This window comes from Streptomyces sp. YS415 (genome assembly GCF_023544665.1).
In the GTDB taxonomy this organism is placed as follows: domain Bacteria; phylum Actinomycetota; class Actinomycetes; order Streptomycetales; family Streptomycetaceae; genus Streptomyces.
In genome coordinates, this window is record NZ_JAMJFL010000008.1 from 1 (window position 1) to 55,388 (window position 55,388).

The 55,388-nt window shown below is 72.2% G+C and carries 54 protein-coding genes and 1 tRNA gene (1 of these 55 running past the window's edge); 33 read left to right on the forward strand and 22 right to left on the reverse strand.

The window, feature by feature from the left end; translation table 11 throughout:
* Positions 1–883, reverse strand: an 883-nt coding sequence (locus M8H82_RS12030) for a LacI family DNA-binding transcriptional regulator (protein ID WP_250073082.1), incomplete at its 3' end; no start/stop codon positions are given.
* A 112-nt stretch (positions 884–995) separates the two neighbouring features.
* On the opposite strand from M8H82_RS12030, the gene M8H82_RS12035 reads away from it, so the two are divergent.
* A complete protein-coding gene (locus M8H82_RS12035) occupies positions 996–2,156 on the forward strand; it encodes a Gfo/Idh/MocA family protein (protein ID WP_250073083.1) in 1,161 nt (386 codons plus the stop codon).
* Here the strand turns inward: M8H82_RS12035 and M8H82_RS12040 are convergent.
* Entirely contained in the window at positions 2,146–3,168 is a 1,023-nt protein-coding gene (locus M8H82_RS12040) for a LacI family DNA-binding transcriptional regulator (RefSeq protein ID WP_250073084.1), read from the reverse strand. The two genes, M8H82_RS12035 and M8H82_RS12040, sit on opposite strands and share 11 nt — an antisense overlap.
* Before the next feature lie 107 nt (positions 3,169–3,275).
* Here M8H82_RS12040 and M8H82_RS12045 point away from each other — a divergent pair, with 107 nt between their 5' ends.
* Genes M8H82_RS12045 through M8H82_RS12055 form a run of 3 tightly spaced genes read left to right on the forward strand, consistent with a single transcriptional unit; the run spans position 3,276 to position 6,221 of the window.
* Positions 3,276–4,397 carry a phytanoyl-CoA dioxygenase family protein gene (locus M8H82_RS12045; protein WP_250073085.1) on the forward strand — a complete coding sequence of 374 codons (1,122 nt, stop codon included), beginning with the start codon at positions 3,276–3,278 and terminating at the stop codon, positions 4,395–4,397.
* Positions 4,398–4,413: 16 nt separating this feature from the next.
* Positions 4,414–5,190 (forward strand): SDR family oxidoreductase, encoded by a 777-nt coding sequence (locus tag M8H82_RS12050; RefSeq protein WP_250073087.1) that lies wholly within the window; start codon positions 4,414–4,416, stop codon positions 5,188–5,190.
* A 26-nt stretch (positions 5,191–5,216) separates the two neighbouring features.
* Positions 5,217–6,221: a Gfo/Idh/MocA family oxidoreductase gene (locus M8H82_RS12055; protein WP_250073088.1), complete on the forward strand. Its 1,005-nt coding sequence runs from the start codon at positions 5,217–5,219 to the stop codon at positions 6,219–6,221.
* Positions 6,222–6,275: 54 nt separating this feature from the next.
* Here M8H82_RS12055 and M8H82_RS12060 read toward each other — a convergent pair whose 3' ends face one another.
* From M8H82_RS12060 to M8H82_RS12085, 6 genes are all read right to left on the reverse strand, one after another.
* On the reverse strand, positions 6,276–6,689 hold the full coding sequence (locus tag M8H82_RS12060) for a VOC family protein (RefSeq protein WP_250073090.1): 414 nt from the start codon (positions 6,687–6,689) through the stop codon (positions 6,276–6,278).
* Positions 6,690–6,767: 78 nt separating this feature from the next.
* Positions 6,768–7,787 carry a Gfo/Idh/MocA family oxidoreductase gene (locus tag M8H82_RS12065; protein WP_308293249.1) on the reverse strand — a complete coding sequence of 340 codons (1,020 nt, stop codon included), beginning with the start codon at positions 7,785–7,787 and terminating at the stop codon, positions 6,768–6,770.
* On the reverse strand, positions 7,780–8,679 hold the full coding sequence (locus M8H82_RS12070; RefSeq protein ID WP_250073092.1) for a sugar phosphate isomerase/epimerase: 900 nt from the start codon (positions 8,677–8,679) through the stop codon (positions 7,780–7,782). The genes M8H82_RS12065 and M8H82_RS12070 overlap by 8 nt, the downstream gene beginning before the upstream one ends.
* A gap of 2 nt (positions 8,680–8,681) precedes the next feature.
* Positions 8,682–9,581, reverse strand: coding sequence for an ATP-binding cassette domain-containing protein (locus M8H82_RS12075; protein ID WP_250073093.1), 900 nt, complete (start codon positions 9,579–9,581; stop codon positions 8,682–8,684).
* A 5-nt stretch (positions 9,582–9,586) separates the two neighbouring features.
* Positions 9,587–10,663 carry an ABC transporter permease gene (locus M8H82_RS12080; RefSeq protein WP_250073402.1) on the reverse strand — a complete coding sequence of 359 codons (1,077 nt, stop codon included), beginning with the start codon at positions 10,661–10,663 and terminating at the stop codon, positions 9,587–9,589.
* Entirely contained in the window at positions 10,663–11,682 is a 1,020-nt protein-coding gene (locus tag M8H82_RS12085; protein ID WP_250073095.1) for a sugar ABC transporter substrate-binding protein, read from the reverse strand. Before M8H82_RS12085 ends, M8H82_RS12080 begins: the two co-directional genes overlap by 1 nt.
* 314 nt (positions 11,683–11,996) lie before the next feature.
* Between M8H82_RS12085 and galE the strand changes: the two genes are divergently transcribed.
* Entirely contained in the window at positions 11,997–13,046 is a 1,050-nt protein-coding gene (gene galE, locus M8H82_RS12090) for a UDP-glucose 4-epimerase GalE (protein ID WP_250073097.1), read from the forward strand.
* On the opposite strand, the gene M8H82_RS12095 is transcribed toward galE, so the two are convergent.
* The gene (locus M8H82_RS12095) at positions 13,000–14,835 is read right to left on the reverse strand and encodes a glycoside hydrolase family 15 protein (RefSeq protein WP_250073099.1); all 1,836 of its coding nucleotides are present in this window, start codon (positions 14,833–14,835) and stop codon (positions 13,000–13,002) included. The two genes, galE and M8H82_RS12095, sit on opposite strands and share 47 nt — an antisense overlap.
* A gap of 205 nt (positions 14,836–15,040) precedes the next feature.
* Here M8H82_RS12095 and M8H82_RS12100 point away from each other — a divergent pair, with 205 nt between their 5' ends.
* The 7 genes from M8H82_RS12100 to M8H82_RS12130 all read left to right on the forward strand — a co-directional run bounded on the left by M8H82_RS12100 (position 15,041) and on the right by M8H82_RS12130 (position 24,531).
* The gene (locus M8H82_RS12100) at positions 15,041–16,186 is read left to right on the forward strand and encodes a cellulase family glycosylhydrolase (protein ID WP_250073403.1); all 1,146 of its coding nucleotides are present in this window, start codon (positions 15,041–15,043) and stop codon (positions 16,184–16,186) included.
* Positions 16,187–16,441: 255 nt separating this feature from the next.
* Entirely contained in the window at positions 16,442–17,956 is a 1,515-nt protein-coding gene (locus tag M8H82_RS12105) for a flippase (protein WP_250073101.1), read from the forward strand.
* The gene (locus tag M8H82_RS12110) at positions 17,953–20,100 is read left to right on the forward strand and encodes a glycosyltransferase (protein ID WP_250073104.1); all 2,148 of its coding nucleotides are present in this window, start codon (positions 17,953–17,955) and stop codon (positions 20,098–20,100) included. The genes M8H82_RS12105 and M8H82_RS12110 overlap by 4 nt, the downstream gene beginning before the upstream one ends.
* A complete protein-coding gene (locus tag M8H82_RS12115; protein ID WP_250073105.1) occupies positions 20,100–21,560 on the forward strand; it encodes an O-antigen ligase in 1,461 nt (486 codons plus the stop codon). Before M8H82_RS12110 ends, M8H82_RS12115 begins: the two co-directional genes overlap by 1 nt.
* Positions 21,557–22,195 (forward strand): hypothetical protein, encoded by a 639-nt coding sequence (locus M8H82_RS12120; protein WP_250073106.1) that lies wholly within the window; start codon positions 21,557–21,559, stop codon positions 22,193–22,195. The genes M8H82_RS12115 and M8H82_RS12120 overlap by 4 nt, the downstream gene beginning before the upstream one ends.
* Positions 22,195–22,950 (forward strand): polysaccharide deacetylase family protein, encoded by a 756-nt coding sequence (locus M8H82_RS12125; protein ID WP_250073107.1) that lies wholly within the window; start codon positions 22,195–22,197, stop codon positions 22,948–22,950. Before M8H82_RS12120 ends, M8H82_RS12125 begins: the two co-directional genes overlap by 1 nt.
* 36 nt (positions 22,951–22,986) lie before the next feature.
* On the forward strand, positions 22,987–24,531 hold the full coding sequence (locus M8H82_RS12130; protein WP_250073108.1) for a glycosyltransferase: 1,545 nt from the start codon (positions 22,987–22,989) through the stop codon (positions 24,529–24,531).
* A 25-nt stretch (positions 24,532–24,556) separates the two neighbouring features.
* Here the strand turns inward: M8H82_RS12130 and M8H82_RS12135 are convergent, their stop codons facing one another.
* Positions 24,557–25,708, reverse strand: a complete 1,152-nt coding sequence (locus tag M8H82_RS12135; protein ID WP_250073109.1) for a glycosyltransferase family 4 protein — start codon at positions 25,706–25,708, stop codon at positions 24,557–24,559.
* Between the two features lie 186 nt (positions 25,709–25,894).
* On the opposite strand from M8H82_RS12135, the gene M8H82_RS12140 reads away from it, so the two are divergent.
* Together M8H82_RS12140 and M8H82_RS12145 are read left to right on the forward strand one after the other, a co-directional pair.
* Complete coding sequence (locus tag M8H82_RS12140; RefSeq protein WP_250073110.1) at positions 25,895–27,346, forward strand: sugar transferase; 1,452 nt, start codon at positions 25,895–25,897, stop codon at positions 27,344–27,346.
* A gap of 19 nt (positions 27,347–27,365) precedes the next feature.
* Positions 27,366–28,574, forward strand: a complete 1,209-nt coding sequence (locus M8H82_RS12145) for an ATP-grasp domain-containing protein (RefSeq protein WP_250073111.1) — start codon at positions 27,366–27,368, stop codon at positions 28,572–28,574.
* On the opposite strand, the gene M8H82_RS12150 is transcribed toward M8H82_RS12145, so the two are convergent.
* Positions 28,543–29,766, reverse strand: a complete 1,224-nt coding sequence (locus tag M8H82_RS12150; protein WP_250073112.1) for an NAD(P)-binding domain-containing protein — start codon at positions 29,764–29,766, stop codon at positions 28,543–28,545. The genes M8H82_RS12145 and M8H82_RS12150 overlap by 32 nt on opposite strands.
* A 140-nt stretch (positions 29,767–29,906) precedes the next feature.
* Here M8H82_RS12150 and M8H82_RS12155 point away from each other — a divergent pair, with 140 nt between their 5' ends.
* Positions 29,907–30,608, forward strand: a complete 702-nt coding sequence (locus M8H82_RS12155) for a TetR/AcrR family transcriptional regulator (protein ID WP_250073113.1) — start codon at positions 29,907–29,909, stop codon at positions 30,606–30,608.
* Here M8H82_RS12155 and M8H82_RS12160 read toward each other — a convergent pair.
* From M8H82_RS12160 to M8H82_RS12185, 6 genes are all read right to left on the reverse strand, one after another.
* A complete protein-coding gene (locus tag M8H82_RS12160) occupies positions 30,598–31,401 on the reverse strand; it encodes a DUF427 domain-containing protein (RefSeq protein WP_250073114.1) in 804 nt (267 codons plus the stop codon). The two genes, M8H82_RS12155 and M8H82_RS12160, sit on opposite strands and share 11 nt — an antisense overlap.
* 47 nt (positions 31,402–31,448) lie before the next feature.
* Positions 31,449–32,435, reverse strand: coding sequence for an aldo/keto reductase (locus tag M8H82_RS12165; protein ID WP_250073115.1), 987 nt, complete (start codon positions 32,433–32,435; stop codon positions 31,449–31,451).
* Positions 32,436–32,513: 78 nt separating this feature from the next.
* Complete coding sequence (locus M8H82_RS12170; protein WP_250073116.1) at positions 32,514–33,188, reverse strand: NUDIX domain-containing protein; 675 nt, start codon at positions 33,186–33,188, stop codon at positions 32,514–32,516.
* Positions 33,189–33,216: 28 nt separating this feature from the next.
* Positions 33,217–33,858, reverse strand: a complete 642-nt coding sequence (locus M8H82_RS12175; protein ID WP_250073117.1) for a phosphoribosyltransferase — start codon at positions 33,856–33,858, stop codon at positions 33,217–33,219.
* 102 nt (positions 33,859–33,960) lie between these two features.
* Positions 33,961–34,872 carry a YihY/virulence factor BrkB family protein gene (locus M8H82_RS12180; protein WP_250073118.1) on the reverse strand — a complete coding sequence of 304 codons (912 nt, stop codon included), beginning with the start codon at positions 34,870–34,872 and terminating at the stop codon, positions 33,961–33,963.
* A 108-nt stretch (positions 34,873–34,980) separates the two neighbouring features.
* On the reverse strand, positions 34,981–36,429 hold the full coding sequence (locus M8H82_RS12185) for a serine/threonine-protein kinase (RefSeq protein WP_250073119.1): 1,449 nt from the start codon (positions 36,427–36,429) through the stop codon (positions 34,981–34,983).
* 201 nt (positions 36,430–36,630) lie between these two features.
* Here M8H82_RS12185 and M8H82_RS12190 point away from each other — a divergent pair, with 201 nt between their 5' ends.
* Together M8H82_RS12190 and M8H82_RS12195 are read left to right on the forward strand one after the other, a co-directional pair.
* Complete coding sequence (locus M8H82_RS12190) at positions 36,631–37,014, forward strand: thiol-disulfide oxidoreductase DCC family protein (RefSeq protein WP_250073120.1); 384 nt, start codon at positions 36,631–36,633, stop codon at positions 37,012–37,014.
* An 80-nt stretch (positions 37,015–37,094) separates the two neighbouring features.
* The gene (locus M8H82_RS12195) at positions 37,095–37,562 is read left to right on the forward strand and encodes a DUF6003 family protein (protein WP_250073122.1); all 468 of its coding nucleotides are present in this window, start codon (positions 37,095–37,097) and stop codon (positions 37,560–37,562) included.
* 228 nt (positions 37,563–37,790) lie between these two features.
* Here M8H82_RS12195 and M8H82_RS12200 read toward each other — a convergent pair.
* Positions 37,791–37,864, reverse strand: a tRNA-Pro gene (locus tag M8H82_RS12200).
* A gap of 100 nt (positions 37,865–37,964) precedes the next feature.
* Between M8H82_RS12200 and M8H82_RS12205 the strand changes: the two genes are divergently transcribed.
* The 4 genes from M8H82_RS12205 (at position 37,965) to M8H82_RS12220 (ending at position 42,210) form a co-directional block, all read left to right on the forward strand.
* Positions 37,965–38,486, forward strand: coding sequence for a DUF309 domain-containing protein (locus M8H82_RS12205; protein ID WP_250073124.1), 522 nt, complete (start codon positions 37,965–37,967; stop codon positions 38,484–38,486).
* A 328-nt stretch (positions 38,487–38,814) separates the two neighbouring features.
* The gene (gene cobF / locus M8H82_RS12210; protein ID WP_250073126.1) at positions 38,815–39,600 is read left to right on the forward strand and encodes a precorrin-6A synthase (deacetylating); all 786 of its coding nucleotides are present in this window, start codon (positions 38,815–38,817) and stop codon (positions 39,598–39,600) included.
* 47 nt (positions 39,601–39,647) lie between these two features.
* Positions 39,648–41,726: an MDR family MFS transporter gene (locus M8H82_RS12215; protein ID WP_250073128.1), complete on the forward strand. Its 2,079-nt coding sequence runs from the start codon at positions 39,648–39,650 to the stop codon at positions 41,724–41,726.
* Between the two features lie 76 nt (positions 41,727–41,802).
* Positions 41,803–42,210: a hypothetical protein gene (locus M8H82_RS12220; RefSeq protein WP_250073130.1), complete on the forward strand. Its 408-nt coding sequence runs from the start codon at positions 41,803–41,805 to the stop codon at positions 42,208–42,210.
* Here the strand turns inward: M8H82_RS12220 and M8H82_RS12225 are convergent.
* From M8H82_RS12225 to M8H82_RS12235, 3 genes are all read right to left on the reverse strand, one after another.
* On the reverse strand, positions 42,197–42,943 hold the full coding sequence (locus M8H82_RS12225; RefSeq protein ID WP_250073132.1) for a cobalt-precorrin-6A reductase: 747 nt from the start codon (positions 42,941–42,943) through the stop codon (positions 42,197–42,199). The genes M8H82_RS12220 and M8H82_RS12225 overlap by 14 nt on opposite strands.
* 52 nt (positions 42,944–42,995) lie before the next feature.
* Positions 42,996–43,769, reverse strand: a complete 774-nt coding sequence (locus M8H82_RS12230; protein ID WP_250073133.1) for a sulfite exporter TauE/SafE family protein — start codon at positions 43,767–43,769, stop codon at positions 42,996–42,998.
* 122 nt (positions 43,770–43,891) lie between these two features.
* Positions 43,892–45,079, reverse strand: coding sequence for a thiolase family protein (locus M8H82_RS12235; protein WP_250073136.1), 1,188 nt, complete (start codon positions 45,077–45,079; stop codon positions 43,892–43,894).
* Between the two features lie 148 nt (positions 45,080–45,227).
* Between M8H82_RS12235 and M8H82_RS12240 the strand changes: the two genes are divergently transcribed.
* The 12 genes from M8H82_RS12240 to M8H82_RS12295 all read left to right on the forward strand — a co-directional run bounded on the left by M8H82_RS12240 (position 45,228) and on the right by M8H82_RS12295 (position 55,228).
* Positions 45,228–46,037, forward strand: a complete 810-nt coding sequence (locus M8H82_RS12240; RefSeq protein ID WP_250073138.1) for an alpha/beta hydrolase — start codon at positions 45,228–45,230, stop codon at positions 46,035–46,037.
* Between the two features lie 18 nt (positions 46,038–46,055).
* Positions 46,056–46,346 (forward strand): WhiB family transcriptional regulator, encoded by a 291-nt coding sequence (locus M8H82_RS12245; RefSeq protein ID WP_284048818.1) that lies wholly within the window; start codon positions 46,056–46,058, stop codon positions 46,344–46,346.
* A complete protein-coding gene (locus M8H82_RS12250; RefSeq protein ID WP_250073141.1) occupies positions 46,343–46,825 on the forward strand; it encodes a Dps family protein in 483 nt (160 codons plus the stop codon). Before M8H82_RS12245 ends, M8H82_RS12250 begins: the two co-directional genes overlap by 4 nt.
* 56 nt (positions 46,826–46,881) lie before the next feature.
* A complete protein-coding gene (locus tag M8H82_RS12255) occupies positions 46,882–47,214 on the forward strand; it encodes a DUF3140 domain-containing protein (protein ID WP_250073142.1) in 333 nt (110 codons plus the stop codon).
* A 145-nt stretch (positions 47,215–47,359) separates the two neighbouring features.
* Positions 47,360–48,169, forward strand: a complete 810-nt coding sequence (locus M8H82_RS12260) for an SAM-dependent methyltransferase (protein WP_250073144.1) — start codon at positions 47,360–47,362, stop codon at positions 48,167–48,169.
* A gap of 308 nt (positions 48,170–48,477) precedes the next feature.
* Positions 48,478–49,878 (forward strand): glutamine synthetase family protein, encoded by a 1,401-nt coding sequence (locus tag M8H82_RS12265; RefSeq protein ID WP_250073147.1) that lies wholly within the window; start codon positions 48,478–48,480, stop codon positions 49,876–49,878.
* A 1-nt stretch (position 49,879) separates the two neighbouring features.
* The gene (locus M8H82_RS12270) at positions 49,880–51,031 is read left to right on the forward strand and encodes an amidohydrolase family protein (protein WP_250073149.1); all 1,152 of its coding nucleotides are present in this window, start codon (positions 49,880–49,882) and stop codon (positions 51,029–51,031) included.
* Between the two features lie 42 nt (positions 51,032–51,073).
* Positions 51,074–51,601, forward strand: coding sequence for an NUDIX hydrolase family protein (locus M8H82_RS12275; RefSeq protein WP_250073405.1), 528 nt, complete (start codon positions 51,074–51,076; stop codon positions 51,599–51,601).
* 111 nt (positions 51,602–51,712) lie between these two features.
* On the forward strand, positions 51,713–52,150 hold the full coding sequence (locus M8H82_RS12280) for a Fur family transcriptional regulator (RefSeq protein ID WP_250073151.1): 438 nt from the start codon (positions 51,713–51,715) through the stop codon (positions 52,148–52,150).
* A gap of 33 nt (positions 52,151–52,183) precedes the next feature.
* The gene (gene katG / locus M8H82_RS12285; RefSeq protein WP_250073152.1) at positions 52,184–54,403 is read left to right on the forward strand and encodes a catalase/peroxidase HPI; all 2,220 of its coding nucleotides are present in this window, start codon (positions 52,184–52,186) and stop codon (positions 54,401–54,403) included.
* Positions 54,404–54,487: 84 nt separating this feature from the next.
* Positions 54,488–54,778: a DUF1905 domain-containing protein gene (locus M8H82_RS12290; protein WP_250073153.1), complete on the forward strand. Its 291-nt coding sequence runs from the start codon at positions 54,488–54,490 to the stop codon at positions 54,776–54,778.
* A 42-nt stretch (positions 54,779–54,820) separates the two neighbouring features.
* On the forward strand, positions 54,821–55,228 hold the full coding sequence (locus tag M8H82_RS12295) for an FKBP-type peptidyl-prolyl cis-trans isomerase (protein WP_250073154.1): 408 nt from the start codon (positions 54,821–54,823) through the stop codon (positions 55,226–55,228).
* A gap of 17 nt (positions 55,229–55,245) precedes the next feature.
* Here M8H82_RS12295 and M8H82_RS12300 read toward each other — a convergent pair whose 3' ends face one another.
* Positions 55,246–55,388, reverse strand: partial view of a DUF72 domain-containing protein gene (locus M8H82_RS12300; protein WP_250073155.1) — the end only. It continues 709 nt past the right edge of the window; only the last 143 of its 852 coding nucleotides appear in the window; its start codon lies off the right edge, out of view — the gene reads right to left on this strand; the stop codon is at positions 55,246–55,248.

Here is a 55,388-nt window from a genome sequence, read left to right on the forward strand (position 1 = left end):
CGACGTCGTGGCCGCCGCCGTCCACGGTGGTCAGCCACAGGTGCCGCAGCCGGGAGAGGCTCGTGTTGTCGTAGCCGGCCACGGACAGGTCGCGCGGCACGTCGAGGCCGAGTTCCCCGGCCGCCGAGAGCGCGCCGACGCAGGCGATGTCGTTGACGGCGAACACGGCGGTCGGCCGGTCGGGGCGGCCGAGCAGGCGGACCATGGCGCGGTAGCCGCCCTCCTCGGTCATGTCGCCGGCCTCGACGCGTGCGCCGTCCGCCAGGCCGTGCGCGCGCATCGTCGCCTCGAAGCTCCGCCTGCGCAGTTCGCCGACCGCGCCGTACCCCGCGATGTGCGCGATGCGGCGGTGGCCGAGGCCGATGAGGTGCTCGGTGACCAGGCGGGCGCCCCGCTCGTCGTCACCGGCGACGACGTCCACGCGCGGCGGCACCGCCTCGCGGGCGCCCGCCACGACCACCGGCATCCGCTCGGCTGCCGCCCCGAGGGCGGCCGGGTCGGGCAGGGTGCCGACCACGACCAGACCGTCGACGCGCAGGTCGAGGAACGGGCCGGCGGGGTCCTGGCCGGTGCGGTGGTTGAGGCGGGCGTCCGCGAGCAGCATGTGCAGGCCCTGGTCGTGCAGCAGGGGGTTCAGCCCGTCGAGCAGCTCCACGAACCAGGGGTTGCGCAGGTCGTTGAGGAGGACGCCGACGGTCCGGGTGCGCCGCTCGCTGAGGCTGCGGGCGGCGGTGTTGGGCCGGTAGCCGAGTTCCCGCACGGCCCGCAGCACGGCCTCCCGCTTCTCGGGACGCACCTGCTCGGAGCCGCGCAGCACCAGCGAGACCAGGGACTTGGACACGCCGGCCCGGTCGGCCACGTCACGGATCGTCGGCGGTCTCATGTCATGGACCGTTCCATGGGCCGTCCGGGCTTGTCAAAGGGTTGACACCCGGCGCACACCCCGCCCAGTGTGGACGAACAGGCTTCTGGACCGGTCCAAATAGGGGGCTGTCATGGTGGATGCGCTCGGGGTCGCCGTCATCGGATTCGGCTGGATGGGGCGGGTGCACACCCAGGCCTACGCGCGCGTGCGCCACCACTATCCGCACCTGCCCCTGCGTCCGGAGCTGGTCACCGTCGCGGAGGAGGTGCCGGGGCGGGCCGAGGAGGCCGCGGCGCAGTTCGGTTTCGCCTCGACGACCCGGCACTGGCGGGAGGTGGCAGCCGACCCGCGGGTGCGGGCGGTCAGCATCACCGCCCCGAACTTCCTGCACCGCGAGATCGGCGTCGCGATGGCCGGGGCGGGCAAGCACATCTGGATCGAGAAGCCGGTCGGCCTGACCGCCGCGGACGCCCGCGCGGTCGCCGACGCGGTCGCGCAGGCCGGGGTGTGCGGCACGGTCGGCTTCAACTACCGCAACGCGCCCGCGGTGGAGAAGGCCCGCGACCTGATCGCCGCCGGGGAGATCGGCACGGTCACGCACGCGCGCGTGCGGCTGTTCAGCGACTACGCCGCCCATCCCGAGTCCGCGCTGACCTGGCGCTACGAGCGCGAGCGGGGTGGCAGCGGGGTCCTCGGCGACCTCGCCTCGCACGGCGTGGACCTGGCCCGCTATCTGCTCGGCGAGCTGACCTCCCTCACCGCCGACACCGCGGTCTTCGTCCCCGAGCGGGCCCGCCCGACCGGCGCCACCGCGGGCCACACCCGGGTCCGGGGCGGCGCACTCGGCCCCGTCGAGAACGAGGACTACGTCAACTGCCTGCTCCGCTTCGCCTCCGGCGCCCGCGGTGTCCTGGAGGCCAGCCGGGTCGCGGTCGGCGAGCAGAACACCTACGGCTTCGAGGTCCACGGCACCCGGGGCGCACTGCTGTGGGACTTCCGCCGGATGAACGAACTCGGCGTCAGCCGCGGCACGGCATACCAGGACCAGCCCGTCAGCACGGTCTACGTCGGCCCGGGCGACGGGGAGTTCGGCGCCTTCCAGCCCGGCGCCGGCAACGCCATGGGCTACGACGACCTGAAGGTGGTGGAGGCCTACCGCTTCCTGCGGTCGATCGCCGAGCACAGGCCCTACGGCGCCACCCTCGCCGACGCCGTGCGCAGCGCCGACGCGCTCGAGGCCATGACCCGCTCCGCCGCCACGGGCACCTGGGCCGACCTGCCTACTCCGTAGGCATGTTGTACGGCGTCACCACCTGGATCGGGGACGGCAGCGACGGCCCCGCGGGCGGCAGGGCGCCGTGCGCACGCATCACGTGGTGGCAGGCCTCGCGCAGGTCGTGGCGCAGGTCGTGGTGGAGGACGGCGGAGAGGCGGTGCTCGCGCAGCAGGCGGGTGTTGTCGTGGTCGAGGTCGTGCGCCACGAACACCGCGCACGCGCGGCCGAGTTCCTCGAAGGCCCGCAGGGTGGCGATGTTGCCGCCGCCGATGGAGTAGACGGCGCGGATGTCGGGGTCGCGTTCCAGGGCCGCCCGGACCAGGTCGTACTGGGTGGCGTCCAGGCCCTGGCCCTCGGCGATCTCGACCAGGGCGCGCTCGGGGTGCCGGGCGCGCATCGCGCTGCGGAAGCCCATCTCGCGCTCCTCCTCGTTGCGGAAGAAGCCGCTGGAGAGGCTGGTGAGCACATTGCCGGGCCGGTCCCCGAGCCACTGGCCCATGAGGTAGGCGGCGGTCGCGCCCGCGGCCCGGTTGTCGATGCCGACGTAGGCCAGGCGCGGGGTGGCGGGCAGGTCGGTCACCAGTGTCACCACCGGGATCCCGGCCGCCGTCAGCCGGCCGACCGCCGCGGTGACCTCGGGGACGTCCGGCGCCTTGAGGATGACGCCCTGCGAGCCGCGCCGCGCGATCCGGTCGAGCGTCCGGGTGAGCTCCGAGGCCGGCCCGGTCTCCCGGAAGTGGAAGCGCGAGCGGACCACCGCCGGGTGCAGGGACGGCAGTTCCGCCTCCAGGGCGGCCCGCACGGCGGTGGAGAACCGCTCCGGGGTCTGCATCACGATGTCGACCATGAAGGTACGGCCGACCAGCCGGACCTGGGTGCGCTGCCGGTCCAGGTCGGCCACGGCCCGGCGCACCTCGCGAGCGGTGCTCTCCCGCACCCCTCCCCTGCCGTTGAGGACCCGGTCCACGGTGGCCTCGCTCAGACCCGCCTGCCGGGCGATCTCCCGGATCGGGAAGGGGTGGCCCATGCCACGGCTCCTTGAGGGGTTTTTGATGGCTGCCTGCTGGTTGTTCGACGGCTTTGTCCTGACAAGAATGACAGCACTGCGACACCCCTGTCACCGAAGGGACACCGATGTCCTTCACTTCCCGGCTGTCCGCGCGGGACTGCGACCTCGACGCGTTCCGGGCATGCGTCGAGCGGACCACCGACCCCGCCGACTACCCGCACGCCGCCGCCGTCGAGCGCGGGGTGCTCGTCTACGAGGGGACCGTGCCCGAGGACGAGCTGGTCCGCGCCCTCAGCGACGGCCCCGGCGTGGTGGTCCTCCGCGGCGCCTTCGACCGGGAGGCCGTCGACCGGGTCACCGAGGTGTTCGAGGCCCTGATCGCCGGGCAGCGCGCCTCCGGCACCGGCGGCGGCGACCACTTCGCGCGGCGCGGCGCCAACGACCGGATCTGGAACGCCCTGGAGAAGACCGCCCTGCACGACCCGGAGGCCTTCGCCGACTACTACGCCAACGACGCCCTGGCGCTGGTGTCCCGTGCCTGGCTCGGCCCGGGCTACCAGGTCACCTCGCAGGTCAACGTCGTCAACCCGGGCGGCGCCGCCCAGACCGCGCACCGCGACTACCACCTGGGCTTCCTGCCGGACGAGACGGCGGCCGCCTACCCCGCGCACGTCCACCGCCTCTCCCCCGTGCTGACCCTCCAGGGCGCCGTCGCCCACGGCGACATGCCGGTGGAGTCGGGGCCGACGATGTACCTGCCGTACTCACAGACCTACGAGCCCGGCTATCTGGCCTGGCGGCGCCCGGAGTTCCAGCGCTACTTCGACGCCCATCACGTGCAGCTCCCGCTGGCGAAGGGCGACGCGGCCTTCTTCAATCCGGCCCTCTTCCACGCCGCCGGCACCAACCGCACCACGGACGTCCGGCGGACGGCCAACCTCCTCCAGGTGTCCTCCTCGTTCGGCCGGGCGATGGCGACGGTCGACCGGGAGGCGGTCGTCGACGCCGTGTACCCGGTGCTCCTCCAACGCCGGAGCGAGGGCGCGGACCCGGCACGGCTGGAGAACGTGATCGCCGCGAGCGCCGAGGGCTACCCCTTCCCCACCGACCTCGACCGCGACCCGCCCGTCGAGGGACTCGCCCCGCCCTCGCAGGCGGACGTGGTCCGGCGCGCGCTGCGCGAGGCATGGGCCCCGGGGACCCTGCGGGACGAGCTGCGGGCCCGCGCCGAGCGGCGCCGGAGCTGAAAGGACCAGCTACGACATGGGACTTCTCGACGACAAGGTGGTCCTCGTCAACGGCGGCACCCAGGGCGTCGGCGCTGCCGTCGCACGCGCCGCCGTGCGCGAGGGGGCGGTCGTGGCCGTCACGGGCCGGCGCCCCGAACCCGGTGAGGCACTGGTCGCGGAACTGGCCGCCGCCGGCGGCAGGGCGCTGTTCGTCCGGGCCGACCTGGCGGACGCCGAACGGGCCAGGGGCGCCGTCGCCGAGGTCGTTGCGGCCCACGGCCGGATCGACTGCCTGGTGAACGCGGCGGGGCTGACCTCCCGGGGCACCCTGCTGGACACCACACCCGAGCTGTTCGACCAGCACATCGCCGTCAACCTCCGGGCACCCTTCTTCGCCATGCAGGCCGCGGTCGCCGACATGGTGGCCCGTGCGGCGCCCGGCACGATCGTCAACGTCATCACCTCCTCGGCACACGGCGGACAGCCGTTCCTCGCCCCGTACGTCGCCGCCAAGGCCGGGCTGATCGGCCTGACCCGCAACGCCGCCCACGCGCACCGCTTCGACCGGATCCGGATCAACGGCCTGAACATCGGCTGGACGGAGACCGAGGGCGAGGACGCGACCCAGCGGACCTTCCACGGCGCCGGTGACGACTGGCGCGAACGGGCCGCCGCCGGGCTGCCGATGGGCCGACTCGGCCAACCGGCCGAGATCGCCGACTTCGTGGTGTTCCTGCTCTCGGAGCGCTCCGGAGTGGTCACCGGATCGGTGATCGACTGGGACCAGAACGTCCTCGGCGGCCTCGACTGACACCCTCACCCAGGAGCTGCACCACCATGCGCATAGGAATCCTCGGCCTCGGCCGCATCGGCGCCTTCCACGCCGAGACCCTCTCCGGACTCGACGCCGTCGACTCCCTCGTCCTCACCGACCCCTGCACCGACGCCGCGAAGTCCGCCGCCGAACGGTTCGGCGGCGAGGTCGTGGACTCGCCCGAGGCCCTGCTGTCCGCCGGGGTGGACGGCATCGTCGTCGCGGCGGCCACGGACGCCCATCCCGCGCTGATCCTGGCCGGGGTGACGGCAGGCGTCCCCGTGTTCTGCGAGAAGCCCGTCGCCCGGACCATGCCCGAAGGCGTCCGGGTGCTGCGGGCCGTGGAGGGCGCGGGCGTGCCGGTCCAGATCGGCTACAACCGCCGCTTCGACGCCGGTTTCGTCGCCGCGCGGGCCGCCGTGCAAGCCGGTGAGCTGGGCACCCTGCACACGGTGCGGTCGACCACGCTGGACCCGGCGCCCCCGCCCGCCGCGTACATCGCCGCCTCCGGGGGCATCTTCCGGGACTGCTCGGTGCACGACTTCGACATCATCCGCTGGGTGACGGGGCGCGAGGTCCGCGAGGTGTACGCGGTGGGCGGCAACCGGGGCGCCGACTACATCGCGCGGGCGGGCGACGCCGACACCACGGGCGCGATCCTCACCCTGGACGACGGCACACTCGCGACGGTCTCCAACTCCCGGCACAACGCCCGCGGTTACGACGTCCGGATGGAGCTGCACGGTATGCGGGACTCCATCGCCGTGGGTTTGGAGGACAAGCTGCCGCTGCGCTCGGTCGAACCCGGGGCCGCCTTCCCCGCGGGCACCCCGCACGACTTCTTCATGGACCGCTTCGCCGCGGCCTACCGCGCCGAACTCGCCGCGTTCATCGAGGTGGTGGCCGGCGCCCGGACCTCCCCGTGCACGGTCGCGGACGCCCTGGAGGCCGGCTGGATCGCCGAGGCGTGCACCCGGTCGCTGCACGAGCACCGCCCCGTCACGGTGGCGGAGGTACGGCAGGCGTGAGCGGGCCGGCACCGCTGCCGCGGGGCCGGGCGCACCCCCGGCCGCGCCCGGCGGTCAGCCCTGCGACTCGCTGATGTTGACCATCCACGGCACGCCGAAGCGGTCGGTGCACATGCCGAACACATCGCCCCACATCTGCTTCTCCAGCGGCACCGACACCTGGCCGCCCTCGGACAGCCGCTCCCAGTAGCCGCGCAGCTCCGCGTCGTCGTCGCCGCTCAGGCTCACGGAGAAGTTGTTCTCCGCGCTCTTCTCGGTGCCGGGCGGGTTGTCGGCGCCCATGAGGGTGAAGCCGCTCGGGGTCTCCAGCATGCCGTGCATGATCTTGTCGGCCATCGGGGCGTCCGCCTGCCCGATGTCGCCGTAGGTGTTCAGGTCCAGGGTGCCGCCGAAGACCTCCTGGTAGAACTCCATGGCCTGCCGGGCGTCACCGGCGAAGGTCAGGTAGGGGTTGAGTCGCGAAGCCATCACAAGCCTCCCGGAGCGGGAACGGTCACTGCTGTGCACGCTAGCGCGCGGCACGGACAACGGCCCGCCGAGCGCCGCTCAGTCGTACAGCGCGGGCCGCTCGGCGAGCTCCACCGTCACCCGGCCGCCCTCGCGCAGGGCCCGGATCCCCGCCTCGCACACGGCGGCCGCCGCGTAGCCGTCCCAGATGCCCGGCCCGGTGACCTCGCCGCGCCGGGTGGCGTCGACCCAGGCCTGGACCTCCCGGTCGTAGGCGTCGGCGAACCGTTCGGTCCAGTCCTGGGCGATGCTGCCGCCCCAGCGGCCGGCCGTGGCGGTGACCAGGTCGTGGGCGTCGCCGATGCGGGCGGTGCCGCGTTCGCAGACCGCCTCGGCCTGCACCTGGTAGCCGAATCCGCAGTTGACGAAGATCTCCACGTCCGACAGGGCGCCGCCGGAGGTCTCCAGGACGACGAACTGCGGGTCGGCCAGGCCCTCGGGGGCGTCGGCGGAGGGCGCCGGGCGCAGCACGGTGACCGCCGTGATCTCGTGGCCGAGCAGCCAGCGCGTGACGTCCACCTCGTGGGCGACGGAGTCGGTGATGAGCATCTCGGAGGTGAAGAAGTCCGGGCTCGCGACATTGCGGTGCCGGTTGTGCAGCATCAGGGGACGGCCCAGGCGCCCGGTCTCCAGCAGCGCCTTGAGCCGCGCGTACTCGGGGTCGTAGCGGCGCATGAACCCGACCTGGACGCGGCGCCGGCCGAGGGCCTGCTCGGCCTCGACCAGGCGCAGCGCGGAGGCGGCGTCGGGGGTGAGGGGCTTCTCGCACAGCACGGGCAGGTCGTGTGCGAAGGCGGCCATCAGCGCGGCCTCGTGCGCGGGGCCGGGTGAGGCTACGAGGACGGCGTCGACGTCCGCCGACGCCATCGCCGCGGCCGGGTCGGTGTGCACGGCGCAGCCGCCGGCGCGGGCGGCCACGGCCTTCGCCCGCTCCTCGTCGACGTCCACCACGGCGGTGACCCGCGCTCCGCTGATCACTTCCTGGATGCGGCGGACGTGGTCGGCGCCCATGCGGCCGGTTCCGATGACGGCTACTCCGAGCGGTGCGCTCTCAGGCACCGCAGGACCTCAGGAACTTCCGGGTGCGCACCGCGATCGGCAGCGGCCGGTCCGGCTCGCAGGGGTACATGTCCTGCTCGACGATGGCGAAGAGCTCGACCCCGAGCCGCTGCGCCGCCACCAGTACCGGTTCGAGATCCGGGACCCCGGAGGGCGGTTCGCACATCACGCCGCGCTGCACGGCGGGCCCGAACGGGACCTCGTCGCGCACGACCTCCGCGAGGATCTCCGGGTCCACCTGCTTGAGGTGGAGGTAGCCGATGCGTTCGCCATAGGTCTCGATCAGCTTGACGCTGTCGCCGCCGCAGTAGGCATAGTGCCCGGTGTCCAGGCAGAGGTTGACCAGCTCGGAGTCGGTGGAGTCGAGGAACCGCTCCACATGGTCCTCGGTGTCCAGGTGGGTGTCGGCGTGCGGGTGGACCACGATGTCGAGGCCGTAGGCCTCCTTGACCTCGTGCCCGAGCCGTTCCATGCCCTTGGTGAGGTGGGCCCACTGCTCACCGGTCAGCTCCGGCGGTTCCAGGATCTCGGCGGTCTTGTCGTCGCGCCAGAAGGAGGGGATGACCACGAGGTGGCGGGCGCCCATCGCCTGGGTGAGGGCGGCGACCTGGCTGACGTGCTCCCAGGTGGACTCCCACACGGACGGGCCGCGGTGCAGGCCGGTGAAGACGGTGCCGGCGGACACCGTGAGGTTCCGGCGGGCGACCTCGTCGGTGAGCCGGGCCGGGTCGGTGGGGAGATAGCCGTACGGGCCGAGCTCGATCCACGCGTATCCGGCCTCGGCGACCTCGTCCAGGAAGCGCTGCCAGGGCACCTGCCGGGGGTCGTCGGGGAACCACACGCCCCAGGAGTCGGGGGCCGAGCCGACCCGGATGCGGTCGAGTGCCGCCATGTTCACGCCTTTCCTTCGGGGGTGCCGGCCACCGGCGCGGTGAGGTCCGCCGCCTCGGGGAGTTCCTCGACGTCGACGCCCCGCACCTGGGACAGCTCGTGCTTGAGGGCGGCGAGTTCGGCGCCGCCGGCCATGTGGTTGGTGAGTTCCTCCAGGCTGACCCGGTCGCGGGCGGCGGACAGCTCCAGGGTGCCGAGCCGCAGCACGCTGAAGTGGTCGCCGACCATATAGGCGTGGTGCGGATTGTGGGTGATGAAGATGACGCCCAGGCCGCGGTCGCGGGCGGCGGCGATGTACTTCAGGACCACTCCGGACTGCTTGACGCCGAGGGCGGCGGTGGGCTCGTCCAGGATGAGGACGCGGGCGCCGAAGTAGACGGCGCGGGCGATGGCCACGCACTGGCGCTGGCCGCCGGAGAGGGTGCCGATGGGCTGTTCCAGGTCGTCGAGGACGATGCCCATCTCGCGCAGCTGGTGATCGGCGGTCCGCTTCATCGCGGCGATGTCGAGGCGGCGGACGGGCCAGGGGCCCTTGGTCATCTCGGAGCCGAGGAAGAAGTTGCGCCAGACGGGCATCAGCGGGACGGTCGCCAGGTCCTGGTAGACGGTGGCGATCCCGCGGTCGAGGGCCTCGCGGGGGGTGCTGAAGCGGACCGCTTCGCCGTCGACGAGGAACTCGCCCTCGGTGTGCTGGTGCAGCCCGGAGACGATCTTGATGAGGGTGGACTTGCCGGCACCGTTGTCGCCGAGCACGCAGGTCACCCTGCCGGGGTGGACGGCGAGGCTCACGCCGTGCAGGGCGCGGATGTTGCCGTAGGACTTGCCGGCGCCGCGCAGTTCGACGATCGGCCGGTCCTCCTCGGGGGCCGGGTCGGTGAGGATGGCTCCGTGCGGGGTCGTCATGGCGGTCACCTCCGGGTCGCCGTGCGGCGGACCCACAGATTGATGAGCGTGGCGCCGAGGAGCATCACGCCCAGGAACGCCTTGAACCAGTCGGGGTTCCAGCCGGCGTACACGATGCCCTGCTGGACCATGCCGAACATGAACGCGCCGAAGACCGGGCCGATCGCCGAGCCGTAGCCGCCGGTGAGCAGACAGCCGCCGATGACCGCCGCGGCGATGTAGATGAGCTCCTGGCCGACGCCCTCGCCGGACTGCACGGTGTTGAAGGAGAACAGCTGGTGCATGCCGACGAACCAGGCGCCGAAGCCGACCAGCATGAACAGCGAGATCTTGGTGAACGTCACCGGGACGCCGACGGCCCGGGCGGACTCCTTGCTGCCGCCGACGGCGAAGATCCAGTTGCCGTACTTGGTGCGCAGCAGCACCCACGTGGCGAGCGCGGCGAAGACCAGCCACCAGACGATGGTGATCTTCACCTGGACGCCGCCGACGTCGAAGGAGGAGGCGAACAGGGCCTTGGCCTGGTCGAAGCCGTCCATGGTGCTGATGTCGTCGGTGGCGACGTTGCCGGTGATCAGCTTGGTGATGGCGAGGTTCGCGCCCTGGAGGATCAGGAAGGTGCCGAGGGTGACCAGAAAGCTCGGCAGGCCGGTCCTGACCAGCATCCAGCCGTTGAAGAACCCGATCGCGAGCGACACGGCCAGGGCCACGATCACGCCGACCCAGACGTTCATGGTCAGCTGGTAGCTGATCATGCTGGCGGTCAGCGCCGAGGCGATCACCGCGACACCGGCCGACAGGTCGAACTCGCCGCCGATCATCAGCAGGGCCACGGGCAGCGCCATGATCCCGATGGTCGACGACTGGTACAGGATGTTGGCCATCGAGCTGCCGTCGCGCACCGGCGGGGCGGTGACGAGGAAGAAGACCAGCACCGCCACGGCGCCGAGGAAGACGCCCACTTCGGGCCGGGCGAGGAGCCTGAGCGCGGGCGGGCGCTCGGCGGTCCGCCCGTCGGTGCCCTTCGGGCCGGGGGCCGGCGGTGAGGTCACCGCCGGCTCAGCCTGCTGGGTCATACCGATCACCGGGTGCCCTTCGCGGCGAAGGCGGCGACCGCCTCGACGTTGGACTTGTCGACGAAGGCCGGGCCGGTCAGCACCGGCTGCTCACCGCCGCCCATGTAGTTGCCGTTGTTCTTGTAGAGCCACAGCGAGTCGATGGCCAGGTAGCCCTGGAGGTAGGGCTGCTGGTCGACGGCGAACTCGATGGTGCCCTTGCTGATGGCCCCGGTCAGGTCCTTGTTGAGGTCGAAGGTGGCGACCTTGGCCGAGCTGCCCGACTCCGCCACGGACTGCGCCGCGGTGAGCGCGAAGGGGGCGCCGAGCGTGACGACGTGGTCGATGGCCTTGTCCTCGGCGAGCTTGGCGGTGATCGTCGACTTCACGGACGGCATGTCGGTGCCGTTGACGTTGAGCGTCTCGACCGTGCCGGAGAAGGTCTTCTCGACGCCGTCGCAGCGCTGGGTGAGGCCGATGTTGCCCTGTTCCTGGATGACGCAGACGGCCTTCTTGGCGCCGGCCTCGTTCAGCCGCTTGCCGAGCGCCTCGCCGGCGACGGTCTCGTCCTGGCCGAAGAACTCCATCAGGCCGAGTTCCTGCCACTCGCTGACGCCGGAGTTGAGGCCGACGACGGGTATGTTCGCGGCCTTCGCCTTGGCTATGACGTCCTTGAGGGCGTCGGGCTTGGCGAGGGTGACGGCGATGCCGTCGACCTTCTGGTCGATGGCGTTCTGCACGAGGTTGGCCTGGACGCCCGCGCTGGGGTCGGCCGAGTAGATGAGCTTGATGTTGTCCTTGGCGGCGGCGGCCTCGGCGCCCTTGCGGACGATGTCCCAGAAGGTGTCGCCCGGTGACTGGTGGGTGACCAGGGCGACCGTCATGCGCGGCGTGTTCGCCTTGCCCGCGGCGGCGCCTTCCGCGCTTTCCTCGGCCTTCTTGCCGCCGGAGCTGCTGGAGCAGCCTGCGAGGGTCAGGGCTGCCGCAGCGGCCAGGGCCACCAGGGGGGCCGTTCTGCGGGAGCGGGAGTGCGTTGAGCGGTCCATCTTTCCTGCACCTCACTGTGCGACGGGGGAACGACGGGAAAGAAACGCGGCTGGTGCGTTGGTCCCGGATCCAATCCCTAGATGGGCCCGCTGTCAATACTTTGTTAAGACATCATTTCACAAGCAGGTCCGAATGTAAGTACATATACCGCCGAGCGGTGCCCAACAGGGCAGGACGAAGACGATCTCTACCCGCCGCGCACGGCCGTACCCCCGCCCCGAGCGCTTGACTGCCGGGACCAGGGGGCGCAGAGTCGTACATATACATCGTAAACATACGCTGTTACCCGGTCACGAGGAGCGGAGCCGGGCCCATGAGCGCACCGTCCACTGTCCTCGTGACCGGCGGGGGCGGATTCATCGGCAGCCACGCCTGCGTGGAGCTGCTCGACCACGGTTACGAGGTGATCGTGGTCGACAACTACAGCAACAGCTCCGCGCAGGTCTTCGCCCGCGTCGAACGCATCGCGGGCCGGTTCGTCGGCGCCGTGTACGACCTCGACGTGCGGGACCGGCAGTCCCTGTCGGCCGTCTTCGACCGGCACACCGTGGACGCCGTGCTGCACTTCGCCGGGCTGAAGTCGGCGGCCGGGTCGATGCGGGCGCCGGTCGCCTACTACGACGTCAACGTCGGCGGTACGACGGCCCTGCTGGGCGCCATGCACGAGCACGGGGTGCGCCAACTGGTGTACCCCTCCTCCTGCTCGGTCTACGGCGAGGCGGGCCCGGGGCCGATCGGCGAGGCCACGCCCGCGCGGCCCGTCCATCCGTACGCGGCCTCCAAGTGGGCCTGCGAGCGGATCCTCGCCGACGTGTGCCGCCACGATCCCGAGTACACCGTGCTGTGCCTGCGCTACTTCAATCCGGCCGGCGCCCACCCGAGCGGACTGCTCGGCGAGGACCCGCAGGGCACCCCCGACAACCTGATGCCGTACCTGGCCCAGGTGGCCGTGGGACGGCAGCCCCGCCTGACGGTCTACGGCGGGGACTACCCCACCCGGGACGGCACGGCGGTCCGGGACTACCTGCATGTGATGGACGCGGTCGAGGCGCACCGGCTCGCGCTGGACCATCTCGCCGACGCGACGGGCATGCACGTGTTCAACCTCGGCCTCGGCAGGGGCACGTCGGTGCTGGACGTCCTCGCCGCCTACTCCGGGGCGTGCGGCCGTCCGGTGCCCTACGAGGTGGCGCCCCGCCGCGCCGGTGACGTGGCCGAGCGAGTCGCCGACACCAGCGCGGTGGACCGGGCCTGGGGCTGGCGGCCCACCCGGGACCTGGCCGACATGTGCCGGGACAGCTGGCGCTTCCAGCAGCTCAACCCGCTCGGGTACGCGGGGTCCGCGCGGCGGCAGGAGTCCTAGCGGTGGTGGTCCCCGCGAGCGCGAAGGCGGTCTCCGCGAGGGCCAGGTGACTGAACGCCTGCGGCGCGTTGCCCAGTTGGCGTCCGGCCGCCGGGTCCCACTGCTCCGAGAGCAGCCCCACGTCGTTGCGGACGGCCAGGACCCGCTCGAAGGTCTCCCGGGCCTCGGCGGCGCGGCCGGTGGCGGCGAGGGCGTCGGCGTACCACAGGGAGCACGAGACGAACGCGCCCTCGTCGCCCGGCAGTCCGTCCACCTCGTGCACGCCCTCGCCGCCGCACGCGTAGCGCCGCAGGAACCCGCCGTCGGCGAGCCCGCTCATCGCGCTGACGGTGCCGCGCACCCGCGGGTCCCGCGCGGGCAGGAAGCCCACCTTGGGCAGCAGCAGCGCGGCGGCGTCCAGGGCGGGTGAGCCGTAGGCCTGGACGAAGGAGCGCTGCGCGGGATCCCAGCCCTCGCGGCAGACCTGGCCGCGGACCTCGTCCGCCATGGCCCGCCAGCGATCCGCGGAGCCGTTGCGGCCGAGGAGTTCGCCCATGCGCAGGGCGCGGTCGGCGGCCACCCAGGTCATGACCTTGGAGTGCACGAACTGCCGGCGCGGCCCGCGCACCTGCCACAGGCCCCGGTCCGGTTCGCGCCAGTGCCGGAGCAGGAAGCCCATCATCGACTCGACCAGGTTCCACACATGGGCGGGCATGGGGATGCCGGCGAGCAGGGAGAGGCAGAGGGTGTCCAGCACCTCGCCGTAGACGTCCAGTTGGAACTGGCCGACCGCCGAGTTGCCGAACCGCACCGGCCGCGAGTCCTCGTAGCCCGGCAGCCAGGGCGCCTCGGTCTCCGGCAGCAGCCGCTGCCCGCCGACGCCGTACACCGTCTGCAGGTCCGCCGGGTCGCCCGCGATGGCCCGCACCAGCCAGTCCAGCCAGGCCGACGCCTCCTCCCGGTAGCCGCAGCGCAGCAGGCAGGACAGGGCGAGGGTGGAGTCGCGCAGCCAGCAGTAGCGTTGGTCCCAGTTGCGCTCGCCGCCGAGGCAGCCGGGCAGCGAGGTGGTGGGGGCGGCGACGATGCCGCCCGTGGGCGCGTAGGTGAGGGCCTTGAGGGTGATCAGGGAGCGCACGACGGCGTCCCGCCAGGGCCCGTCGTAGCGGCAGCGGCCGGTCCAGCGCCGCCAGTGGTCGACGGTCTCCTTCAGCACCGTCTCCGCGGGCACCGCGAGCGGGGCGGGCGGGCCGGGCAGATGCGAGGGCGCCCAGACGAGCGTCAGCGCCAGCCGGTGCCCCGCGGTGACGGTGAACTCGGCGATGTTCGAGGCCTCCCCGCCGAGCACCCGTACGGGTCCGTCGGCGCTCACCCACACCGCGTCGGGCCCGGCGACCGCCACGGTGCAGTCGCCGTCGGCCCGGGCCCAGGGCACGACCCGGCCCTGGTGGAACCGCAGCCGCAGCTCGCTGCGCAGGGTCACCTCGCCCGACAGGCCCTCGACCACCCGTACCAGACAGGGCAGTTGGGTGCGCGGCGGCATGAAGTCGGTGACGCGTACGGTGCCGGTCACGGTCTGCCAGCAGGTGTCCAGGACGAGGGTGTCGTGGCGGTAGGCCCGGCTGGTGCAGAGGCCCCGGCCGGGGGGCGCGAGGCGCCAGAAGCCGTTGTCCGGGGTGCCGAGCAGGGCGGCGAGACAGGCAGGCGAGTCGAAGCGGGGCAGACACAGCCAGTCGACGGAGCCGTCCCGGCCCACCATGGCGGCGGTCTCCAGGTCGCTCAGGAGGGCGTAGTCCTCGATCGCGGCGCTCATGACCGCCGGCCGTTCGCCTTTGGTCCGGCGCCGTACGCAGACGCCATTCGTTTCCGCATCACCGATCACCGAAGCTGTATATTTACGACGTATACGTACATCCTCGGCTCCGGTGTCCTCCAGGTCAAGCGGTGCCTGAGGCCACCACTCCCGCGACTCGCTTTGGCGGGTTTTCCGACCGGGTTCTAGGCTGGATCGGGTGGTGATGCACGACCACCGGAGCCGCCGTCGTCCGGCCATGTGGTGGGCCCTGGCCGTGCTGGCGATCGGGGCACTCCTGGCCGGCAGCTGCGCCCCGCACGAGCCGGACTCCCCGGCCCCCTCGGCGAAGCCGTCCTTCGGGATCGCATACGGCAACCGCCTCGTCCACATGTCCGACGAGGACCTCGCCGCCGCCCTCGACGACGCCGTCACGGTGGGGGTGCGGTGGGTGCGGGCCGATCTGGCGTGGGGGGACATCCAGCGGGACGGGCCGGGCAGTTACCGGTGGCACGTCTTCGACCGGGTGGTCACGGCGGCCTCCGAACGCGGCCTGTCCGTCCTGCCCGTGCTCGCCTACACGCCGCGGTGGGCGCGGCCCGCGGGCTGCTCCGGCGACAACTGCGCGCCCGCCGATCCCGAGGCGTTCGCCGCCTTCGTCGCCAAGGCCGCGACACGGTACGCCCCGGACGGCATCCACACCTGGGAGATCTGGAACGAACCCAACATCAAGGTCTTCTGGCAGCCCGCACCCGACGCCTCCGCCTACACGACGCTCCTCCGGACCGCGAGCCGGGCTCTGCGGCAGGCGGACCCGGCGGCCTTTGTCATCCTCGGCGGGCTCGCCGTGGCGCACACGAGGGACGGGGACATCTCACCGACGGACTTCCTCGCGGACGTGGCGGCACGGGGCGGCAACCGGCTCGTCGACGCCGTCGGCTATCACCCGTACACCTATCCGCAGCTCGCGAGCGTCCCCGCGTCACCGGCCACGGCGTGGCAGGGAATCGACGGTTCGCCGAACAGTCTGCACGGCATCCTGTCCGCGCACGGCACGCCCGACCTGCCCGTGTGGATCACCGAGTTCGGTGCCCCGACCAACGGGCCGGGCAGGGCTTCGGACGGAGGGGCCGGGGCGACCGGGCCCACGACGACTCACGTGACCGAGAAGCAGCAGGCCGCGATCGCCACGGACGCGGTGCCCACGGCGGCCAGGACCCCGCGCGTGCGAGCCCTGATCTGGTACACCGATCGCGACCACAGCACCGACAGGTCGTCGCGGGAGAACTTCTTCGGCCTGCGCCGCGCCGACGGAAGCGCCAAACCCGCCTTCGACGCGCTGCGTGGCGCCATTGCCGCGCTCGACGACTGACCTCGACCTGCCGTCGGCCCCGTTACCGGCGAGACAGAAGTTCTCCGCTGGCACCAGTGGGACGGATGGGCAAGCATTGATCGTGAATGCACTCGAGGACCGAACTCAGGGTGTTCGATGGCGGATCATCTGCGGCGGAACCGCTGCCGCCCTACCGCCTCCGCGCGGGTGAGGGCGCCCCTTCTGTCTGCACCCGTGGGGTGCCTCGCGACGGGGTTCCCCGCCTCCCTCGGCCCGGCACCGGGCCTCGGGCTCATGTGCCCCCGCGAGGACTCCCCCCGCGGACCGGGGTGGACCGGCGGGCGCCGGGAGCCCAACGGCCCAGGGCTCGTACGGGACACGCCCGTACGCACGGCCCGCACCGCGCTGGTGCTCGGTGCCGCCGAGATCATCGGCAAGCTCTCGATGCTGATCCTCACCGTCGGGGCCGCTCGGATGCTGGGTGTGGTCGACTTCGGCGCCTTCTCCTACGCACTGGCCATCGGCACCCTCGTGGCGGTCGTACCGCAGTGGGGGTACGACATCACGGTGATCCAGCGAGCCAGCGCCGAGCGGACGCGCCTGCGGGAACTGCTCGCCGAACTGCTGGTCATGCGAACGCTCCTCGCCGTCCTGGTCTTCACGATCGTCGGCGGGCTGTCCGGGCTCACGTCGCTCTCCGGGGGCCACGAACCGGTGGTCGGTCTGCTCATCGTCGCCGCCGTCCTGATGGATACGTACACGGAGGCGTACCGCTCCGCCACCGCCGCGCTGCAACGGCAGAGCATGATGGCGGTCGTCCACCTCGTGCAGCGTCTGCTGACCGCCGGTGCGGCTCTGCTGGCGCTGTTCGCCGACACCGGGCTCCCCGGGCTGGCCGTGGCCTTCTTCGCCGGAACCCTCGTCGGGCCGGTGACGGCCGCGGCGCTCATGCGGCGCACCGGATACGGACCCGACTGGAGAAGCGTCTCCCGCGCGGGACTGGTGGATCTGAACCGGGGAACCTGGGTGATCGGCGTCGCTTCGCTGGTGCTGATCGTGCTGTTCCGGATCGACACGCTGATGATCGGCTGGTTCGCCGGGACCCGCGAGGTCGGTATCTACGCCGCCGTCTACCGACTGCTCGAGACCACGCTCTTCGTCAGCTTCGTGGCCGCCCGGACCATCTTTCCCCTGATGGCGATCACCCCCGAGCCCGACCGGGTCAAGCGCTACAGCGAGCAGGGCATCAGCATGATGGCGGCGGTCTTCCTGCCGTACATGGTGCTCCTGTGGTGCCGGGGCCACGGCGTGCTGGACATCCTGTACGGCCGGCAGTTCGCCGACGAGGGGACCGGCATGCTGGCCTGGCTGGCTCCCGCCCCCTTCCTCTACGGGCTGTCCTATCTCGCCTCGTACGCCATCGTGGCGGCGGGGCCGACCCTGCGCGCCCTCACCGGTTCCCTGATCGCCCTGGCGGTCAACCTGGGCCTGAACCTCGCCCTCATCCCGGGCTACGGAGGGATCGCGGCCGCGTTCTCCACGTCTGTGTCCTACGGGGTCTACGCGGCCGCGCTCATCCTGCTGGGACGGTCCCGGGCGGGAATCCCGAGGCTGCCGAGGGCGCTGCTGCCCGCCGCCGCGGCGTCCGCCGTAGCCGCCGGACCGCTGCTGGCACCCTGGCCCTTCGTGCCGGCCCTGATCGGTGCCGCGGCCCTTTACGTACCGACCTGGCTCCTGATCACGCGCCGCATCGATCCCCATCAGGTGCAGGTACTGCGCAGGATGCTCCAGCGCGGGAGGTTCGCATGAGCTGTCCGCTGCGGGTCACCGTCGTGGCGCCCTACGGGGTCGTCGGAGGCGCCGAACTCTGGCTCCTCTCCCTCCTGGACGTCACCGACCGACTCGATGTGAACGCCGTGCTGCTCGCCGACGGGCCACTGCGGGACGAGTTCGCGCGGCGGGGCATCCCGTTCGCCACCCGCCCCACGGGCCGTTCCGCCGGGGCCCTGGCGGGCACCGCCGCATGGCTGTTCCACCGATTGCGCACCGCACGGCCCGACGTGGTCCTCGCCAACGGCGTCAAGGCCGCCACGGTCGCCGCCCCGGCCGCCCGGCTCGCCGGGGTGCCCTGCGTGTGGGCCAAGCACGACCACTCCTTCGACGGCCCCCTGACCCGGGCCCTGGCAGCGCTCACCGACATGTGCATCGGCACCGAGCCCGGACTGGTCGCCGCCTCCCGGCACCCTCGGCCCGTGGAAGTGCCGGTTCCCGCGCCGAGTGGTACGGCCCTGCCCCGTACGGCGGCCCGGGAGCAGCTGGTCCGGCGCGGGGCGAGGCTCGGCGACGACGAGCGACTGCTGCTCACCATCAGCCGGCTGGTCTCGTACAAGGGTGTGGACGACGCGGTCGCGGCCCTCGCGCGGCCCGGCGGTGAACAGTGGCGGCTCGCGGTGGTCGGCCCCGAGGATCCGAGCGATCCGGGCGAGCGGCGGCGGCTGACCCGGCTGGCCGAGGAGCTCGGGGTGGCGGACCGGGTGGACTTCGCCGGCTGGATCGAGGAGGCGTGGCGCGTCATCCCGGCGGCCGACTCCGTCGCCGTGCTCACCAAGCCCGACGGAACGGGCCCCGGGCAGGAGGCGTTCGGCGGGACCGCGATCGAGGCCATGCTCAACGGCGTACCGGTGATCACCACCGGGCCGGGTTCGGTCGCCGACCGCGTGGCCGGGCCGGCGTCGGTGCCGCCCGGCGGCATCGCGGTGCCCCCTGCCGACCCTGCCAAGGTGGCCGACGCCCTGGGCCGGCTCGCGGACCCGGGGTTCCGGGCGGCCATGGGGCGGGCCGGACTCCTCAGGACCGCCGCCAACCCCGGTCCGCGGGACTGTGCACGTCTCCTAGCTCAGGCGCTGTCCCGGGCCGCCCGGTTGCCCGGCGCCGGCCTGGAGGCAACGGCACCGGTGTCGGTCGTGGTCACGGTGCTGAACCGGGGCGAGGCGGTCGACGGGCTCATCACTGCGTTGCTCCGCCAGCTCACCGTGGACGGTGACGAGCTGGTGGTGGTGGATCGCGGCTCGAGTGACGACACCGCCCGGCGGGTGATGGCGCGGGCCTCCCAGGACGCTCGGATCCGGCCGTTGGTCCAAGCCTGCGCGAGTGCCGCCGCGGGACGGGACGCCGGGGCAAGGGCGTCGGCCAATGCGCTGGTCGCCTGGATCGACGCGGACTGCACGCCCGCGCCGGACTGGGTGGCCCGGATGCGTGCCGCGGCCGACGACTCGGAGGCGGCCGACCTGCTGGCCGGGGTCTGTCGGGTGACCGGTCACGGGGTGGCCTCGGACGCCGCGGCCCTCACGCATCCGCTCCCCGAAGAGATCCGGCGCGGTCCTGGGCCGTGGACGCGGATGCACCGGCTGCTCTTCGGCCCGGGACTCAGCACCACCGGACCGTACGGAAGGTCACTCGCCTTCACCCGCCGGGACCGAGCGGATGCCGAAAGCTCCGGCGAACGGCCTGCCCCCGGCGCAGACGTGTACCTCGAAAGGGCCCGCCCCACCGCCGTGGTGGCCTCCGCCGAGGTCAGCCGAGACGTACCGACGCCGTGGCGGGAGGCGGTGCGTCAGGCCTACCGGGAGGGCGTGGAGCTGGGGCGCCTGGCGAATCGCAGGCAGCTCGCCGGTGGGACCGTCCGGGGGGCCGGGTATGCGAGCGCCCTGGCCGTGGCGCACAGGCACCGAGGGGTCCGGTCGGCGTCAGCCGCCGGGGGCGTGGTCTGCCTCGGCTACCTCTCTCTGCCGGTCGCCCGGGCCGTCCACCGGGGCCACTGGGGCACGTTGTCCATCGTTCCCATGGCCGTCGGCGCGCTCACGACGGCCCGCGCCGCGGGCGCCCTCCACGGGCTGGCCGACCGCGTCGGGACGAACGGACGGCCGGATGCCTCCGAGGGAGGCGGGGCCTGATGACCGGGGCGATGGCTCTGGAACGGCACCGGACTCTCGGGATCGCAGGTGCGGTCCTGTTCGCCGGCGTCGGCATCTGGGTCTGCGCACGGAGCGTGCCGCTCGGTCTCGGCCTGCTGTTCGTGCTACCCGCGCTGATCCTGCTGACGGTCGCCGCCCTCCGTCGGCCGGTACTGGCCGTCGCCGCTTTCGCCGTACTCCTTCCGGCAGGGGGCATCGGGCTGCCCCTGGCGATGAACCTCGTGCAGCTCCTGGCCGCATTCACCGCCATGATCGTGCTCGCGGCGCGGATCAGCGGCCGGGGGCGCCCCATCGGCTGGTCTCCGGTGCTCGCGGCCTCGGTGCTCCTGGTGGTGTCCGCGGTCCTGTCCTCGCTCACCAGCTTCGACCTGAGCAATTCGCTGACGCAGTGCGTGAACTATCTGGCCGGACTGGCCCTGGCGGCAGCCGTCGTCGCGGCCACCGAGCGGCGTTCCGACCTCCTGGTGGCGGCGATGGCTCTCGTCGTCGGCGGGGCGGTGCTGTGCGGCACCGTCCTCACCTCGGTTCCGCACCTGGAGGCCCGCTACGACGCGACCCTGGTCGACAACCGGCCGGTGGGAACCTTTGCGCAGCCCAATGAACTCGGCCTGTGCGCGGCGATGATCCTGTGTTTCGGCCTGGCCATGGCCATCGTCATGCAGCGCCGGCGGCACACCGCGCTGAGCGTTGTGTGCGCGATCGCCTCGGCCCTGGCCCTGGTGGCCCTCGTGCTCAGCCTCTCCCGGGGTGCCTGGATCGGTGGCGGCGTCGGCCTGGTCGTCCTGTTCGCACTGCTGCGGGGAGCACGCCGGCCGCTGCTGATCTGTCTGACGGCGGTGAGCGTGGCGGTGGTGGCGTTCGTGCTTGCCGCCCCCGCGACGTCGGGCTCGTCCGTTTTCGCCGAGCGCCTCTCCTCGATCTTCACGGGTGAACGCAGTCCCTACGACGAGCGGCCGGCGGCCTGGGCCGGTGCCGTCCAGCAGATGCGTGAGAGCCCGTTGCTGGGCAGCGGCCCCGCCGCCTATCAGGCAGCGGCCGCACGGGGCGTGGCCCAGTTCACCGATGTGCGCCACGTCGATCACGCCCATGTTCTGTACCTCACCGTGGGCGCGGAGCAGGGGGCGCTCGGGGTGGCGGCCCTCGTCACCACGATCGGAGTCGGCACGCGGGAAGCCCTGCGCAACCGTGCCGCGGTCACGGACTCCACCAGCGGCGCGGAGGACGCCACGTCCACTGCGACGCAACCGGCGTACAGCGGTGTCTCGGCCGCGTCCGCCGCGGCGCTCGCGGCCGTCACCGCCCAGGGGGTCGTCGACTACTCGCTGCGCAACCCCGTCCTGGGAACGATGACGTGGCTGCTCATCGGCCTGCTCGCGGCATGTGCCCGAACCCGGTCGGCCCTGCCCGCCGACGTTGATCCCGAAGGTGGCCGAACATGAAGCGCACACCGGATGCCCTGGCGGCACCCAAGCGGCCGGAGGCAGAGCGGCAAGAAGGCGGGGGCAACCCTCGCCGCACCTCTTCCTACCGGCGCCCGGTCCTGGCCGGGCTGATCGCGGGGCTGATCGTGCTCGCCATCGGCGTGACCGTGATCGCGCTCCAGCCCAGCCGCTACACGGTGACCAGTACCGTGTCCTTCGCACCCCGCTCGCAGCCCAACGTCAGCGCGGAAGTGGTGCAGTTGGCCGCCACCAAGTACGCGGTGACGGCGGGGGCGAGAACGACGCTGGACTTCGCGGCCGATCGCAGCGCCATGACGACCTCTCAGCTGCGGGACCGGGTCTCGGTGTCGGTGCAGCAGGGCACCGCCAACGTCGACATCGAGGTGGAGGGCTCGAATGCCGCGCAGGGCGCGAGAGCCGCCAACGCCCTCGCTTCCTCCGTGGCGCAGGCGACCGCCGACGACGAGCTGATCGTCGGTGAGGTGACCGCTCCCGCCGACCCGGATGCCGCGGAGCACACGCCGTCACGCCCGTTGCTGCTGACCGTCGCGATCATCGCGGCCGTGCTGGTCGCCGGCTGGGTGGGCTTCGCCGTCCGGCACCTCGATCGGCGAGCAGCCAAGGGGTCCTGATGGGCGACGCACTGGTGCTGATGTATCACGCGATCGGCTCGCGCAGTTCGCAGCGTGATCCCCACAATCTGTTCGTCCCTCCGGAGCGGTTGCGCAGGCAGCTCGGCATCCTGCTCGAGCGCGGTTGGACGCCCTTGACGCTCGACGCGTACCTGCGGGGTGACGTCCCGAGGCGCAGCGTGCTGCTCACCTTCGACGACGGCTTCCAGTCGTTCCTGGAGGAAGGGTTGCCGGTGCTGCGGGAGCTGGCGGTGCCGGCCACCGTCTTCGTGCTCAGCGGACTGCTCGGTGGCAGGTCCCGCTGGATGGCGGACATGCCGGACGAACGGCTCGTGGACGCCGACGGTGTACGGGAGATGGTCGGCGCGGGGCTGGACGTGGAGAGCCACGGCTGGGACCACAGCACTCTGGCGGGCGCGGCTGCCGTGACGCTGAAACGCAATGTCACGGAGGCCGCCGGGGCGCTGTCCGAACTCACGGGGCGCCGGCCTCGCGCGTTCGCCTACCCGTACGGGGAGCATGACGGCGCCGCGCGTGCGGCCGTCGCCGATGCGGGCTTCGCCGTCGCGTTCAGTGTCCACGAGAAGGCGGGGCGGTTCGCCGTGCCCCGGGTCGATGTCAACCCCGTCGACACGGACACCACTTTCCGGATGAAGACCCGCCCCGGCTACTCGACGCTGCGGCGGCTGTCCGGGCGGGTCCCCGGGCTGCGTCCGGCCCTGCACTCCTTGGTCGGCCGGGCCGACCGGACGTAGTCACGCCCCAGGCACCACGGAGGAGAGTGATTCCCCATGTCGGATCGATTGCGCGTCACCGTGGTGGCATCCACCGGCGTCGTCGGTGAAGCCGAGAGCTGGCTTCTGTCCCTGCTGGATGCCACGGACCGGCTGGCGGTCGAGGCGGTGCTGCCGCAGGACGGGCCCCTGCGCGAGGAGTTCACTCGTCGGGGGATGCCGAGCTTCGTGCGCGCCACCGGCGACTCCGTCGCCGTTCTCGGCTCCACGACCCCCTGGCTGGTGCGCCATCTCCGCGCGACCCGCCCTGACGTGCTCCTGGCCGACGGAGTCCGGGCGGCGTTGGCCGCCGCTCCGGCGGCTTGGCTTGCCGGGGTCCGGTGCGTATGGGTCAAGCACGACCACGCGTTCGACGGACCGGTCATGGCGCTGCTGGCCGCGCTGACCGACGGCTGCGTGGCGACCGAACCCGCCCTGGTCCGGGCGTCCCGGCACCCCGAGGCGACGCTGGTGCCCAGTCCTGCCACCGGTCCCGACGGCCCCCGGATGTCCGCGGACCTGTTGGCGCAGGCACTGGCCGAGGCCGCCCGGCTGTCCGGCGCCGGGCTGACCGGGACGGCTCCGGTCTCGGTCATGACCTGTTTCTGGAACGAGGGGGAAGGTGTCGACCGACTCCTCGAACTGCTGCTGCCGCAACTGACCGTGGACGGCGACGAGATCGTGGTGGTGGACGACGGTTCCACCGACGACACCGCGGACCGGGCCACCGCCTGGGCAGCGGACGACGCCAGGGTCCACGTCCTCGGAAACCCCCACCGCGGACTGCCCGCAACGCGCAACGCCGGCGTCCGCGCGGCCCGCAACCCTCTCATCGCCTGCACCGACGCGGGCTGTGTCCCCGCTCCGGACTGGCTGGCCCGGCTGCGCGCGGCCTGGGCCGAACCGCGGCCCGCCGATCTGCTGACCGGCGGGTACCGGGTGAGCAGTGACGGGGTGTCGGCCAGGGCCATGGCACTGGTGGGGTATCCGGTGCCGGAGGAAGTCCTCCACCCGGGGCCCTGGACGCGCGTGTACACCCGGCTTCTCGGCCGTGCCTTCGACGCGTCGACGCCCAGCGGCCGATCGATGGCTTTCACCCGCGCGGCATGGCAGGACGCCGAGGGGTTCACCGAACACCTGAAGACGGCTGAGGACCTGGCGTTCGCCCGGGATGTCATCGCGGCAGGCGGTCGTGCGGTGCTGGTCACGTCCGCCGAGGTGGAGTGGGCGCAGCGGCCGACGATGCGCAGTACGGCGGTGATGTACTACCGGTACGGCCAGGGCAGCGGGCAGATGGCCGATGGCCGCCTGCTGGGCCGCGACGCCCTGAGAGCGGTCGCCTACCTGGCCGCCCCCGCCGCGCTGGCACGAGGCCCTCGCGCCCGAGCGCTCGTGGCCGCCGCGGCCCTCACCTACCTGTCGCTGCCGATGGCACGGGCCGTCCGCGGGCACCACTGGTCCGCCCTGCCTCTCATTCCCCTGGTCACGGCCGTACGTGATCTCGCCAAGACAGCGGGGGCGGTCCACGGACTGACTCTGCGGCTGAAGGACCGCCGGAGCTGAGTCGGCCGAGGGTCCTGCACCGTCCTCAGCGCGAGCGGCCCGTGCGTGCTTCCCATGCGCCGCGGGCGGCCTCGTACACCGTGGACATGTGCTCGACGACCTGGTCCACGCCGTGGTGCCGGCGCACGTGGGTGCGGGCCTGACGGCCCAGCGCCGCGCAGGTCGCCTGGTCCGACAGGAGGGAGGCCACCGCCTCGGAGAGTGCCCGCGGATCGTCCGGCGGCACCACTGAGCGCGCCGCGTGGTCCGGCGGAAGCGCTTCGCGTGCGCCCGCCACGTCGGTCACGACCACGGGACGGCCGGCGGCCATGGCCTCCAGGGGGGCGAGCGCCATGCCTTCCCACCGTGACGGCAGCACGACGAGATCCGCCGCGAGATACCAGTCCCGGGGGTCCTCCACCGCTCCCGCGAAGACCACCGCGGCGGACGCCCGCTCTCGCAGTGTCTCCCGGTCCGGCCCGTCACCCACCAGGGCGAGCCGAACGGCGGGAACCCGGTCGACGACGTCCTCCCAGCTCCGAAGCAGCACGTCCTGGCCCTTCTGTCGGCACAGTCGCCCGACGCACACCGCGAGCGGTGCGGCAGGGGCTACGCCGAGGCGACGTCTGGCCGCCGCGCGTGCCGAGCCGCCCCGCTCGTCGAAGTGATCGAGGTCGACCCCGTTGGGAATCACCACGTAGGGAGCCCGGACGCCGGCGGCCTCGCCCTGCTCGCGTTCCGCCTCGCTGACGCACACCAGCCGGTGTGTCCACCGAGCCCCGGTCCTTTCCCACCGCACGGTGGCCACCCGCAGGAGCCCCGTCACGGCATCGAAGGCCCACGCGTGGGGCTGGAAGACAGTGGGCAGGCGTCCCCTCAGGGCGATCCGCCCGGCCAGCCCCGCCTTGGAACTGTGCAGATGAACGACGTCCGGGCGGGCCGAATCCACGACGCGCCGCACCGCGGCCACTTCATGGGGCAGCCAGGGGCCCGGGGCGCGACGGGCATCCCAGACCAGTACCTCGGCACCGGCCCGCGCCGCCCGCGCGGCCAGTCGACTCCCCGGCAGACACGCGACGACGACTCGGTCCCCCCTGGCACGCTGCCCGCCGACCAGGCCGGTGACGACGGTGGCGGCACCCCCCTCGCTCGACTGGGCGATGTGCAGGATGCTTCGGCTGCTCGACGTCGGCGGCATGTCAGTGGCCTCCCTGGGCACGGACGCCTCGTTTACGACGTACACGTACACTCTCGACGCCTCGGCTTCGTCGCGTCAAGCCCCCTTGACCTGGCCCAGCACTTGGGTCGAGTATGTATATTTACAACGTAAGCGTACATAGGGGGGCATTGTCGTTCCAAGGGGCGCTACCCGATGAGCACGCCCATGAGCACGCCCAGGACAGCCCAGCGGGAGACGCCGCGCCGAGTGAGGCGGGCGATCCCCGGCACACCGCACCGGACCGGCGGCTGCCATCTGCCGTCGATCCCGTTCATGGCCACGGACATGATCGCGGCCCTCGCGGCCTCCGTCACGGTCCTGCTCCTCTTCGACCGGTGGTTCGTCCTCGCCGTGCTGCCGGCCGCCTGGATCCTGTGCCTGGCAAGGCGCGGGGCCTATGAACAGCACTGCTTGCGTGAAGGGACACAGGAGTCCCGCCGGGTGCTGCGCGCCGCGGGACTGATCACCGTGGGAGCGAGCGTGGCCTGGTGGTTCGCGCCCGAGGCCGGCCCGCTGCACGACACACTCTTCGCGCTGCCCGTCACCGTGGCAGCGACGCTCCTGCTGCGCCGGGCCCGGCGATCGCGCCTGCGCTCGGCCTGGCACCACGGACGGAATCTCGAGCGAGCGGTGGTGGTCGGACCCGCCTCCTCGGCCGCCGACCTGATCTCCCTGCTGCGCCGGAACAGCGACTGCGGCCTCGTGGTGGTCGGCGTCTGCCTGACGGATCCCGCCCAGGCCGACCCCGTCGTGCCCGACGGGGTGCCCTCGTACGTCGGCGTGGACGCCACGGCTGAAGCGGTACGGCACGGCGGCTGCGACGCGGTGATCGCCCTGCCGAGCCCCGGGCTGGAGGCCCGTGAACTGCGCAGGCTCTCCTGGCAGCTCCAGGAAGCGCGAGTGGAACTCCTCCTCGCGCCGGTACTGGCCGATGTGGCTGCCCCCCGGCTGACCGTGACGCCGGTCGCGGGGCTCCCCCTGATGGAGCTCCACGCGCCGGCCCTCTCCCGGCTCCCGCGCATCCCCAAGGAACTGACGGACCGGTTGTTCGCCGCGGCCGGCCTTCTCCTCCTCGCCCCGCTGATGCTGATCCTTGCCGCCCTGATCCGGCTCGACAGCCCCGGCCCCGCCCTGTTCAAGCACTGCCGGATCGGGTTGCGCGGCGAGGAGTTCACCCTGCTGAAATTCCGGACGATGCACCAGGACGCGGAGCAGCGCAAGGGAGAACTCTCCGCACTCAACCAGTACGGCAACGGTGCACTGTTCAAGATCGTCGACGATCCGCGGGTCACCCGCGTGGGAGCGTTTCTGCGTCGCTGGTCGCTGGACGAACTCCCCCAACTGCTCAACGTGGTGGCGGGCCGGATGTCGCTCGTCGGCCCGCGGCCGCTGCCACCGGACGAGACCATTGCCCTGCCCGAGGACATCAGACGGCTCCGCCTGTTGGTGAAGCCCGGTCTGAGTGGGCTGTGGCAGGTGAGCGGACGCTCCGCGCTTCCGCTGGAGGAGCGGATGCACCTCGACCTGAGCTATGTCGAGAACTGGTCGACGGCCCTGGACCTGCGCATCCTGGCCCGCACCCCGGGCGCGGTCATCCGTGGGACCGGGGCGTACTGACGAAGGACCGAGGCCCGCCATGAACCACGATGTGCCCGCCCTGCTGGTGAAAGTGGGCCCCTCCCCGCAGAATCACGGCTGCCTGGGCGCCCTGCGCAGCCTGGGCAGGGCGGGGGTGCCCGTGTACGCCATGGTCGAGGACCGGTTCACCCCTTGCGCCGTGTCCCGTCACCTCGCAGGCCGGTTCGTCGTGCCGACGACGGGCCTCGAGGAGCCCCGGGCCCTCGTCTCCGCGCTCCTGCGCCTCGGCCGCGCGATCGGCCGCAGGGCTGTCGCGGTGCCGACCGACGACGAGTCCGCCGTGCTGCTGGCGGAGAACGCGGAACGCCTCGCGGAGTGGTTCACGCTGCCGCCCGTACCCGCCGCCCTGCCCCGGGCACTGGCGAGCAAGGAGGGATTGCGCCGTATCTGCATCGAGCACGGCGTCCCCACGCCACGGGCCCACGCGCCCGCCGACCGCACAGAACTCCTGGCATGTGCCCAGGACTTGGGTTATCCGTTGGTGCTCAAGAACCTGGAGGCGTACACCCGGGTGCGCTCACCCGTCGTGACTCACACGACCGTCGTGCGGGACGAGGATGAACTGCTGGCCCTCGTCGGGCCCCATGAAGCGCCCTCGGTGTTGATGCAGGAGTACATTCCGCCGACCGACGCCGAGGACTGGAGCACCCACCTCTACTGCGGAGCGCGGGGCACGCCCCGGGCCGTCTTCACGGGGTACAAGATCCGCTCCTGGCCCGCGCGCAGCGGAGCGACCACCAGGGCGTGCGCGCGGCCCAACCCGGGGCTCGGCCGACTGGCCGCACAACTGTGCCGACGCATCGGGTACAGCGGCGTGGCCGATCTCGACTGGCGGTGGGACCGGCGGGACGGCCTGTACAAGCTGGTCGACTTCAACCCCCGTGTCGGGGCCCAGTTCCGGCTCTTCGAGTCCGGCCAGGGCATCGATGTGGTCCGGGCCCTGTACCTCGATCTGACGGGCCAGCGCATTCCCCGCGCGGAGCAGAGCTACGGCCGTATGTACGTGGTGGGTCAACTGGACCTGCTGTCGGCCACCGTCGACGCCTGGCGGGAACATCGCGTCCCGCCCGCGATCCTGCCCCGTCGCGGCACCGAACGTGCCTGGCTGAGCTGGGACGACCCCTGGCCGGCGGTTGCCGAATCGGTCCGCTTCGGTGGCATGGTCGGTCGACGTCTCACCCGGCCACTGCGTGCAGCTCACGACTGATGCGCCGCGCGGCGACTCCCGATCCGGAGACGAACCGCAGAAGCGGTCCGAACGTGGGAGCCGCGGTCAGCCCGGTGAAGAAGAGACCCGGGACCGAGGATTCGAAATCGGCCGAGAGCCGAGGGGAACCGCCGTTCTTGACGACCTCGCGACGCAGTTCGGCGCCCAGCATCTCCAGACGGTCGAGGTCCACGCGGTAGCCGGTGCCGGCAATGACATGGTCGGCCTCCAGTGTCCGCCGGTCTCCGTCCGGTCCTTCCAGCTCGAGCAGTACGCCCCCGCCGCTGCCGGGTTTCGCCGAGCCGATGCGGACGCCGCACCGCACCGGCAGGCGCCCGTCGACCCGCTCCCGGAGCCACCACGCACCATAGGGGCCGAGAATGGTGCGCAGCAGATGCGCGCGCGCACGGGCGGGCAGATGCCGGTAGAGGACGGGCCCTCTGCTGCACGCCAGGAGCGGCCATCCGTCTCCCAGCAGAGAATTGGGATACATCATCCGCGCCCGCACCGAACGTTCCCCGGGGCGCTCGGTTTTCGGTGGCGGGCCGAAGGCCAGCGAGGGGGTACGGGCGAGGACCGTGGGCCGGGCGCCCGCCTCGTGCAGCAGGGCAGCGCTCTCCAGCGCCGACTGTCCCGCTCCCACCACGGCCACCCGCTGCCCGGCGAACCGCGCCAGGTCCACGTGGTCCGCGGTATGGGAGACAAGCCCGTCGCCCACCAGCGGGGCCAGCACGGACGACACATGGGCGAATCGCGCGATTCCCACGGCTACGACCACGGCTCGGCTGTCGAACTCCTCACCGGAATCCAGGCTGATCCTGAATCCCCCGCCGGGCCCTGTTTCCACTCGGCGGACCGTCACCTCTTCGAGTTGGGGTGCCCAGTGCTGCTGGAACCAGAGTCCGTACCGGATGAATTCGGAAATGGGGACCGGGTCCCGCTCGCCACCGGTGGCTCTTCCCTCCGAGGCCTGAAAATCCGAAAGTTTCCAGCCCGGAGCCGGGGCGGAAATGAAGGAGGAGAAGGGAGAGGACTTCAGATACATGCCTTTCGGCATATGGGAGCGCCAGCCACCCATCAGCTCACCAAAAATTCTGAACGGAATTCCTTGACGCTTCAAATGGGCGGCCGTAGCCAGGCCGTACGGTCCTGAACCGATGACCGTGACCGGCTCTCCCTTTGCTGAGTTCACGATCAACTCCCCAGCAGTACATGTAACTCAAATTTATAACTCTGAATGGAGCACTGCAACAGCTGACGACAGCCGGAATACTCTGTAACCTTCCACCGTATGTCGACACCGTCGGCACTGACAGGAGCCCGAGGTCGAACATGGCGACGGACAAGAAGCCCGAGACCGGCCGACGCGCCGGGGACCGGGGCCGCTACGGCCGCCTGAGCCGCGAGCGCGTCCTCGCCAGCGCCCTGGAACTGGTCGACCGGGAGGGCCTCTCGGCGCTGAGCATGCGCCGCCTCGGCGGCGAACTCGGCGTGGAGGCGATGGCGCTGTACCGGTATGCCTCCAGCAAGGACGCCCTCCTGGACGGCCTGGTCGAGGCGCTCTACGTGGAACTGGAACAACGCCTGGCCGCCGAGGCCGGAACGACCGAGTGGCGGGCGGAGCTCCACCGGATCGCCCGGGCCACGTACGACGTCTGCCTGATGCACCCGCAGGTCGTGCCGTTGCTGGCCACCCGCATGCTGGCCGTTCCACTGGCCCGCCGCCCCCTGGCGGTGCTGAGGGACCACGAGCGGGTGCTGGCCCTGCTGCGCGAAGGAGGTCTGGACGAGGCACGGTCCATGGCCGGCTTCCGCGCCTTCACCGCCTGGCTGCTCGGTTATGTGTCGGTGGAGCTGGGGGAGATGGTGGACAACCCCAAGGAGCCGGAGCCCGCGTTCCGGCTGGGTCTGCACCGGATGCCGCCCCAGGAGCTGCCCCGGCTGCGCGAGGCCGCCCCGGCTCTGGCCGAGGGGGGTGGCCCCGAGGGCCTTGCGGCCGGACTGGACGCCCTGCTCGACCGGTTCACTTCCTGAGCGACTCGCTGAACGGAGTGACCGGACGTTCCAGGCGTTCGCCGTCCACGACCAGGTCGGCGGCCTCGTTGTAGAAGGCCAGATGCCCCTCGATGGCGCCGACCGCGGGCAGCGGTTGCGGATAGCTCCAGACGATGTTCCGTGGGACGTCGGCCTCGCGGCTCAGGCTCCAGTACCGGGCGTTTCCCTTGTAGGGGCACAGGGAGGTGTGCTCGGTGGCCTCGAAGAGGTCGAGGCGGACGTCCTCCGCGGGGATGTAGTACCGCGTCGGCAGACCCGTCTCGAAGAGCAGCACCGGGCGGCGGGTGTCGGCCACGACCGTGCCGTCGATCTCGACCTGCACATGGCGGCTACTGCGCAGAGCGTCCACCCGGTGATGCGGGTCGCGCGGGTGGCCGAAGATCTCCTCTTCCTCCTCGTACCAGTGGTCGAGGCCGTTGCTGCGGCGCAGAAACCACTCGAAGGCGATGTGTCCGGCCAGATCCGCGGCGGGAAACGTCCAGGCGGCGTTTTCCGCCCGCTCGCCGTCGACTTCGAGATCGTAGAAGATCCGTGAGCCGGTATGGGTGCCGGTCGGGGGGTTCCCCGCCGGGCGCAGGAGGTCGGTGCGGACCTCCTCGCGCGGGAAGGCGTAGCCCGGAACTGGGACGCCCTCGGGCTCCCAGACGAGGACGGGGTGGCGGCTGTCGACGACGGTGACGTCGCCCTTCACACCGCGCACCCAGCGCTCGCACGGCTCCCACAGCAGGCCTTCGGGGGTGGTACGGACGGACCGCTCTCCAGGTGTGGGCATGATCCACGCTCCTTCGGCTCCCTCTTCGGAGCGTAATCCACCCGGGCTCAGTGAGCGGCGTCCAGCCGAGCCCGCTGCTCCCCCGTCAGCTCCAGGTCCACCGCCGCCAGGTTCTCCTCCAGCTGGGCCACCGAGGATGCCCCGGCCAGCGGGATCACCGGCAGGTCGGCGCCGATCTGCCAGGCCAGGACGACCTGGTTGACGGTCGCGTCGGCCTCCCGGGCGACCTCCCGCAGCACCTTGAGGCGGGCCGGGGTGCCGGGGTGGTCGTAGTCCGCGGGCAGCGGCTTGTCCTCGCGCGTGTAGGCACCGGCGAGCAGCGGTGAGTAGGCGACCAGGGTGAGGTCGGACTCGGCGCGCAGGTAGCTCAGGAGTTCGGGACCGGCGTGGCCGAGGCCCCCGTCGGGGAAGAGGTCGCTCGGGACGTCGGAGCGCGGGCGCAGCAGGCTGTGCTGGTACTGCAGCACCTGGTAGCCGGGCAGTCCGGCCGCGGCGGCCAGCGCGCGGGCCCGTTCCACCCGCCACACCGCGTGGTTGCTGGCGCCCAGCAGCCCGACGGTGCCCTCGGCGACCAGCACGGCGAACCCTTCCACGGTCTCGGCGAGCGGCACCCGCCGGTCCTCGATGTGGGCGTAGAGCAGGTCGATCTTCTCCACGCCGAGCCGCTCCCGGCTGCGCTCGGCGGCTTCCCTGATGACCTTCGCGGACAGGCCCTCCGGGTTGTCCACGTAGCCGGTGCCGGGGGCCAGGGGGCGGGCACCGAGCTTGGTGGCGATGACGATCTCGCCGCCGATTCCCCGGCTGCGCCGCCACCGGCCGAGCAGTTCCTCGCTCTGGCCGCCCTGGCCGCCGTCCGCCCAGAAGGCGTAGTTGTCGGACGTGTCGATGAAGTTCCCGCCGGCCTCGACATAGCGGTCGAGTACGGCGAAGGACGTCTCCTCGTCGGTGTACGAGCCGAACAGCATCGCGCCGAGCGCGAGGACGCTGACCTCGCGGCGGTGCAGCGGGTCGGTGCCGATGGTGCGGTACTTCATGCCGGATCTCCTCGCGTGGGTGGTGTACGAGGGGGAGTCTTCAGCTTGAAGCGCACTTCAAGTCAAGCGCCGGGACGCCTACTTGGCGAACGGACCCTCCAGGGCCGCCCATTGCAGCAGCATGATCGTCTTGGCGTCGGCGATCTCCCCGGTGCGGATCATCTCCAGGGCCTGCCGGAAGGGCAGTTCGAGGATCTCGATGTCCTCGCCCTCCTCGCCCAGGCCACCGCCCTCGTGGGTGCGGGTGGACGGCCCGTACTCGGCCGCGTAGAAGCTCACCCGCTCGGTGACCGAGCCGGGGCTCATATAGACGTCGAACACATGCTGCACCGCCCCGATGGTGTGGCCGGTCTCCTCCACCACCTCGCGCCGCACGGCGATCTCGGGGTGCTCGTCGTCCTCGTCGAGGAGTCCGCCCGGGGTCTCCACCAGCATCCCGTCGGGGTGGCCGTTGACGTACACGGGGAAGCGGAACTGCCGGGTGAGCAGCACCGTTTCGCGCGCGGCGTCGTACAGGAGCATCGTGGCGCCGTTGCCGCGGTCGTGGGTCTCGCGCTCCTGGAGGCTCCAGGTGCCGTCGGCGTGCCGGAAGTCGAAGGTCGTGGACCGCTCGACGTACCAGTGACTGGACAGCAGCTTCACGTCCCGCACCTTCACGCGCGGGTTGCCGGTCAGGTCCAGGCCGGTCCGGTCGAGTCCGGTGCGGCCGCGGCGGTCGGGGGTGTCGATTCCTGGCACGGAGGAAGAGGTCATGGTCCGCTTCTATCATCACGCGGCGGTCTCAGCCCTCGGCGCCCGTGCGCAGCGCGGCCAGCACATCGGCGTCGGTGAGCTGCTGGAAGTCGTCGTACCAGAGCCCGACGGCCATGAAGTCGCGCGGCCGGTGCGGGCAGATCACCTCGTCGGCCTCCCGGCTCATCAGCTCCACGCCCTCGGGCGAGCCGACCGGCACCGCCAGCAGCACGCGCGCGGGCGACCTGCCCCGGGTCCAGCGCAGCGCGGCCCGGGCGGTGGCTCCGGTGGCCAGTCCGTCGTCGACCACGATCACGGTACGTCCGCCCAGCTCGAGGGCGGGACGGCCGTGCCGGTACAGCTCCTCGCGGCGGCGCAGTTCCGCGCGCTCGCGGGCCACCACCGGTTCCAGCGCGGACCGGGTGAGGCCGAGCCGGTTCAGGGCCCAGTCGTCGAAGACCGGAGGATCGTCACCGCAGAGCGCGCCGACGCCGAGCTCCTCCTGGAAGGGTGCGCCGATCTTGCGCGCGACCAGGACGTCGAGCGGGGCGTCCAGCGCGCGGGCCACTTCCTGGGCCACGGTCACCCCGCCCCGCGGCAGCGCGAGGACCAGGGGGTCCTTCTCGTGCCGGCTCCGCAGTTCCCGGGCCAGCTCCCGTCCGGCGTGCCCACGATCACGGAACAGCGTCATGGTCGTCACCCCATTCCCGCGCCGCGCCCTCCGCGTACCCAGGACGACGGGCGTCAGACAGGGCGGACCGAGGGCGTGAGACAGGGCGAACGAAACGGGCCCTCAGGAGTTCTCGCCCGAGGCGCAGGGATCGGGCCGCTTCGGTCGCCCGTCATGCGCCAGCTGGGCGTTGAACTGCGCGCCCGCCAGCAGCACGACGTGGGAGACCCACAGCCACACCAGGAACACCACTCCGCCCGCGAGGGAGCCGTAGAGACGGTTGTACGACGCGATGTGCGACGCGTAGAAGGCGAAACCCGCCGATGCCAGCAGCCAGAGCAGCACCGCCAGGGTTCCGCCGGGCAGTGTCTGCCGCAGCCCTCGGGTCTCCGGCGGCCCGGAGCGGAAGAGGAGCAGGACCATGGCGACGACCACCGTGAACAGCAACGGCCATTTCAAGCCGGCCCACACGAGGGCGGCCTGATGGTCCGTTCCCGTGCCCTCACCGATGGCCCGGGCGACCCACTCGGCGGCCGTCAGCGTCAGCACCCCGCTGAGCAGGAGTGCGAGCACGGTCAGTGCCCTGAGGAGGGTGGCCGGGAACGCCCGCCACACCGGGCGGCAGTCGGCGACGCCGTGCATCGCGTGCAGCGCCCGCCGGAAGACGGCCAGGTAACTGGAGGCGGACCACAGCGCGGCTCCGGCGGTGACCACGAGCAGCAGCCAACGGCCCGACGAGCCCCCCGGCGGGCTGCTCAGCGCCTGCTCGAGGACCGGGCGGGCCGCCTCCGGCACGAAGACGGCCAGTTGCGCGACGACGTCCTGGGGGGAGTCCGTGCCGAGCAGCGCGATGGCGAAGACCACCACCAGCAGGGCCGGGAAGACGGCCAGCACCGCGTAGTACGTCAGCGCCGCCGCCCAGTCGGTGAGATCGTCCTCCCACACGGCGACCGGTGTACGGGCCATGGCCCTGGCGTACGCCCCGTGCTCGCGCCGACCGGGCGCCGAGCCGCTCGCCGGGACACCGATCGTCATGCCACCACCCCTCCCCGTCCAGGGCCTGCCACCGCCCCGAGAGGGGCCGGCAAGTTGCGTGTCAGGTGCCCCGTCCGGGCGGTGTCACGCCAGGGAGTACGAGCGGTGTCACCGCGCGTGCTTGCCCTTCGCCTTCGCCTGCTTCGACTTCCCCTGCCCCGCCTCGGCCTTCTCGGCAGCCGGGGCGGCTGCTCCGGGACCGCTCGCACGGTCACGCTGCGGCTCCCGGCCGCCGGGAGCCGACGCCGTACCGTCGTCGATCGCCGCGGCCTCGGCACCGGTGCCCCGGCTGCTCCCGGTGCGCGCAGCGGATCGCGCCGCCGCCCCGGAGACGTCAGCGGCTCCGGCCGACGGGGAGGGCGTCGCTGACGCGCCCGACCGGTCCCCGCCCGGTGCGGCCGGCTCGGTCGTGGCGGGGCGCGGCGGGGCGGACCCGGCGTTCTCCGCCTCGGCGGCCGGTCCGCCCACCGACCCGGCCAGTCCGACGCCGAGGACGGTCAGGGCGGCGCCGGCGGTCAGCAGCATCCGGCCCGCCCGGCGGGGGGCGGGCCGGCCGGAAGGGGACCGTCCGTCGGATGCGGGGGCGGCGGCCCCGGCGGCGGCGATCCGCGGTGCGGCACCCGCGCCGTGCGAGCGCAGCGTGTCCGGGTTCCGCTCGCCGGGTTCGCCCTCACCGTTCACGGGCGGAGCGGCGGACGCGGAGGAGGCCGTCGCCGTCTCCGCGGACCCCTCGGATGCCAAAGCGGCCAGGGCGCGCTCACAGGCCCGGGCCTCCGGTCGGCGGTTCTCGTCCGCGTCGGTCATCGCTTCCAGCAGTTCGACGAGCGGCGCCGGTATGTCCGTGGGCATGACCGGGGGCCGGTGCAGGCGGGCGATCGCGGCCTCCAGGGGCGCCCCGTCGTACTCCAGTTCCCCCTTGATGCACTCGATGAGCACGAGTCCCAGGCTGTAGATGTCCGCCGCCGGCCCGGCGCCGCGGCCGAGCACCTGCTCCGGGGCCATGTAGGCGGCGGTCCCCACCAGGGCGCCGGTGACGGTGTGTGCCGTGGTGCCGAGCAGCCGGGAGATGCCGAAGTCCGTCAGGCGGGGGACGCCCGCCTCGTCCAGCAGGATGTTCGCGGGCTTGACGTCGCGGTGGACGACTCCGGCCCGGTGCACATGGGCCAGCGCCGAGGCCAGCGCGGCTCCGATCCGGCACGCCTCGGCGGGCGCCAGCGGGGCCGCGGTGATCCGCCGGCGCAGCGTCGTGCCCCTGACGAGTTCCATCACCAGGAAGGGCGTCGCCTCGTCCCGCCCGCAGTCGTAGACGGTGATCAGGCCGGGGTGCTGCAACTGGGCCAGCAGCCGGCCCTCGCTGTCGAACCGCTCCTCGGTGTCGGCGGCCCCGTCCGGGCGGAAGACCTTCACCGCGACCGGCCGCCGCAGGCGCAGGTCCATGCCTTCGTACACGTCGGCCGCGCCCCCGCGGCCCAGCAGGTCGTCGAGCCGGTAGCGTCCGGCCACCACGTGGGCGGTGAGCCTGTGGTCCGGTCGGATCGGCCACGAGCGGACTTTCATCACTGCGCTCCCTGCGTCCCGTTGTCCTCTGCCATCGTCCGCCCGCCCACGTGTGTGCTGCCGATGGCGCGCCGGCCGTGTGGTTGCGAGCACCGTGTCCACGTGTGCCCCCTCAGCGGTCGGGCATCCCTTCCGCCCCGCACCCGATCTCGTGACCGGGGGTTCGGCATCGCTTCGGCATCGCTTCGGCATGATGGAGTCATGCGGACCCGACCGGTGCTCGTCTTCGACGGTGACTGCGGCTTCTGCACGTCCTACGTGTCGGTCGTCGAACGCCGCCTCCGCCCCGACTGCGAGGTCGTCCCCTGGCAGTTCGCGGATCTGGCCGCGCTGGGCGTGCCGCCGGAGCGCGCCGCACACGAAGCGCTCTGGGTGACCCCGACGGGCCGGGTGTACGGCGGTGCCCGCGCGGTGGCGAAGATCTTGCTGCGTACGGGCCGGGGCTGGGCGCCGCTCGGGGCCCTGCTCATGGTGCCCCCGGTGCGGTGGGTCGCCGGCGCCGTCTACCGGCTGGTGGCGGACAACCGGCACCGGATCCCGGGTGGGACGGCGGCCTGCGCTGCACCTCTGCCACGTCGAAGGTGAGGTGAGCCGGGTGGTGGCTCCTCGCCGGAGGGGGTAGGTGATGACAGCACACGACCACCGCGTCTGCGAAGGAGACGAGCGTGACCGACGACGCCTACCTGTTCCTCGTGGATGACCCCGCGACCCCGCTGGGCACATCCGTCGCCGCTGTCGGAGACCTGGCGTGCCTGGAGACGCCCGCCGTGCAGGCCTGGCTCGACGCGCACGAGGTGACCGCCGCGTCCGCGGGGGTCCGGCTGCTGCCGCCGGAGGAGACGGGCGCCATCCCCGACGGGGCCGAGAAGCTGCCCGTTCCGCTGAGCGACGAGGAGCTCGACCGGCTGCGCCGGGCCCTGGCGCCGGGCGCCCTCGCCCGTGTGGAGCAGGAGCTGCTGGCCTATCGCGACTGCGCGGGCGATCGGGACGCCCTGCTGGCGCGGGCCGCGGCCGCCGGGGTTCCGCCGCACCGCATCGTCGAACTCACCGGCGAGGAACCCCGGACGGTGGCATCGGCTGCCGCGCCACAAGGGCAGGGCCGTCCGTCGGATCCCGGCCCGCGGCAGCCGTGAGGGGAGGGGGAACATGACGCCCGAGGAGACACGGAGCAGGCTTCGGCTGCTGGAGGACCGGCTCGGCGAGCGCACCCCGGCGCCGATCGAGGGGCAGACGCGCATCCCCCTCACCCGGCCCACCGCGGCGGACGACAAGGATGAAGCTGACGGGATGCCGTCCGGGAACGACCGAGGAGCCGCCGCGGATTGCTCTGCGACGGCTCCTCGACCTGCGACTCTCACGAGTCGGGACGACAGGATTTGAACCTGCGACCCCTTGACCCCCAGTCAAGTGCGCTACCAAGCTGCGCCACGTCCCGGTGCGCTCACACACGGTGAAATGCGTGATGGCGCGAACAGCACTTTACCGCACACCGGGGGCGGCATCGAAGGGGGCACCGGGCGCGGCACAATCGGCGTATGGGCAGCACATCGTCGGGTCGGGAAGCCGGGGCACGGGACCGGGACAGCGAGGGACGGGCACGCAACGCGCGGCCCCGGGACGGGCTCGGGCGGCCCCTGCCCTACGGCGCGAGCGGAGTGGACCGGCAGCCCGAGGGCGTCGTCCGCACACCCGAGCAGACTGTGGCCGAGGCGCAGGAGCTGCTGGACGCGGGGCGGCCGTTCCACGCGCACGAGGTCTTCGAGGACGCCTGGAAGGCGGGGCCGGACCGCGAGCGCGGTCTGTGGCGGGGGCTGGCCCAGCTCGCGGTGGGCCTGACGCACTCGGCCCGCGGGAATGTCACCGGCGGCGCCCGGCTGCTCCGGCGCGGGGCCGGCGCGGTCGACGAGTGGGCGGCCGACACCGGGCTTCCGCGGCCGTACGGGATGGATCTGGCGGGGGTGACCACCTGGGCGCGGGAGCTGGCGGCGACCGTCGAGGCGGACGCGGCACCGGTCGACGCGAGCCGGTGCGCACCGACGCTGCGCGGGGCGCCCTAGCGGCGACCGACACGGCCGGGCAAGGCCCCGCCGGATACCGAAGGGACACGGCGCGGGCCGGACAAGGCACCCTCGAACCCCGGACGGACACGCGCAGGCCGAACAGGGCCCTCACCAACCCTGCGGCCCGAACAAGGCCCCCACGAACCCCGGACGGACACCCCGCGGCCCGAACAAAGCCCCAACCAACCCCAGAGGCGCACCCCGCGGGCCGAACAAACCCCAGCCAACCCCGGAAGTACACCCCACGGCCCGAACAAACCCCCCTCCACCCCCGGAGGGACACCGCGGTGTCGGCCCCGTCCGTGGGGTGCGGCAGACTCGGGGCGTGCGAAAGATTCATGTCATCGGTATCGGCGCGGGCGACCCCGACCAGTTGACCCTCCAGGCGGTCAGGGCGCTGCGGAGCACGGACGTCTTCTTCGTCCTGGACAAGGGCGAGGTGAAGTCGGACCTGACCCGGCTGCGCCACGACATGCTGGACGCACATGTGCCGCAGGGGACGTACCGCGTCGTCGAGGCGCGCGACCCGGAGCGGGACCGCTCGGCCGGCGGGTCCGCCTACTCCCCCGCCGTCGGCGACTGGCGCAGCGCCCGCGCCGGCATCTACGAGCGGCTGATCACCGACGAGCTCGGCCCGGACGAGACCGGCGCGTTCCTGGTCTGGGGCGATCCGGCGCTGTACGACAGCACGCTGGGGATTCTGGAGGAGGTGCTGCGCAAGGGCGCGGTGACCTTCGCGTACGACGTCATCCCCGGCATCAGCAGTGTCTCCGCGCTCGTCGCCCGCCACCGGACCGGGCTCAACCGGGTCGCCCGTCCCGTGCAGATCACCACCGGGCGGCGGCTCGCCGAGGGGTTCCCCGAGGGCGTGGACGACGTGGTGGTGATGCTCGACGCGCACCAGACCTTCCGCCAGTACGCCGACCAGGACATCGACATCTACTGGGGCGCCTACATAGGCACTCCGGACGAGATCCTCGCCTCGGGCCCGATCGCCGAGGCGGCACCCCGGATCGAGCGGCTGCGTGCCGAGGCCCGGGAGCGCAAGGGCTGGATCATGGACACGTATCTGCTGCGCCGCAACCCCGAGCGCGACCCGGACCACACCTAGAGCCCGTCCCGCGTGCGGGGACCATCGCCCGGTGTGATCGTGTCCTCGTGACCATCGCCGAGGAAACCGCGCGCCCGCCCGCCGCAGAGCCTCCCGTGCTGGACAAGCGGCGGCGCAACGTCGTCTTCGTCACGATCATGCTGGGCATGCTGCTGGCCGCCCTGGACCAGACGATCGTCGGCACCGCGCTGCCCACGATCGTGTCGGACCTCGGCGGTGCCGCGCACATGTCGTGGGTGGTGACGTCGTACCTGCTCGCCGAGACCGTCGCGACCGTGCTGGTGGGCAAGTTCGGCGACATGTTCGGCCGCAAGGTGGTCTTCCAGGTCTCGGCGATCGTGTTCATCACGGGCTCGTTCCTGTGCGGTCTCGCCGACAACATGACGCTGCTGATCGTGTGGCGGGCGATGCAGGGCGTCGGCGCGGGCGGGCTCATGGTCACCTCGATGGCGCTGATCGCCGATGTGATCCCGCTGCGCGAGCGCGGCAAGTACCAGGGCGCGATCGGCGCCGTGTTCGGGGTGGCCACGGTCGTCGGGCCGCTGCTGGGCGGCCTGTTCACCGATCATCTCTCCTGGCGCTGGGCGTTCTACGTCAACGTCCCCATCGCGATCGTCGTCGTCATCGCCGCCGCCCGCACCATCCCGGTGGTCAAGTCGGCCGCCCGGCCCGTCATCGACTACCTCGGCATCGCGTTCGTCGCGATCGGCGCCAGCGCCCTGATCCTGGCGACGAGTTGGGGCGGGAACGAGTACGCCTGGGGTTCGGGCGTCATCATCGGCCTGTTCGTCGGCGGCGTGCTCGCCCTCGGGCTCTTCTGCTGGGTGGAGACCCGCGCGGCCGAACCCATGCTGCCCATGCGACTGTTCGGCAATCCGGTCTTCACGGTCTGCTCGATCCTCAGCTTCATCGTCGGCTTCGCCATGCTCGGCGCGCTGACCTTTCTGCCGACGTATCTGCAGTACGTGGACGGCGATTCGGCGACCGTGTCGGGTGTGCGGACGCTGCCGATGGTGGCCGGGCTGCTGATCGCGTCGGTCTTCAGCGGCAACGTGGTCAGCAAGACCGGCAGGTACCGGCTGTTCCCGATCATCGGCTCCCTGGTCATGGGCGTCGGGCTGTATCTGATGTCCCTGATGGGGCCGTCGACCGGGGCCTGGCTGGAGTCGCTGTACATGTTCGTGCTGGGGACCGGCATCGGCCTGTGCATGCAGGTGCTGACGATCGCGGTGCAGAACACCGTGGAGTACGCCGATCTCGGCACCGCGACCTCGGGCGTGACCTTCTTCCGCACGCTGGGCAGTTCCTTCGGCACGGCCGTCTTCGGCACGATCTACACCAACAGCCTCACGCCCAATCTGCGGGAGGGAGTCGAGGCCGCCGCCCGGACCGGCGAGGTGGACCCGGCGACCGTCGCCCAGGCGGCGACCAGCCCGGAGGGCCTGCACGACCTGCCGCCGGCGGTGGCGGCGCCGATCATCAACGCCTACGCGGATACCTTGCAGACCGTGTTCCTGTGGACGGTGCCGGTCGCGGCGCTCGGCTTCCTCGTCGCCCTCTTCCTCAAGCAGGTCGAGCTGCGGGACAGCGCCCGGATGGGGTCGACGGACATGGGCGAGGGGTTTGCGCAGCCGCGCGGCGCCGACTCGCAGCGGGTGCTCGAGGTCTCCGTCATGAAGATCATCGGCAGTACCGATCTGGACACCGCACGCGATCTGGTGCGGTCCTCCGACACGCGTCTGGACGTGGCCGGAGCCTGGGCGGTGATGCAGGTGGAGCTGCTGACCCGGGTGGTCGGCCATGCCAGCCTGGGGCTGATCGCAGCCCGCCGCCATGTGCCGCCCGAGGTGCTGCTGCCGGTCTTCGACCGGATGGTCGAGGAGGGCTATCTGACCCGCGACGGCTCCCTGCTCTCGCACACCCACGCGGGTGCCCGCGAGGCCGAGGTGATCAGCCGTTCCTGGGCCGTCTGGCTGGAGGAACGGGTGGAACAGGACATCGGCCGCCCCTCGGGTACGGATCTGCGGGCCGCCGTCGACACGATCGCCAAGCGGCTCCTGCTGGAGGACCTGAGCAGCGGCCTGCCGGCCCGGCTGAAGGAAGCGGCGACGGCGGCCGCCCCCTGACTGCTGCACCGTGTGAGGGCGGCCGCCCGCTGAAACCCGATTGCCCCGGCGCGCCGGTCACCGTCATGATCGAGCCATGTCTCCCGCCCCGGTCCGCTTCCACGACCCCGGCACGGACGCGTACCGCTACCGCCACTCCGTGCTGGTCCGCTGCCCGGGCTGCGACCGCGTCGCCCACCTCGAGGCGAGCAGGGTGATCTGCCGGTCCTGCGGCCGGTGCCGCCCCGTGACGCCGAGCACCTGGCCGAGGCTGTGGCTCCGCGCGGAGACCCGGCACGGCGAGCTGTGGGCGTACAGCCTCGAACACCTGGACCTGATCCGCCGGTTCGTCGCGGCGGACCTGCGCGAGCGGGCGCCCTGGTACGAGCACGGCCGGAAGATGACCGTCGTCGCCCGGCTCCCCACCTGGGTCAAGAGCGCCAAGAACCGTGCCGAGGTGCTGCGCGTCATCGACCGGATGCGCCGCTCGGTCATCGAGGGCTGAGGCCCAGCCGTTCCAGCACGCCCGCCACGTCCGGCACCGCCACGACGTCCTCGGGCAGCGGTGGACGCCGTACGACCACCACGGGCAGCGCGAGGTGCCGGGCGGCCGTGAGTTTCGCCGCCGTCGCCTGCCCGCCGCTGTCCTTGGTCACCAGGACGTCGACGCAGTGGCCCAGCAGCAGGGCCGTCTCGTCGGCCACCGTGAACGGGCCGCGGGCCAGCAGGACTTCGGTGCGCGGCGGCAGCGGCGGCGCGGGCGGCTCCACGGACCGTACGACGAAGTGCAGCTCCGTCAGCGGGGCGAAGGCCGCGAGGCCGAGGCGGCCGGTGGTCAGGAAGACCCGGCGGCCCAGGCTCGGCAGCAGCTCGGCCGCCGCATCCAGGGAGGCGACCGGATGCCAGCGGTCCTCCGGGCCGGGCTGCCAGCCGGGGCGGCGCAGCACGACCGCCGGTACGCCGGTCGCCGCGGCGGCGCGGGCGGCGTTCGCCGTGATCGACGCGGCGAAGGGGTGGGTGGCGTCGACGAGGGCGTCCACGCGCTCCTCGCGCAGCCAGTTCGCGAGCCCTTCCACGCCGCCGAACCCTCCGATGCGCACCTCGCCGGTGACGGCGCCGGGCCGTTGGACGCGGCCCGCGAGCGAGGTGGTCACCCGGAGGCCGGGCAGCGCGGTGAGCACGGCGGCGAGTTCACGGGCCTCCGTGGTGCCGCCGAGGATGAGGACGTGCGGGGACATGGGGTGAGCCTACGGCCGTCCGGCAGGCGATCCGCCGGTACCGCCCCACGGTTCAGGGCAGCAGGAGCTGGACGCCGCCCACCACGGTCGCCGCGATGACGAGCTGCTCGAAGAGTCGCTGGTTGATCCGGTTCACAACCCATTTGCCGAGCAACGCGCCCGGCACGACGAACCCCACGAGCGCGGCGTCGAGCAGCAGCGAGCGGCCGTCGATGAGGCCGAGCCCGACGCTGAACGGCACCTTCGAGACGTTGACGATCAGGAAGAAGAAGGCCGAGGTGCCCAGGAAGCCGAGCTTCCGGAAGCCCGCGGAGAGCAGGTACATCGCCATCACCGGTCCGCCGGCGTTGGCGACCATGGTGGTGAACCCGCCGAGGACGCCGTAGGAGCGGGCCTTGATCCGGCCGCCGCGGGTGACCACCGCGTCCGGGTCACGCTCGGTGTCGGCGGTCCGGCGCCGCCACACCGTCACGGCGGCCATCAGCAGCAGGATCACGCCGATCGACGTCCGCACGATCCCGTCGTCGGCCCACATCAGGAACACCGTGCCCGCGACCACTCCGCCCGCGACGGCGGGGAACAGCCGCCACAGGGTGGGCCAGTGCGCGTGCCGCCGGTAGGTGAGCACGGCGAGCAGGTCCCCCGCGATCAGCACCGGAAGCAGTACGCCCGTGGAGGCACGGGCGGGCAGCACCGCGGCGAAGACCGCCAGGCTGACCGTGTTGGCCCCGCTCACGGCGGTCTTGGAGAAGCCGACGAGCAGCGCCGCGAAGGCGAGCGCGGCGAACTCCCAGCCGGTGATGTGCCACAGCGTCATCGTGTCCATGCGAAGACTGATGCTATGCACATTCAACCAACGCGTCAGCACGCGTCTCACCGACCGGCGAGCGCGCCCCGCCCGCTGTCGCCCGCGCCCCACCCGCTGTCACCCCGCCGCGCCGGCAGGACCTAGTGGCGCTCCACCAGCACCGCGCTCCCCTGCCCCACCCCGACGCACATCGTGGCGAGGCCGCGCTCCGCGCCCGTGCGGCGCATCCGGTGCAGCAGGGTGGTCAGGATGCGGGCGCCCGAGCAGCCCAGCGGATGGCCGAGCGCGATCGCGCCGCCCGTCGGGTTGACCAGTTCCGGATCGATGCCCAGCCGGTCGACGCAGGCCAGCGCCTGCGCCGCGAACGCCTCGTTGAACTCGGCCTCCTGGATGTCCGCCACGCTCCACCGCGCCCGGGCGAGCACCTTCTGCGTGGCCGGAACCGGTCCGATGCCCATCACATCCGGATGCACACCCGCGGACGCGCCGCCCGCATACCGGCCGAGCGATTCGAGCCCGAGGTCGTTCAGGGCCTCCTCGCTGACCAGGAGCAGCCCCGCGGCACCGTCGTTCATCGGCGAGGCGTTCCCCGCGGTGACCGTGCCGCCCTCCCGGAAGACGGGCTTGAGCCGCGCGAGCTTCTCCACCGAGGTGTCCTCGCGCACGCACTCGTCGCTGTCGACGACCACCCCGTCCGGCCGCTCGACCGGCAGCAGTTCGTCGTCGAAGTGGCCGTTCTTGCGGGCCTCGGCGGCCAGTCGGTGGCTGCGCAGGGCGAACTCGTCCTGCCGCTCGCGCGAGACGCCGTATCGCGCGGCGACCTCCTCCGCGGTCTCCCCCATGGCCAGCAGCCCGTGGAGGTCCTTCATCGCCGGGTTGACCAGCCGCCAGCCGAGCCGGGTGTCGACGGTCTCCATGCGGTGCGGCAGGGCCTCGTCGGGGCGGGCCAGGACGAAGGGCGCGCGGCTCATCGACTCGGAGCCGCCCGCGAGCACGATGTCGGCCTCGCCCGCGGCGATGGTGCGGGCCGCGGTGGTCACGGCCTCCAGACCGGAGGCGCAGAGCCGGTTCACCGTGGCGCCGGGCACCGATTCGGGCAGCCCGGCGAGCAGCGCGGCCATGCGGGCGACATTGCGGTTGTCCTCGCCTGCCTGGTTCGCGGCGCCCCAGTACACGTCGTCGATGCGCGCCGGGTCGAGCCCGGGCACCTCGGCGACCAGCCCGCGGATGACGGTCGCGGCGAGGTCGTCGGGCCGTACGGAGGACAGGGCTCCGCGCAGTTTGCCGATGGGGGTGCGGCGGGCGGCCGCGAAGTGGACGGGACGCACGAGAAGGACTCCTGACCGACAGCGCCGACCACCATCCGACCGGCATGATCAGCGTCTCTTAATTAGCACCGCTAGTTTTCGACTATAGACCGCCGACCCTCCCCCTGGGAAGATCCCCGGGACCCTCGTCGACGCAGCCGGAGAAGACATGGCCGACACCCGCGAACACCTCCTCGCCGGAACCCACGGCCCCCTCGTCGTCCACGAGTGGCCCGCCGGAGAGCCCCGCTACCTGGCGCTCCTGGTGCACGGCTACGGGGAGCACGCCGGCCGGTACACCGGGGTGGCCGACGTGCTGACCGCGCACGGCGCCGCGGTGTTCGCCCCCGATCACACCGGGCACGGGAAGTCGTCCGGCGAGCGGGTCCTGATCGAGGACTTCGAGGACGTCGTCAGCGATCTGCACGCGGCGGCGGACCTCGCCCGGGGCGCCCACCCCGGCCTGCCCCTGGTCGTGATCGGGCACTCCATGGGCGGCCTGATCGCGGCCCGCTTCGCCCAGCGCCACGGCGACGAGCTCACCGCGCTGGTCCTGTCCGGGCCGGTCATCGGCGACTGGCCGCTGCCGCGCCGGCTGCTCGCCCTGGACGAGATCCCGGACACCCCGATCAGTCCGGGCGCGCTCTCCCGCGACCCCGGGGTGGGCTCGGCGTACGCGCAGGATCCGCTGGTCTGGCACGGCCCGATGAAGCGGCCGACGGTGGAGGGCTTCGCCCGGACCTTGCAGACCGTCGCCCGGGGCGGGGACGTGGGGCCGCTGCCGCTGCTGTGGCTGCACGGCGCGGAGGACCGGCTGGTTCCCCTCACCGGAAGCCGGTCCGGCATCCAGGAGCTGCGCGGGGAACGGCTGACCGAGCGCGTCTATCCGGGTGCCCGGCACGAGGTGTTCCACGAGACGAACAAGGCGGAGGTCCTCGACGATCTGGTCCGCTTCCTGGACGACGTACTCACACCGTGAGACGGCAGGTCGCCGCGTTTGCACGAGTACACCCGGGGCACCCGCGCCCTCATGGAGTGGTTGCGGAGAGCAGCCTGCGCGGGCGAGGACCCCGAGCTGTTCTTTCCCGTGGGCCTGCGGGGACCGGCGCTGCGGGAGACCGCGGCGGCCAAGCGCGTGTGCGCCCGCTGCCCGGTGATCACCCAGTGTCTGGCCTTCGCGCTGCACAGCGGACAGGCATCGGGTGTGTGGGGCGGAACCTGCGAGGAGGAACGCGCCGTACTGCTCCGTACGTCAAGGCAGCACGCCGAGAGGAGAAGCACCCTATGACCGTGGTGAAGAGCACTCTGCCCGACAAGGAACGCCGCATCGCCGGTGACGCCCTCCAGGACACGCTGGTCGACCTGCTCGGCCTGTCACTGACCGGCAAGCAGGCGCACTGGAACGTCGTCGGACCGAGGTTCCGCTCGATCCACCTCCAGCTGGACGAGGTCGTCATGGCCGCCCGCGAGCACGCCGACACCGTCGCCGAACGCGCCGCCGCGCTCGGCGTCTCCCCGGACGGCCGTCCGGAGACCGTCGCCGCCGCCCTCGGCCTGCCCGGCGCGGACGAGGGCTGGCTGCGCGACACCGAGGTCGTCCGGCTGATGGTGGCCGCGCTGGAATCGGCCATCGGCCGGCTGCGCGCCCGCATCGACGCCACCGAGAAGGCGGACCCCGTCACCCAGGACCTGCTCATCAGCATCACCGCCGATCTGGAGAAGCAGCGCTGGATGTTCGACGCCGAGAACTGGCCCCGGGACGAGTAGACGAGCGGACGAGCGCACGCACACCCGGGCAAGAGGACGAGTGAAAAGGGCTGACCATGACCGACTCCCTCGAACTCGACGCGCTGTGGGAGGACTTCCACCGCGCCGTGAACATGACCTCGCAGGAACTGGCCGCCTGGCTGCGGGTCAGCGAGGCCTCCGAGGAGACCGAACCCCTCCCCGAGCACGCCGGTTCGCCGACCGGACAGCATGTCCTGGCGATCCTCCAGAAGCGGCGCACGGACCTCACCGACGACGACGTCGCGGTGATGTACGAGGTGGTCGACACGGTCGCCGAACAGGCGGACGTGGAGAACGAGCCCTCGGCGGAGGACCCCCGCCGACGGCACCTGCTGATGTCCCTGGGCCACGACCCGCTCAAGCCATGAGCCGGACGAACAGGCGGCGCCCGTACGGGCGTTGAGGTGGCCGACAGCCCACCGCGAGGTGGCCGAAGACAGACTCCGTCGCCTCCGGTGATCGTGAAAGACTGCCCGCAGCGCACCCCCGTGCCGAGCGAGCAGAGGAGCACGTGTGACCGGGACCGAGCCGGCCGTCCGCATCGACACCACCCGGCCCCATCCGGCCCGGGTGTACGACTGGTACCTCGGCGGCAAGGACAACTACCCGGTCGACGAGGCCCTCGGCCGCCAGATCATGGCGATCGACACGGGGGCGCCGCGGGCGGCGCGCAGCAACCGCTGCTTCATGCAGCGGGCCACGCGCCACCTCGCCGGGGAGGCGGGAATCCGCCAGTTCCTGGACATCGGCACCGGCATACCCACCGAGCCCAACCTGCACCAGATCGCCCAGTCCTTCGCCCCGGACGCGCGCGTGGTCTACGTGGACAACGACCCCATCGTCCTCGCGCACGCCGAGGCGCTGCTGCGCGGCACCCCGGAGGGCGTGACGGAGTACCTCCAGGCCGACGCCCGCGAGCCCGGCGCGATCCTCGAACAGGCCGCCCGCCTCCTCGACTTCGACCGCCCGATCGCCCTGTCCCTGATCGCCCTGCTGCACTTCGTCGCGGACGAGGACGGCGCCCAGGAGCTGGTGGACACCCTCGTCGAGGCCTTGGCGCCGGGCAGTTGCCTGGTCCTGTCCTGCATGACCGCCGACTTCGAGCCGGAGAACGTGCGGCAGGGCATCGAGCGGTACGCGGCGGGCGGAGTGACGCTCGTCGCGCGCACGCGCGCCGAAGTGGGCGGCTTCTTCAAGGGACTCGACCTGTTGGAGCCGGGGATCGTGTCGGTGAAGGACTGGCGCCCCGACCTGGCCCGGGACGAGGCCCCGCTCGGCGACGGCCCCGTCTCCCTCTACGGCGGGGTCGGCCGCAAACTCTGAGGCACCCCGCACCCCCTCCTCCCCTCCCCGCCGAGGGTCAACCGCCCCTGCTGCCGTGCCGGTTCCGGAGACACCGATTCCGGAGACAGAATGATCAAGGGACGGCACAATGGCCCTACGGCGGGTCTCGGCCGTGCGTGCGAGGAGAGGACAAGTCGTGACCGGCAGCCCATCCCGACGGGCCCGGTGCGGTGCTCGCCGTGGCGGCCCGGGTCCGACTCTCCCGTCGCGGTGCCGCGGTACGGCGCGATGGCCGTGAAACCCTGACGCCCCAGTGAGTGTCGCGGCCAGCTCGACGAGGAGAACGGATGACCACCCTTGCCGATCCCGTGCCCGGAGGGCGTCCCGGAGAGGTCGAGCGGGCCACCGCCCTGAGCGGCGAGCTGTCCGGGCGGGGCGTGCACGGCATCGTGCTGGCGTACGTGGACACCGCCGGGATCGGCAGGGTGAAGGCGATCCCGACGGCGAAGCTGCCGTCGGCGGTGGCCTGGGGCGTCGGCATGTCCCCCGTGTTCGACACCTTCCTGGCGGACGACTCCATCGTCACCACCGACGCCCTCGGCTCCCCGGACGGCGATCTGCGGCTCTACCCCGACCTGGGCGGCCTGGTCGTGCTGTCCGGGCAGCCCGGCTGGGCGTGGGCCCCGGTCGACCGGATCGCCCAGGAGGGCGACCCGCATCCGGGCTGCAGCCGCACCTTCCTGCGGCACCTGGTCACCGACTCCGCCCGCCGGGGCATCGCCTTCCGCGCATCGATCGAGATCGAGTGGACCGTCGGCCAGGGCCCCTCGGCGGCGGGCGAGTTGCTGCCCGCGACGACCGGCCCCGCCTACGGCGCCACCCGGCAGGTCGAGCTGAGCGACTGCGCCGCGGACCTGCTGGCCGCGCTCGCCGAGCAGGGCGTGGACGTCGACCAGCTCCATCCCGAGTACGCCGCGGGGCAGTTCGAGGTGTCGGTGGGCGCGCTGGACCCGGTCGCGGCGGCCGACCGCAGTGTGCTGGTGCGCCAGACGATCCGGGCCGTGGCCCGGCGCCACGGCCTCGTCGTCTCCTTCGCCCCCGCGGTGGTCGCCGAGGGCGTCGGCAACGGCGGCCACCTCCACCTGTCCGCCTGGCGCGACGGTGTCAATCTGCACGCGGGCGGCGACCGCCGGCACGGCATGACGGCCGAGGCGGAGTCCTTCACGGCGGGTGTGCTCACCCGCCTCCCGGCGCTCACCGCGGTGACCGCGCCCAGCCCCGCCAGCTATCTGCGCCTCAAACCGTCCCGGTGGGCAGGGGCGTTCACCGCCTGGGGCCGGGAGACCCGCGAGGCGGGCGTGCGGGTGATCACCGGCACCACCGGCCTCCAGGACCGGTCTGCGAACATCGAGATCAAGCCGGTCGACCTCGCCGCCAATCCCTATCTCGCCCTCGGCTGCGTCATCGCCGCCGGCCTCGACGGCATGGCGATGTCCACGCCGCTGCCCCAGGAGACCACCGGCAACCCGGAGTTGCTGGACACCGGGCAGGCCCGCGCCCGGGACGTGCGCAGACTGCCGACCTCGCTCGGCGAGGCGGTTGCGGAGTTCCGCGCGGACGAGGTGCTGCGCACCGCCCTCGGACCGGTGCTCACCGACGCGGTGATCGCCGTACGCGAAGGGGAGATCGCCGCCGTCGACGGGCTCGACGACGCGGGGATCGCGGCGGCGTACCGCTGGCGGTACTGACATGACGGCCACCCCGCTCCACGAGACCCTCGCCGCCCAGCCGCTCACCGACCACCACTGCCACGGCGTGGTCACCGAGGCCCTGGACCGGCCCGAGTTCGAGTCCCTGCTGACCGAGGGCGGCGCCCCTTGGCCCGGCATCTCCCCCTTCGACACCCCGGTGGGCGTGGCGGTACGGCGGCACTGCGCACCCCTGCTGGACCTTCCCCGCCACGCACCCGCCGAGGAGTACCTCGCCCGGCGCGCCGAACTGGGCCCGACCGAGGTGAACCGCCGCTTCCTCACCGCCGCCGGCACCGACGCCCTCTGCGTCGACACCGGCTACACCCCGCGCCCCCTCACCACCCCGCGCGAACTGGCCGAGGCGGCCGGCGCCGACGCCTTCGAGGTCGTACGGCTGGAGAACATCGCGGAGGCGACCGTACGGGCCGGGGTGGAGCCGGACGCGTACGGCGCCGCCTTCCGCGCGGCCGCCGAGGACGCCGTGCGCCGGCCCGGGGTGGTGGCGGTGAAGTCCGTCGCGGCCTACCGGACCGGCTTCGGCCTCGACCCGGCGCGGCCCGCGGACGCGGAGGTCACCGGGGCGGCCCGGCGATGGCTCACGGCCGGCGGACGCCTCACCGACCCGGTGCTGGTCCGGCATCTGCTGTGGACGGCCGTCGACCTGGGCCTGCCCCTCCAACTGCACACCGGGTTCGGCGACAACGACATCCGGCTGCACCGCGTGGATCCGGCCCGCCTCACCGACTGGCTGCATCTGACCGCCGGCACGATCCCCGTGCTGCTGCTGCACTGCTGGCCCTACCAGCGCCAGGCCGCCTATCTCGCCGCCGTGTTCGAGCAGGTGTACCTCGACGTGGGCCTGACCCTGCACCACGTCGGCCCGGCCCGGGCGCGCGCGGTCCTGGAGGAGGCGCTGGAGATCACACCGTTCCGCAAACTGCTGTACAGCTCCGACGCCTACGGTCTGGCCGAGTTCCACCTGCTCGGTGCGGTGTCCTTCCGGCACGGTCTCGGGGCGCTGCTCCAGGACCGGGTGGACGCCGATGAACTGAGCCTGCCGGACGCACAGCGCCTCGTCCGGTGGACCGGCTCCGCCAACGCCCGCCGCCTGTACGGACTTCCCTCCGAAACCGTCCCCCGTCGCGACTGAGCGCGCGCCGATCCCGGAAAGTATGATCAAGCAATGTCTGATATGACCGAAACCACGCCCGGTTGGCTGACCTCCGACGAGCTGGAGATGGCCCGCGCCCGCATGCCGATCCTCTATGTCGAGGCCGTGCCCGTGCGCGTCGACGACAGCGGCGAGGTCACCAGCATCGGCCTGCTGCTGCGCATCGGACCGGACGGAACGGTCAGCCGGACCCTGGTCTCCGGCCGGGTGCTGCACCACGAGCGGGTGCGTGACGCGCTCCTGCGGCACCTGGAGAAGGACCTCGGCCCGGTCGCGCTGCCCCGGGTCCCGGCCTCCCTCCAGCCCTTCACGGTCGCGGAGTACTTCCCCACGCACGGCGTCACTCCGTACCACGACCCGCGCCAGCACGCGGTCTCCCTCGCCTACGTGGTGCCGGTGACCGGGGACTGCCGCCCCCGCCAGGACGCTCTCGACCTGGTGTGGTTCAGCCCGCAGGAGGCGCTGTCCCCGGCGGTGCAGAGCGAGATGCCGGGCGGCCACGGCGTGCTGCTGAAGCAGGCGCTGGCACATGTCGGCTGTGTGATCTGACGCTCACGCGCGGGTGGACCGCAGGTGGAGACCGCCTCGAGGTCCGCTCGCGGCAAAATTGAACCGTTCGTTTTCTTGAACCATTCGTGTTTATGAGGGTAGGTTCGGCGCATGAGCTCATCCGGGACCCCCACCACCGCCGACGAGCTGCGCGGAGCCGGCCTGCGGGTGACGGCTGCCCGGGTCGCGCTGCTGGAGACCGTCCGGCACGGCGACCACCTGGGTGTCGAGGCCATCGCCTCCGGCGTGCGGGACCGCGTGGGCCATGTCTCCCTGCAGGCCGTCTACGAGGGCCTGCACGCCCTCACCACGGCCGGGCTCGTCCGCCGTATCGAGCCGGCCGGCAGTCCGGCCCGGTTCGAGGGGCGCGTCGGGGACAACCACCACCACGTCCTGTGCCGGTCGTGCGGTGCCGTCGCCGATGTCGACTGCGCGGTCGGCGACGCCCCCTGCCTGACCGCCTCCGACGACCACGGCTTCGCGATCGACGAGGCCGAGGTCATCTACTGGGGCGTGTGCCCCGACTGCTCGACCTCCCAGACTCTTTGAGCACGAGCTCCACCCAAGCTTGGAAGGATTCCCATGGCTGAGAACCCCGACGCAATCGTCACCGACCCCAAGGCGGAGGAGGTCACGGGGGGCTGCCCCGTCGCGCACGGTCGTGCCGCGCACCCGACGCAGGGCGGCGGCAACCGCCAGTGGTGGCCCGAGCGGCTCAACCTGAAGATCCTTGCCAAGGACCCGGTCGTCGCGAACCCGCTGGGCGCGGAGTTCGACTACGCCGAGGCGTTCCAGTCCCTGGACCTGGCCGCGGTGAAGCAGGACATCGCCGAGGTGCTCACCTCCTCCCAGGACTGGTGGCCCGCCGACTTCGGCAACTACGGCCCGTTGATGGTCCGTATGGCCTGGCACAGCGCCGGCACCTACCGCATCAGCGACGGCCGCGGCGGTGGCGGGCGCGGGCAGCAGCGCTTCGCGCCGCTGAACAGCTGGCCGGACAACGGCAACCTCGACAAGGCCCGCCGTCTGCTGTGGCCGGTCAAGAAGAAGTACGGCCAGTCCCTGTCCTGGGCCGACCTCATGATCCTCACGGGCAACGTGGCGCTGGAGCAGATGGGCTTCGAGACCTTCGGCTTCGGCGGCGGCCGCGCCGACGTCTGGGAGGCCGACGAGGACGTGTACTGGGGTCCCGAGACCACGTGGCTCGACGACCAGCGCTACAGCGGCGACCGTGAGCTGGAGAACCCGCTCGGCGCGGTCCAGATGGGCCTCATCTACGTCAACCCGGAGGGCCCCAACGGCAACCCGGACCCGATCGCCGCGGCCCGCGACATCCGTGAGACGTTCCGCCGGATGGCGATGAACGACGAGGAGACCGTCGCGCTGATCGCCGGCGGCCACACCTTCGGCAAGACGCACGGCGCCGGCCCGGCCGACCACGTCGGCAACGACCCCGAGGCCGCCTCCATGGAGGAGCAGGGCCTGGGCTGGAAGTCCACCTACGGCACCGGCAAGGGCGGCGACGCCATCACCAGTGGTCTGGAGGTCACCTGGACCACCAAGCCCACCCAGTGGAGCAACGACTTCTTCGACATCCTCTTCGGCTTCGAGTGGGAGCTGACCGAGTCCCCGGCCGGCGCCAAGCAGTGGGTCGCCAAGGACGCCGAGGCGATCATCCCCGACGCGCACGACCCGTCGAAGAAGCGTCTGCCCACGATGCTCACCACCGACCTCGCGCTGCGCTTCGACCCGATCTACGGCCCGATCTCCAAGCGCTTCCACGAGAACCCGGCCGAGTTCGCGGACGCCTTCGCCCGCGCCTGGTACAAGCTGACCCACCGTGACCTGGGCCCGAAGTCGCTGTACCTCGGCCCGGAGGTCCCCGCGGAGACGATGCTGTGGCAGGACCCGCTGCCGCAGGCCGAGGGCGAGGCCATCGACGCCGCCGACGTCGCGGCCCTGAAGGCGAAGATCCTCGCCTCGGGCCTGACCGTCCCGCAGCTCGTCTCCACCGCGTGGGCGTCGGCCTCGACGTTCCGCGGCAGTGACAAGCGCGGTGGCGCCAACGGTGCCCGGATCCGCCTGGAGCCGCAGCGCGGCTGGGAGGTCAACAACCCCGACGAGCTCGCCCAGGTGCTGCGCACCCTGGAAGGCATCCAGAGCGAGTTCAACACCGGCGCCAAGAAGGTCTCCCTGGCCGACCTGATCGTCCTCGGTGGCTCCGCCGCCGTGGAGAAGGCCGCCAAGGACGCCGGTGTCGAGGTCGAGGTGGCCTTCTCCCCGGGCCGGGTCGACGCGACCGAGGAGCACACCGACGTCGAGTCGTTCGCGGCGCTGGAGCCGACCTCCGACGGGTTCCGCAACTACCTGGGCAAGGGCAACCGCCTGCCGGCCGAGTACCTGCTGCTGGACCGGGCGAACCTGCTCACCCTGAGCGCCCCCGAGATGACCGTGCTCGTCGGCGGTCTGAGGGTGCTCGGCGCCAACCACGGCGGCTCCAAGCACGGTGTGCTGACCGAGACGCCGGGCAAGCTGACCAACGACTTCTTCGTCAACCTGCTCGACCTGGGCACGGAGTGGAAGTCGACCTCCCCCGACCAGAGCACCTTCGAGGGCCGTGACCCGGCCTCCGGCGAGGTCAAGTGGACCGGCACTCGTGCCGACCTGGTCTTCGGCTCCAACTCCGAGCTGCGTGCGCTCGCGGAGGTCTACGCGAGCGACGACGCGAAGGAGAAGTTCGTGAAGGACTTCGCCGCGGCGTGGACCAAGGTCATGGACCTGGACCGCTTCGACCTGGTCTGAGCGCATCCCCCCTGGACACCCGGGCCGGCCGACACTTCCGTCGGCCGGCCCGGCCGTCTGTCCCACCGAATCGAGGCTGACCTGTTGGAACTCGCCTTCACCGGCCAGGTGATCGAATGGCGCGGCCCGTCGCCGTACTACTTCGTCCCCGTACCGTGGGAGGAGTCCGCCGACATCCACCAGGTGGCGTCCATGGCCTCCTACGGCTGGGGCGTGATCCCGGTGGAGGCCCGCATCGGCGCGGTCGCCTTCACCACGTCGCTGTTCCCGAAGGACGGCCGCTACCTGCTGCCGCTGAAGGCGGCGGTACGCCTGCCGCAGGGTCTGGCGGCGGGCGACGAGGTGGAGATCGAGCTGACGGTCCGGCGGCAGTGACCCACCTGCGACGATGTGACCGATCTTCCTGATGAGGCTGTGATGGGTGAGCAGACGAAGCCCGAGGTCGACGTTCCGAAGGGTCCCGCGCCCACCGAGCTGACCCTGCGTGACCTGGTCGTCGGGGACGGGGCCGAGGTGAAGCCGGGCATGGTGGTCCGGGTGCACTACGTAGGCGTGACCTTCGGGTCCGGGACGCAGTTCGACGCTTCCTGGGACCGCGGCGAGCCGTTCAAGTTCGCCCTGGGCGGCGGCAGGGTCATCAAGGGCATGGACCGGGGTGTGCGCGGGATGAGAGTCGGCGGCCGGCGCGAGATCGTCGTTCCTCCGCGTCTCGGCTACGGCAAGGAGTCGCCCTCATCCTTGATCCCGGCGCACTCGACCCTCGTCTTCGTGGTGGACCTGATCGACGCGTACTCCCGCACCACCGGGTGGAGCAGCACCTCCTGAGGCAACCGGACCTCGCTTCAGGAACCTTCGAGCAGATCGCGCAACGTCTCGGCGGCGCGTACGGCGGCGTCACCGCAGCAGTTGTTGAACAGGACGTGGAGCTCCTCGACTTGGTCCGCCAGTAAGCGCAGGCGCGGCAGCCAGGCGGCCAGCTCCTCCC

What these genes read in the sequence shown, in the direction of transcription:
- M8H82_RS12255 (WP_250073142.1), top strand. Translation starts at nt 46,882, where the DNA reads ATGACCGACTCCCTCGAACTCGACGCGCTGTGGGAGGACTTCCACCGC.
- M8H82_RS12280 (WP_250073151.1), top strand. Translation starts at nt 51,713, where the DNA reads ATGAGCTCATCCGGGACCCCCACCACCGCCGACGAGCTGCGCGGAGCC.
- M8H82_RS12045 (WP_250073085.1), top strand. Translation starts at nt 3,276, where the DNA reads ATGTCCTTCACTTCCCGGCTGTCCGCGCGGGACTGCGACCTCGACGCG.
- M8H82_RS12160 (WP_250073114.1), bottom strand. Translation starts at nt 31,401, where the DNA reads ATGCCCACACCTGGAGAGCGGTCCGTCCGTACCACCCCCGAAGGCCTG.
- M8H82_RS12120 (WP_250073106.1), top strand. Translation starts at nt 21,557, where the DNA reads ATGAAGCGCACACCGGATGCCCTGGCGGCACCCAAGCGGCCGGAGGCA.
- M8H82_RS12250 (WP_250073141.1), top strand. Translation starts at nt 46,343, where the DNA reads ATGACCGTGGTGAAGAGCACTCTGCCCGACAAGGAACGCCGCATCGCC.
- M8H82_RS12205 (WP_250073124.1), top strand. Translation starts at nt 37,965, where the DNA reads ATGGGCAGCACATCGTCGGGTCGGGAAGCCGGGGCACGGGACCGGGAC.
- M8H82_RS12105 (WP_250073101.1), top strand. Translation starts at nt 16,442, where the DNA reads ATGTGCCCCCGCGAGGACTCCCCCCGCGGACCGGGGTGGACCGGCGGG.
- katG (WP_250073152.1), top strand. Translation starts at nt 52,184, where the DNA reads ATGGCTGAGAACCCCGACGCAATCGTCACCGACCCCAAGGCGGAGGAG.
- M8H82_RS12220 (WP_250073130.1), top strand. Translation starts at nt 41,803, where the DNA reads ATGTCTCCCGCCCCGGTCCGCTTCCACGACCCCGGCACGGACGCGTAC.
- M8H82_RS12130 (WP_250073108.1), top strand. Translation starts at nt 22,987, where the DNA reads ATGTCGGATCGATTGCGCGTCACCGTGGTGGCATCCACCGGCGTCGTC.
- M8H82_RS12050 (WP_250073087.1), top strand. Translation starts at nt 4,414, where the DNA reads ATGGGACTTCTCGACGACAAGGTGGTCCTCGTCAACGGCGGCACCCAG.
- galE (WP_250073097.1), top strand. Translation starts at nt 11,997, where the DNA reads ATGAGCGCACCGTCCACTGTCCTCGTGACCGGCGGGGGCGGATTCATC.
- M8H82_RS12095 (WP_250073099.1), bottom strand. Translation starts at nt 14,835, where the DNA reads ATGAGCGCCGCGATCGAGGACTACGCCCTCCTGAGCGACCTGGAGACC.
- M8H82_RS12075 (WP_250073093.1), bottom strand. Translation starts at nt 9,581, where the DNA reads ATGACGACCCCGCACGGAGCCATCCTCACCGACCCGGCCCCCGAGGAG.
- M8H82_RS12040 (WP_250073084.1), bottom strand. Translation starts at nt 3,168, where the DNA reads ATGGGCCACCCCTTCCCGATCCGGGAGATCGCCCGGCAGGCGGGTCTG.
- M8H82_RS12115 (WP_250073105.1), top strand. Translation starts at nt 20,100, where the DNA reads ATGACCGGGGCGATGGCTCTGGAACGGCACCGGACTCTCGGGATCGCA.
- M8H82_RS12125 (WP_250073107.1), top strand. Translation starts at nt 22,195, where the DNA reads ATGGGCGACGCACTGGTGCTGATGTATCACGCGATCGGCTCGCGCAGT.
- M8H82_RS12085 (WP_250073095.1), bottom strand. Translation starts at nt 11,682, where the DNA reads ATGGACCGCTCAACGCACTCCCGCTCCCGCAGAACGGCCCCCCTGGTG.
- M8H82_RS12155 (WP_250073113.1), top strand. Translation starts at nt 29,907, where the DNA reads ATGGCGACGGACAAGAAGCCCGAGACCGGCCGACGCGCCGGGGACCGG.
- M8H82_RS12145 (WP_250073111.1), top strand. Translation starts at nt 27,366, where the DNA reads ATGAACCACGATGTGCCCGCCCTGCTGGTGAAAGTGGGCCCCTCCCCG.
- M8H82_RS12070 (WP_250073092.1), bottom strand. Translation starts at nt 8,679, where the DNA reads ATGGCGGCACTCGACCGCATCCGGGTCGGCTCGGCCCCCGACTCCTGG.
- M8H82_RS12225 (WP_250073132.1), bottom strand. Translation starts at nt 42,943, where the DNA reads ATGTCCCCGCACGTCCTCATCCTCGGCGGCACCACGGAGGCCCGTGAA.
- M8H82_RS12180 (WP_250073118.1), bottom strand. Translation starts at nt 34,872, where the DNA reads ATGACGATCGGTGTCCCGGCGAGCGGCTCGGCGCCCGGTCGGCGCGAG.
- M8H82_RS12110 (WP_250073104.1), top strand. Translation starts at nt 17,953, where the DNA reads ATGAGCTGTCCGCTGCGGGTCACCGTCGTGGCGCCCTACGGGGTCGTC.
- M8H82_RS12060 (WP_250073090.1), bottom strand. Translation starts at nt 6,689, where the DNA reads ATGGCTTCGCGACTCAACCCCTACCTGACCTTCGCCGGTGACGCCCGG.
- M8H82_RS12055 (WP_250073088.1), top strand. Translation starts at nt 5,217, where the DNA reads ATGCGCATAGGAATCCTCGGCCTCGGCCGCATCGGCGCCTTCCACGCC.
- M8H82_RS12270 (WP_250073149.1), top strand. Translation starts at nt 49,880, where the DNA reads ATGACGGCCACCCCGCTCCACGAGACCCTCGCCGCCCAGCCGCTCACC.
- M8H82_RS12100 (WP_250073403.1), top strand. Translation starts at nt 15,041, where the DNA reads ATGCACGACCACCGGAGCCGCCGTCGTCCGGCCATGTGGTGGGCCCTG.
- M8H82_RS12035 (WP_250073083.1), top strand. Translation starts at nt 996, where the DNA reads ATGGTGGATGCGCTCGGGGTCGCCGTCATCGGATTCGGCTGGATGGGG.
- M8H82_RS12240 (WP_250073138.1), top strand. Translation starts at nt 45,228, where the DNA reads ATGGCCGACACCCGCGAACACCTCCTCGCCGGAACCCACGGCCCCCTC.
- M8H82_RS12275 (WP_250073405.1), top strand. Translation starts at nt 51,074, where the DNA reads ATGACCGAAACCACGCCCGGTTGGCTGACCTCCGACGAGCTGGAGATG.
- M8H82_RS12185 (WP_250073119.1), bottom strand. Translation starts at nt 36,429, where the DNA reads ATGAAAGTCCGCTCGTGGCCGATCCGACCGGACCACAGGCTCACCGCC.
- M8H82_RS12170 (WP_250073116.1), bottom strand. Translation starts at nt 33,188, where the DNA reads ATGACCTCTTCCTCCGTGCCAGGAATCGACACCCCCGACCGCCGCGGC.
- M8H82_RS12135 (WP_250073109.1), bottom strand. Translation starts at nt 25,708, where the DNA reads ATGCCGCCGACGTCGAGCAGCCGAAGCATCCTGCACATCGCCCAGTCG.
- M8H82_RS12230 (WP_250073133.1), bottom strand. Translation starts at nt 43,769, where the DNA reads ATGGACACGATGACGCTGTGGCACATCACCGGCTGGGAGTTCGCCGCG.
- M8H82_RS12265 (WP_250073147.1), top strand. Translation starts at nt 48,478, where the DNA reads ATGACCACCCTTGCCGATCCCGTGCCCGGAGGGCGTCCCGGAGAGGTC.
- M8H82_RS12295 (WP_250073154.1), top strand. Translation starts at nt 54,821, where the DNA reads ATGGGTGAGCAGACGAAGCCCGAGGTCGACGTTCCGAAGGGTCCCGCG.
- M8H82_RS12190 (WP_250073120.1), top strand. Translation starts at nt 36,631, where the DNA reads ATGCGGACCCGACCGGTGCTCGTCTTCGACGGTGACTGCGGCTTCTGC.
- M8H82_RS12140 (WP_250073110.1), top strand. Translation starts at nt 25,895, where the DNA reads ATGAGCACGCCCAGGACAGCCCAGCGGGAGACGCCGCGCCGAGTGAGG.
- M8H82_RS12165 (WP_250073115.1), bottom strand. Translation starts at nt 32,435, where the DNA reads ATGAAGTACCGCACCATCGGCACCGACCCGCTGCACCGCCGCGAGGTC.
- M8H82_RS12175 (WP_250073117.1), bottom strand. Translation starts at nt 33,858, where the DNA reads ATGACGCTGTTCCGTGATCGTGGGCACGCCGGACGGGAGCTGGCCCGG.